Origin of the sequence: Rhodococcus sp. Chr-9 (genome assembly GCF_000801125.1) — a bacterium.
In the GTDB taxonomy this organism is placed as follows: Bacteria; Actinomycetota; Actinomycetes; order Mycobacteriales; family Mycobacteriaceae; genus Rhodococcus; species Rhodococcus pyridinivorans.
Genome location: NZ_JTIZ01000073.1, coordinates 1 through 57,671, shown reverse-complemented (window position 1 = coordinate 57,671; position 57,671 = coordinate 1). Strand labels below are relative to the sequence as shown.

General features: G+C 65.9%; 50 protein-coding genes and 6 pseudogenes (1 of these 56 running past the window's edge). 31 read left to right on the top strand and 25 right to left on the bottom strand.

From position 1 onward, the window contains the following. The 5 genes in view from QR64_RS09220 to QR64_RS09200 are tightly spaced (at most 12 nt apart) and all read right to left on the bottom strand, a layout consistent with a single transcriptional unit that may run on beyond the window. A protein-coding gene (locus QR64_RS09220; RefSeq protein ID WP_235367072.1) for a GH39 family glycosyl hydrolase crosses the window boundary here: on the bottom strand, positions 1–493 show its 5' portion. It extends 617 nt beyond the left edge of the window; 493 of the gene's 1,110 nt are visible here — the first part of the coding sequence; its start codon is at positions 491–493; its stop codon lies beyond the left edge, outside the window. A gap of 7 nt (positions 494–500) precedes the next feature. Then, positions 501–2,048, bottom strand: a complete 1,548-nt coding sequence (locus tag QR64_RS09215; protein WP_230826372.1) for a flippase — start codon at positions 2,046–2,048, stop codon at positions 501–503. Positions 2,049–2,060: 12 nt separating this feature from the next. Continuing rightward, positions 2,061–3,143 (bottom strand): glycosyltransferase family 4 protein, encoded by a 1,083-nt coding sequence (locus QR64_RS09210; RefSeq protein ID WP_039584976.1) that lies wholly within the window; start codon positions 3,141–3,143, stop codon positions 2,061–2,063. Further along, positions 3,026–4,423 (bottom strand): O-antigen ligase family protein, encoded by a 1,398-nt coding sequence (locus tag QR64_RS25765; protein WP_152640939.1) that lies wholly within the window; start codon positions 4,421–4,423, stop codon positions 3,026–3,028. The genes QR64_RS09210 and QR64_RS25765 overlap by 118 nt, the downstream gene beginning before the upstream one ends. Next, positions 4,420–6,201: an alpha/beta fold hydrolase gene (locus QR64_RS09200; protein WP_039584975.1), complete on the bottom strand. Its 1,782-nt coding sequence runs from the start codon at positions 6,199–6,201 to the stop codon at positions 4,420–4,422. The genes QR64_RS25765 and QR64_RS09200 overlap by 4 nt, the downstream gene beginning before the upstream one ends. A 177-nt stretch (positions 6,202–6,378) precedes the next feature. Here QR64_RS09200 and QR64_RS09195 point away from each other — a divergent pair, with 177 nt between their 5' ends. The 4 genes and pseudogenes from QR64_RS09195 to QR64_RS25760 form a co-directional block, all read left to right on the top strand. Next, on the top strand, positions 6,379–7,494 hold the full coding sequence (locus tag QR64_RS09195; RefSeq protein WP_052227255.1) for a glycosyltransferase: 1,116 nt from the start codon (positions 6,379–6,381) through the stop codon (positions 7,492–7,494). Positions 7,495–7,851: 357 nt separating this feature from the next. Beyond that, entirely contained in the window at positions 7,852–9,372 is a 1,521-nt protein-coding gene (locus tag QR64_RS09190; protein WP_039584973.1) for a sugar transferase, read from the top strand. Between the two features lie 81 nt (positions 9,373–9,453). After that, positions 9,454–9,822, top strand: a complete 369-nt coding sequence (locus QR64_RS09185) for a DUF6098 family protein (RefSeq protein WP_307718231.1) — start codon at positions 9,454–9,456, stop codon at positions 9,820–9,822. After that, positions 9,804–9,989 (top strand): annotated as a pseudogene (locus QR64_RS25760) (YetF domain-containing protein); the annotation flags it as partial. The gene QR64_RS09185 and the pseudogene QR64_RS25760, both read left to right, overlap by 19 nt. Before the next feature lie 24 nt (positions 9,990–10,013). Here the strand turns inward: QR64_RS25760 and QR64_RS09175 are convergent. Continuing rightward, on the bottom strand, positions 10,014–10,406 hold the full coding sequence (locus QR64_RS09175; RefSeq protein WP_139192938.1) for a hemerythrin domain-containing protein: 393 nt from the start codon (positions 10,404–10,406) through the stop codon (positions 10,014–10,016). A 19-nt stretch (positions 10,407–10,425) separates the two neighbouring features. After that, positions 10,426–10,578 carry a hypothetical protein gene (locus QR64_RS27160; protein ID WP_019290944.1) on the bottom strand — a complete coding sequence of 51 codons (153 nt, stop codon included), beginning with the start codon at positions 10,576–10,578 and terminating at the stop codon, positions 10,426–10,428. A 148-nt stretch (positions 10,579–10,726) separates the two neighbouring features. Here QR64_RS27160 and QR64_RS09170 point away from each other — a divergent pair, with 148 nt between their 5' ends. The 8 genes and pseudogenes from QR64_RS09170 to QR64_RS09140 all read left to right on the top strand — a co-directional run bounded on the left by QR64_RS09170 (position 10,727) and on the right by QR64_RS09140 (position 18,074). Continuing rightward, a complete protein-coding gene (locus QR64_RS09170) occupies positions 10,727–10,924 on the top strand; it encodes a hypothetical protein (protein ID WP_006552608.1) in 198 nt (65 codons plus the stop codon). Between the two features lie 50 nt (positions 10,925–10,974). After that, a complete protein-coding gene (locus tag QR64_RS27020) occupies positions 10,975–11,202 on the top strand; it encodes a hypothetical protein (protein WP_019290945.1) in 228 nt (75 codons plus the stop codon). A 4-nt stretch (positions 11,203–11,206) separates the two neighbouring features. After that, positions 11,207–12,205 (top strand): zinc-binding alcohol dehydrogenase family protein, encoded by a 999-nt coding sequence (locus QR64_RS09160; RefSeq protein WP_039584970.1) that lies wholly within the window; start codon positions 11,207–11,209, stop codon positions 12,203–12,205. Positions 12,206–12,377: 172 nt separating this feature from the next. After that, positions 12,378–12,791, top strand: a complete 414-nt coding sequence (locus tag QR64_RS09155) for an SPW repeat protein (protein WP_024101985.1) — start codon at positions 12,378–12,380, stop codon at positions 12,789–12,791. A gap of 327 nt (positions 12,792–13,118) precedes the next feature. Further along, positions 13,119–13,289: pseudogene (locus QR64_RS28850) on the top strand (ANTAR domain-containing protein); the annotation flags it as partial. Between the two features lie 217 nt (positions 13,290–13,506). Then, a pseudogene (locus QR64_RS09145) lies at positions 13,507–16,782 on the top strand (indolepyruvate ferredoxin oxidoreductase family protein); the annotation flags it as partial. Position 16,783: 1 nt separating this feature from the next. Further along, a partial coding sequence (locus tag QR64_RS27705; RefSeq protein ID WP_235367088.1) for a DUF6537 domain-containing protein occupies positions 16,784–16,953 on the top strand: 170 nt, incomplete at its 5' end. A gap of 35 nt (positions 16,954–16,988) precedes the next feature. After that, the gene (locus tag QR64_RS09140; protein WP_039584967.1) at positions 16,989–18,074 is read left to right on the top strand and encodes a Glu/Leu/Phe/Val family dehydrogenase; all 1,086 of its coding nucleotides are present in this window, start codon (positions 16,989–16,991) and stop codon (positions 18,072–18,074) included. A 90-nt stretch (positions 18,075–18,164) separates the two neighbouring features. On the opposite strand, the gene QR64_RS09135 is transcribed toward QR64_RS09140, so the two are convergent. Then, positions 18,165–18,671, bottom strand: coding sequence for an Lrp/AsnC family transcriptional regulator (locus tag QR64_RS09135; protein ID WP_039584966.1), 507 nt, complete (start codon positions 18,669–18,671; stop codon positions 18,165–18,167). Positions 18,672–18,890: 219 nt separating this feature from the next. Between QR64_RS09135 and QR64_RS09130 the strand changes: the two genes are divergently transcribed. Both QR64_RS09130 and QR64_RS27015 read left to right on the top strand, forming a co-directional pair. Beyond that, a complete protein-coding gene (locus QR64_RS09130) occupies positions 18,891–20,426 on the top strand; it encodes an amino acid permease (RefSeq protein ID WP_039584965.1) in 1,536 nt (511 codons plus the stop codon). A 105-nt stretch (positions 20,427–20,531) separates the two neighbouring features. Then, positions 20,532–20,681 (top strand): hypothetical protein, encoded by a 150-nt coding sequence (locus QR64_RS27015; RefSeq protein ID WP_006553103.1) that lies wholly within the window; start codon positions 20,532–20,534, stop codon positions 20,679–20,681. Positions 20,682–21,108: 427 nt separating this feature from the next. Here the strand turns inward: QR64_RS27015 and QR64_RS09120 are convergent, their stop codons facing one another. Further along, complete coding sequence (locus tag QR64_RS09120; RefSeq protein WP_039584963.1) at positions 21,109–21,498, bottom strand: hypothetical protein; 390 nt, start codon at positions 21,496–21,498, stop codon at positions 21,109–21,111. Positions 21,499–21,721: 223 nt separating this feature from the next. Next, entirely contained in the window at positions 21,722–22,396 is a 675-nt protein-coding gene (locus QR64_RS09115; RefSeq protein WP_039584961.1) for a PaaI family thioesterase, read from the bottom strand. Positions 22,397–22,818: 422 nt separating this feature from the next. Here QR64_RS09115 and QR64_RS09110 point away from each other — a divergent pair, with 422 nt between their 5' ends. Next, on the top strand, positions 22,819–24,765 hold the full coding sequence (locus tag QR64_RS09110; RefSeq protein WP_039585063.1) for an APC family permease: 1,947 nt from the start codon (positions 22,819–22,821) through the stop codon (positions 24,763–24,765). Here the strand turns inward: QR64_RS09110 and QR64_RS09105 are convergent. Beyond that, positions 24,686–25,471 (bottom strand): MerR family transcriptional regulator, encoded by a 786-nt coding sequence (locus QR64_RS09105; protein WP_039585062.1) that lies wholly within the window; start codon positions 25,469–25,471, stop codon positions 24,686–24,688. The genes QR64_RS09110 and QR64_RS09105 overlap by 80 nt on opposite strands. A 54-nt stretch (positions 25,472–25,525) precedes the next feature. On the opposite strand from QR64_RS09105, the gene QR64_RS09100 reads away from it, so the two are divergent. Next, positions 25,526–26,005, top strand: coding sequence for a DUF6194 family protein (locus QR64_RS09100; RefSeq protein WP_039584959.1), 480 nt, complete (start codon positions 25,526–25,528; stop codon positions 26,003–26,005). Positions 26,006–26,223: 218 nt separating this feature from the next. On the opposite strand, the gene QR64_RS09095 is transcribed toward QR64_RS09100, so the two are convergent. Further along, positions 26,224–27,096: an alpha/beta fold hydrolase gene (locus QR64_RS09095; protein ID WP_039584958.1), complete on the bottom strand. Its 873-nt coding sequence runs from the start codon at positions 27,094–27,096 to the stop codon at positions 26,224–26,226. A gap of 583 nt (positions 27,097–27,679) precedes the next feature. Here QR64_RS09095 and QR64_RS27155 point away from each other — a divergent pair. After that, positions 27,680–27,841 (top strand): annotated as a pseudogene (locus QR64_RS27155) (PaaI family thioesterase); the annotation flags it as partial. Positions 27,842–27,873: 32 nt separating this feature from the next. Beyond that, on the top strand, positions 27,874–28,041 hold the full coding sequence (locus tag QR64_RS27700; protein WP_019290960.1) for a hypothetical protein: 168 nt from the start codon (positions 27,874–27,876) through the stop codon (positions 28,039–28,041). Positions 28,042–28,290: 249 nt separating this feature from the next. Here the strand turns inward: QR64_RS27700 and QR64_RS09085 are convergent. The 4 genes and pseudogenes from QR64_RS09085 to QR64_RS09070 all read right to left on the bottom strand — a co-directional run. Beyond that, positions 28,291–28,791: pseudogene (locus tag QR64_RS09085) on the bottom strand (enoyl-CoA hydratase-related protein); the annotation flags it as partial. 130 nt (positions 28,792–28,921) lie between these two features. Beyond that, positions 28,922–30,391, bottom strand: coding sequence for a CotH kinase family protein (locus QR64_RS09080; protein ID WP_084222312.1), 1,470 nt, complete (start codon positions 30,389–30,391; stop codon positions 28,922–28,924). Then, positions 30,391–31,068 carry a DUF4956 domain-containing protein gene (locus QR64_RS09075; protein WP_006553093.1) on the bottom strand — a complete coding sequence of 226 codons (678 nt, stop codon included), beginning with the start codon at positions 31,066–31,068 and terminating at the stop codon, positions 30,391–30,393. The genes QR64_RS09080 and QR64_RS09075 overlap by 1 nt, the downstream gene beginning before the upstream one ends. Positions 31,069–31,096: 28 nt before the next feature. Next, positions 31,097–31,939, bottom strand: coding sequence for a polyphosphate polymerase domain-containing protein (locus QR64_RS09070; RefSeq protein ID WP_019290963.1), 843 nt, complete (start codon positions 31,937–31,939; stop codon positions 31,097–31,099). Positions 31,940–32,072: 133 nt separating this feature from the next. Between QR64_RS09070 and QR64_RS09065 the strand changes: the two genes are divergently transcribed. Beyond that, positions 32,073–32,780, top strand: coding sequence for a response regulator transcription factor (locus QR64_RS09065; RefSeq protein ID WP_024101966.1), 708 nt, complete (start codon positions 32,073–32,075; stop codon positions 32,778–32,780). After that, entirely contained in the window at positions 32,777–34,207 is a 1,431-nt protein-coding gene (locus QR64_RS09060; protein ID WP_039584957.1) for a sensor histidine kinase, read from the top strand. Before QR64_RS09065 ends, QR64_RS09060 begins: the two co-directional genes overlap by 4 nt. On the opposite strand, the gene QR64_RS09055 is transcribed toward QR64_RS09060, so the two are convergent. From QR64_RS09055 to QR64_RS09045, 3 genes are all read right to left on the bottom strand, one after another. Next, positions 34,201–35,565, bottom strand: coding sequence for an MFS transporter (locus tag QR64_RS09055; protein ID WP_039584955.1), 1,365 nt, complete (start codon positions 35,563–35,565; stop codon positions 34,201–34,203). The two genes, QR64_RS09060 and QR64_RS09055, sit on opposite strands and share 7 nt — an antisense overlap. Before the next feature lie 36 nt (positions 35,566–35,601). Then, positions 35,602–37,962 carry a cytochrome P450/oxidoreductase gene (locus QR64_RS09050; protein ID WP_039585059.1) on the bottom strand — a complete coding sequence of 787 codons (2,361 nt, stop codon included), beginning with the start codon at positions 37,960–37,962 and terminating at the stop codon, positions 35,602–35,604. A gap of 174 nt (positions 37,963–38,136) precedes the next feature. Beyond that, positions 38,137–38,817, bottom strand: a complete 681-nt coding sequence (locus QR64_RS09045; RefSeq protein ID WP_039584954.1) for an IclR family transcriptional regulator — start codon at positions 38,815–38,817, stop codon at positions 38,137–38,139. Positions 38,818–39,331: 514 nt separating this feature from the next. Here QR64_RS09045 and QR64_RS09040 point away from each other — a divergent pair. Next, positions 39,332–40,561 (top strand): annotated as a pseudogene (locus QR64_RS09040) (sugar transferase); the annotation flags it as partial. Between the two features lie 50 nt (positions 40,562–40,611). Here the strand turns inward: QR64_RS09040 and QR64_RS09035 are convergent. From QR64_RS09035 to QR64_RS27315, 3 genes are all read right to left on the bottom strand, one after another. After that, positions 40,612–40,989, bottom strand: coding sequence for a hypothetical protein (locus QR64_RS09035; protein ID WP_235367070.1), 378 nt, complete (start codon positions 40,987–40,989; stop codon positions 40,612–40,614). Between the two features lie 261 nt (positions 40,990–41,250). Further along, on the bottom strand, positions 41,251–42,057 hold the full coding sequence (locus tag QR64_RS09025) for an aspartate dehydrogenase domain-containing protein (RefSeq protein WP_235367069.1): 807 nt from the start codon (positions 42,055–42,057) through the stop codon (positions 41,251–41,253). A gap of 181 nt (positions 42,058–42,238) precedes the next feature. After that, entirely contained in the window at positions 42,239–43,108 is an 870-nt protein-coding gene (locus tag QR64_RS27315) for a helix-turn-helix domain-containing protein (RefSeq protein ID WP_174556310.1), read from the bottom strand. Positions 43,109–43,338: 230 nt separating this feature from the next. Here QR64_RS27315 and QR64_RS09015 point away from each other — a divergent pair, with 230 nt between their 5' ends. Further along, positions 43,339–43,752, top strand: a complete 414-nt coding sequence (locus tag QR64_RS09015; protein WP_039584951.1) for a hypothetical protein — start codon at positions 43,339–43,341, stop codon at positions 43,750–43,752. A 193-nt stretch (positions 43,753–43,945) separates the two neighbouring features. On the opposite strand, the gene QR64_RS09010 is transcribed toward QR64_RS09015, so the two are convergent. Next, a complete protein-coding gene (locus QR64_RS09010) occupies positions 43,946–44,869 on the bottom strand; it encodes a UTP--glucose-1-phosphate uridylyltransferase (protein WP_039584949.1) in 924 nt (307 codons plus the stop codon). A 516-nt stretch (positions 44,870–45,385) separates the two neighbouring features. Between QR64_RS09010 and QR64_RS09005 the strand changes: the two genes are divergently transcribed. The 4 genes from QR64_RS09005 (at position 45,386) to QR64_RS08990 (ending at position 49,780) form a co-directional block, all read left to right on the top strand. Further along, positions 45,386–46,918: a sugar transferase gene (locus QR64_RS09005; RefSeq protein WP_235367068.1), complete on the top strand. Its 1,533-nt coding sequence runs from the start codon at positions 45,386–45,388 to the stop codon at positions 46,916–46,918. Positions 46,919–47,042: 124 nt separating this feature from the next. Then, complete coding sequence (gene bsh / locus QR64_RS09000) at positions 47,043–48,014, top strand: choloylglycine hydrolase (RefSeq protein WP_039584948.1); 972 nt, start codon at positions 47,043–47,045, stop codon at positions 48,012–48,014. Positions 48,015–48,186: 172 nt separating this feature from the next. Continuing rightward, positions 48,187–49,251 (top strand): MBL fold metallo-hydrolase, encoded by a 1,065-nt coding sequence (locus QR64_RS08995; protein WP_235367067.1) that lies wholly within the window; start codon positions 48,187–48,189, stop codon positions 49,249–49,251. Positions 49,252–49,342: 91 nt separating this feature from the next. Next, positions 49,343–49,780, top strand: coding sequence for an SRPBCC family protein (locus QR64_RS08990; protein ID WP_033096261.1), 438 nt, complete (start codon positions 49,343–49,345; stop codon positions 49,778–49,780). On the opposite strand, the gene QR64_RS08985 is transcribed toward QR64_RS08990, so the two are convergent. Together QR64_RS08985 and QR64_RS08980 are read right to left on the bottom strand one after the other, a co-directional pair. After that, positions 49,771–50,889: a sensor histidine kinase gene (locus QR64_RS08985; protein WP_039584945.1), complete on the bottom strand. Its 1,119-nt coding sequence runs from the start codon at positions 50,887–50,889 to the stop codon at positions 49,771–49,773. The genes QR64_RS08990 and QR64_RS08985 overlap by 10 nt on opposite strands. Beyond that, positions 50,886–51,572 carry a response regulator transcription factor gene (locus QR64_RS08980; RefSeq protein WP_039584944.1) on the bottom strand — a complete coding sequence of 229 codons (687 nt, stop codon included), beginning with the start codon at positions 51,570–51,572 and terminating at the stop codon, positions 50,886–50,888. The genes QR64_RS08985 and QR64_RS08980 overlap by 4 nt, the downstream gene beginning before the upstream one ends. A gap of 190 nt (positions 51,573–51,762) precedes the next feature. Between QR64_RS08980 and QR64_RS08975 the strand changes: the two genes are divergently transcribed. The 5 genes from QR64_RS08975 to QR64_RS08960 all read left to right on the top strand — a co-directional run bounded on the left by QR64_RS08975 (position 51,763) and on the right by QR64_RS08960 (position 57,663). Next, positions 51,763–52,422 carry a DUF305 domain-containing protein gene (locus QR64_RS08975; protein ID WP_081263379.1) on the top strand — a complete coding sequence of 220 codons (660 nt, stop codon included), beginning with the start codon at positions 51,763–51,765 and terminating at the stop codon, positions 52,420–52,422. Between the two features lie 48 nt (positions 52,423–52,470). Beyond that, positions 52,471–54,531 carry a heavy metal translocating P-type ATPase gene (locus tag QR64_RS08970; RefSeq protein WP_039584943.1) on the top strand — a complete coding sequence of 687 codons (2,061 nt, stop codon included), beginning with the start codon at positions 52,471–52,473 and terminating at the stop codon, positions 54,529–54,531. A 268-nt stretch (positions 54,532–54,799) separates the two neighbouring features. Beyond that, positions 54,800–56,239: a sugar transferase gene (locus QR64_RS08965; protein WP_039584941.1), complete on the top strand. Its 1,440-nt coding sequence runs from the start codon at positions 54,800–54,802 to the stop codon at positions 56,237–56,239. Positions 56,240–56,482: 243 nt separating this feature from the next. Next, positions 56,483–56,635: a hypothetical protein gene (locus QR64_RS27145; protein WP_162836411.1), complete on the top strand. Its 153-nt coding sequence runs from the start codon at positions 56,483–56,485 to the stop codon at positions 56,633–56,635. 107 nt (positions 56,636–56,742) lie between these two features. Next, positions 56,743–57,663: an SDR family oxidoreductase gene (locus tag QR64_RS08960; RefSeq protein WP_039584940.1), complete on the top strand. Its 921-nt coding sequence runs from the start codon at positions 56,743–56,745 to the stop codon at positions 57,661–57,663. Positions 57,664–57,671 lie beyond the last annotated feature (8 nt).

Sequence of the window (57,671 nt, the reverse complement as noted above, 5' to 3'; positions counted from 1 at the left end):
CCCAGTGCGTGACTCTGTCCGAGTAGCGATCGGCGACGTCGCCTGCGAAGCGCCCGAATTCGCCGGGGTCGGCAGGCATCCCGTGCGGATCGCCGGGGTCGGCCTCCGACGTCCGCGCCCAGTGCGGAGTGTGGGTGAGCAGGCCCAGCACCTGCAGGTCGTGCGCGTCGGCCGCGGCGACGACCCGGTCGGTGCCCCTCCAGTCGAAGCGTCCGCGCGCGGGTTCGATGATCGACCAGTCCATGTCGAACCGGATCCAGCCGGCGCCGCTGTCGGCGACCTTCGACATGTACGCGTCGAGGTCGTCGGCGTCGAGGGAGTCGAGACCGGCTCCCGTCGCGACCCCGAGACTGTCGGCGGTCAGATCTGTTCGGCAGTCGCGTGCCTCGGTGCTCTGGGTACACGACAGAGCGAACACACCGACAAGGGTGAGAACGGCGCGGAGCGGCATGGACCGCGACACGCGACGCGGCATCGACCGCGAAAGGGACACTGCAACCTCAACGGGACTTGACGAGACCGGCGAGGCCGAGCCCGCCGGTGATGGGAAGGACATGGGTTCCGGCCAGAACACAGACAGCCGAGAGGACAGCGGTGACGGGCCAGGGAAGATCGTAGCGTTCCGCGAAGAGCGACATCCACACGGCCACCGAAACACCCAGCATCGCGATCGCCATGGTCTGGGTGAAGGGGAACAGACCCCTGATCCGGACGCTCCGGACCACCACGATCCAGATCGCGACGAGCATCGCAGCCTCGGTGAGCACCGTCGCCAGCGCCGCCCCGTCGAACGACATGCGGGGGATGAGGACGAGGTTCGCACCGATGTTCCCGGCGAGCGCGGCCAGTGCCACCCACGGGTAGACGCGGTGGCGTCCGGTCGCGATGAGCACCATGAGACCGAGTTCGGTGAGCATCGACAGAGCGCTGCCGAGCACCAGCATGCGCGAGGCGCCGGCCGCCTCGGCGAACCGCTCGCCGTAGAGGAGGGACAGCACGCCGTCAGCCGACGACCAGAAGGCCGCGGTAGCGGTCGCGCCCAGTACCGCGAGGAGCATCGCCGCTTCCCGCGTGCGCTGCCGGAACATCTCGCTCTGCGCCGGCCAGGTGGCGACCAGCAGCGTGGTCACCGGACCCACGACGGTCGACGACACCATCGACAGGAGGTCGGCGAACTTGTATCCGACGGTGTAGAGACCTACCGAGTCGAAAGTGTCCATCCGCCCGAGCATCAGCACGTCGATCTTCGACAGCAGGGTGAGCAGAGCGAAACCGATGCTGAGGGGGATGGCCTCGACGAGCATCTCGCGCCACCGCCACAACTGGGCACGTGCGGCGGGCAGGGGACCGGCCTTGCCCGCTCGCACGCCGCGCACGAGGATGCCTGCGCCGACGACCTCGTTGATCACGGCCGGCACGACGAGCACGAGCAGCACCGGATTCCACAGCACCGCGGCGATGGTGGCGATCAGCTGCGCGAGCTGGCCGAAGGTCTCGGCGACCGCGACCGATGCCATGCGTAGTCGACTCTGGTACATCACCGACAGGGCGTTGTTGGGCGTCGCGATCACCACGACGAGACCGGCGATCACCGTCGCCCAGACGACATCGGACGAGTATCCGAGCAGCAGCACGTACCCGATGGCCAGCGCGTACCCGAGCAGACCGAGCACACCGCGCAACGCGATGAACGCGGTGGTGACGTAGGAGACCTCCCACGGATTGCACTCGACGAGCTTGGCGAGCACCACTCGGCCCACGCCGAGATCGGTGACGACGGACAGCAACCCGAGCAGGCCGAAGACGAAGGAGAACTTGCCGAAGTCGTCCGGTGCCAACGCGCGGGCGACGATCATCGAACCGGCCCAGCCCATCGAGGCGACGGCCAACCGGCTGCCGAGCATCACGACGGTGTTGCGTCGCGCGGCCCGCCCGTCGAGCTCCGGGGTTTGCGGTTCGTGGAGAGTACCGCCGGGGTCGTGCGCCGCGACGATCCGCTCCATCACGACGGTTTCGGCCATCCGGTCGGCCAGCGAATGTCTACCCACGCGACGGCCTCGTCAGATTCTCAGGCCCGCGGAGCGGTAGGCATCGCGCGTGAGCTCGGCGGTGCGCGTCCATGTCGAGGTCGCGGCGACCTCGCGTCCACGGGTACGCAGCGTATCCGCGGTATCACGGTCGTGGACGACGACGCGCAGGGCCGCGGTCCACGAGGTCACGGTGTGTTCGGTGACGAGCAGCGCTCCGTCGTCGACGACGTCGGGCAGTGCACCGACAGCGCTCGTCACCACCGCCCCACCACACGCCATCGCCTCGAGCGGCGGTAACCCGAAACCCTCGTAGCGTGAGGCGTATGCGACGGCGGTCGCTGCGGCGTACAGCGCGGGAAGGTGTGCGGTGGGAACGTAACCGAGACCGATCGAACCGGCCGGTGCGTGGGGTCCGGTGGATCCGGCTCCGGCGAGCACCAGCGGGACGTCGAGGATACGGCACGCGTCGGCGACGAGCGCGACGTCCTTGCGGGGTTCGACGGTGCCGACCTGCAGGACGAACCGTTCGGGCAGCCGGTAGACCCGGTGGATGTCCCGCATCTCCTCGGGAGTGGGAGGTTTCGCCCACGCCGCGGGGGCGAGCGGGGTGACCGCCGCGTCGCGGCCGCACAGCGCGTGGAGACGTTCGGCGGTGAAGTTCGAGACCGCGACGAGCACGTCGGCCCGTCGCATGGCATCGCGCAGCAGTGCGCGCTCACCGGCGGCGCGGTACTTGCTGAACGCCCACGGGGTGTCGAAGACGGCGAGATCGTGGAACGTCGAGACGGTGACACCGGAACACAGGACGGGCAGGTCGACGTCGAGGCTGTGGAACAGGTCGACCCCGCGGACGGGCATCTTGGCGTACAGCATCCGCCGCACCCCGTCGGCGACCGGTCGTACCGACGGGGTCACGCGAGGGGGCAGTTCACCCACGGCATCGCACTGCACCGTCGCGCGCAGCGCAGCCGAGGGGAACAACGGGTCGAGCGCGGTCAGCAGCTCGCGGACGTAGGTCTGGACTCCACTGCCGGACGGACGGAGTGCGAGGGCGCCGAATCCGATGCGGTGAGCGAGCTTCGGTGAGGTGACCAGTGTTGCGCCAGTGCGCATCCGACAGTTCCTAACAGTAGCCAGAAATAGACGTCGAGAGGGAAGATCTCGAGATAGGTCGCCACGGTGGAGGCGACCGCCGCCGCGACGATCGTGCCGCTCACCCCGAGTGCGAGTGCGGCGTCCTGCCCGCTCAGCACCCGGGATGCACGCAGCGTCGAGACCGCGGCGCACACGAGTACGAGGACGAACAGCCACACGCCGATCGGGCCGAGTTCCACGGCGAGCTTCATGTAGTAGTTGTCGGGCTGATAGGGCATGAACCCGAACTGCACGGCCGCCGTGTACGACAGTTCCGACAGCATCGGGTTGCTCTGGGCCACCGTGTCGGCGGCAGCCGAGCCGGTCGCGCCGAGACCCTGCCCGAAGGGGTGCACCCACAGCGACGACAGGGTCTGCGACCAGCCGTCCCCGCGCTCACCGAGGCTCGACGAGGAGAACAGTGGAGCGAGAATCGAACTCGGCACGGCGAAGAGGACGAGCGGTGCGAGCGCCGCGGTGGCGCCGAAACCGAGGAGCAGGGTGCGGTAGCGGTGGACCGCCAGCCACAACAATGCGACGGCGAGACCGATGTAGCTGGCGCGCACGATCGTCACACCCATGCCCAGCACCATGATCGGTGTCGCGCACAGGAACAGTCTGTTGCGGAGCCGGTGCGGATCGGCGAAGGAGACCGAGCACCCCACGATCAGTCCGATCATCACGAACAGGCCGAAGGCGAAGGGTGTCGTGAACGTGCTGAAACTGCGCAGGATTCCGCCGCTGATGCGCAGATGCTCGTCCCAGCGGTAGCCGAGTTCGGCGAGTCGCTCACCGCCGATCACCTGTTGTGCGAGTCCGACGACGGCGGTGACGGCCGTCGTGCCCATGAGGATCGTCACCAGGTGGTCGCGGTCGCGGGCGTCGAACGGTGCACGCCACAGGATCACCGGGATGACGAGGTAGAAGTAGGTAATCTTGATGGCGATGATGCCGGCGAGCCCCGAGACGAGCAACGCCGACAGGACTCCGATTGCCACCCATGCGACCACGGCCGGCCACCACGGATAGGACGGTGCCGGCAGCCGCCGTCGGTGGGGGCTGACGAAGGTCGCGGCGAGGGTGAGGAGCAGCAGCCCCTCCTTCCACGGCGACAGTGATTCACCGCCGGGGACGATCGCGAGCAGGCCGTGGAACGGCGTGAGCGCGGCGATCGCCAGCAACCCGCGTTGGGGTCGTCGCCAGAGCAACACTCCCAGCACGAGCACGACCGGAACGGCGAGTATCAGCACAGGAGTCATGAGACGTACTCGTCTGCAGCGGGATCCGCGGTGCGGGACCCGAAACGGGAGAGCACGGTCGAGGTGACCGCCGTGCGGAGGAACTCGCGCCCGTCCCGCTGCCGACCGCTGTGCTCACCGACCTCGCTGGTGAGGATGTCCCCGGTGAAGCCCCGTCGGCGCAGGCGGCGAAGTCCTTCTTCTCCGCGCTGGGTCAGGAACCACCGGTGGTCCTCGGCGGACAGCACGACCGTGGTCGACACACCCGCGCGACGCAGTGCCTCCAACCCGACCTCGGGAACCTGGGTCACGCCGATTCGGCCCAGCAGCAGCCACAATGGATAGGGCAGGTACTTCTGCGCCCACGGTTTGATGCGGGCTCGCAGGGAGATCGTCTGCGGTTCCGCCGGGGTTGCGATCGCCGGAACATCGGGTGCGTTCGGACCGAGATCTGCGCGCAACGACTTCCGGCGGTGGGTGCACCACAGGATCACGTTCACGAGCACGGCGGAGTGTGCTGCACCCCGGAGGGTGACCCACGACGAGTACCACGCACCCGAACACAGGCCGATCACCACGAGGTCCTGCGGATCGATGCCGAGGGCGGCGACAGCATCGAGGGCGTCGCGGTCGGAGTCGTCGGAGTACAGCGGCGTGGGCGTCGCCCCGTGTGCCGTGCCGGTATCGCCGACCCCGGTCCGGTCGAACCGGATAGTGGAGATGCCGTGCGCGGCGAACTCGCGTGCGAGCTCGACCCAGAGACGACTCGGGCCGAGTCGGTGCTCGTAGGCGGTGCCGAAGAACAACACCGTCGGGATGGACCGGCGCGGGGCGCCGAACCTGTCGGTGCCGAACCCCTCGGTGCCGAACCCCTCGGTGTCGAACCATTCGGGGGCGACCCCGTGCGTGCGCAGCGCGAACATCTCGTTCGGGCCGAGATATTCGACGCTCTCGTGGATCGGGAGCCCGGAGTCGGTGGTCGCGACGACCGCGCGGCCGCACTCGGGGAAGTGGACCTCGCGGGTGGCGGCCGGCGCGTCCGCAACTACCCAATCGGCGATCCGGGTGAGCTGCTCGGTCGGGATCGCGGAGTGGAGTGTGCTGGGGGTGACGAAGGATTCGTGGGCGTCGAGGGAGAGCTCGTCACCGCCGAGTGCGGTGGCGAGCGCCGACACCGCGGCGGTCTCGCGGGCTGTGGGTCGGGTCGCGAGCAGGGTTCGTGTGCCGTTCAGCGACCTCGGATCGATCTTCAGGGCGCCGAGCGCGTCGGCAGCTTCGGGGGCGAGAACCCCGCCGACGATCGAAACCCGGGGGTCTTCGGGATCGTCGGCGCCGAGGGCGAGACGGTAGAGGGCGCGTTGTTCGCGCAACATCGCTCGGCCCGAGACGATCGGATCCCACAGCACGACGGCGTCGGCCGGTCCGCACTCGGGCAGTGCCGTCGCCGCGATCAGTGCGCCGGTGCGCAGTCCGACGACGGTGATGTGCTCGGCGCCGCTCGCGCGGGCCGTCTCCACTGCGGTGACGACGCTGCGCTGCCATGCCGCGACCGCGTCGGGCGAATCCTGATCGCCGGCCGAGTCTCCGGTGCCCGTGTAGTCGAAGCGCACTGCCGCCAGTCCCCGCTCGGCGAGTTGCTCGGCGAGAGCCTTGACGCCTCGATAGGTGTCGAGGTGTTCCTTGCCGAGGGGTGGGCACAGCACCACCGCGCCGCGCGCGCGGCGGTCGGCGGGAAGGTGGACGTGCCCGAGGATCGGGGACGCAGGGTCGCCGAACCACGACGCGTGTCGCACATCCACTCCGTGACCTCCACTGTCGAGGGGGTGAAAGAGGGGGTGATTTCCCGCCCCGTCTCGGACCCTGAATCTTCTTGCCGTTCGGACGCATTCGTATCGAGGGATTGTGCCGACCCGTTACCTCTCGGCGTCGGCAGGGTCATAAAGTACCCTCCCGATCGGCTCGGGGTCTTCGGAGGGATGGCTGTGCCTGGAATCTTGGTGCACGAATGGATCGCACGCGACGGAGGTTCGGAGAAGGTTCTCGACGAGTTCGTCCGCACCTTTCCCGACGCCGACGTCCTGTGCCTGTGGGACGACGCCGACCGGTATCCGGGGCGGACGGTGCACGGGAGCGGTCTGGCACGCACACCTCTGCGTAGGAGCAAGGCGCTGGCGTTGTCGGCCATGCCGTACGTCTGGCGTCGCCGACCCGGTTCGTACGACTTCGCCCTGGTCAGCTCGCATTGTTTCGCCCACCACGTGACCTTCCGGGGCGCACCGAGCGGGTTCGAGAAGTTCGTCTACGTACACACTCCGGCGCGCTACCTGTGGAATCCGGAACTCGACGATCGGGGTGCCTCGGCCGCGGTGCGGTGCGCGGCACCTCCGTTGCGTGCCCTCGATCGGCGTCGCGCGCGGGAGGGTGCACACTTCGCCGCGAACAGCGATTTCGTGCGTCGTCGCATCGAGCGGGCCTGGGGTGTCGAGGCGCGTGTGATCTTCCCTCCCGTCGAGACGGCCCGCATCTCGTCGGTGCCCGACTGGCGTGACGAACTGTCCGCCGCCGAATCCGCCCTGCTGGAGGGGCTTCCGGAGACCTTCGTGCTGGGGGGGTCGAGGTTCGTGCCGTACAAGCGACTGGATTGGGTGATCCGGGCAGCCGACCTCGCCGGGGTGCCGGCGGTGATCGCGGGATCGGGGCCGGAGGAGGGCCGGCTGCGGCAGCTCGCCGACGAGGCGACGGTGCCGGTCCACGTGCTCGCTCGACCGTCGGACGCCCTGCTCTACGCGCTCTACCAGCAGGCCCACGTCTACGTCTTTCCTGCGGTGGAGGACTTCGGGATCATGCCCGTCGAGGCACGTGCGGCAGGGGCGCGTGTGGTCGTCAACGCGCTCGGAGGTGCTGGTGAGACGGTTGCCGAGGGGGTCGACGGGTTGTGTTTCCGCGAGGACAGGGTGGAGGCGGTCGCCGAGTGCATCGCCGCGATCGACGGTGTGCCGAAGGGCCGTAACGAGGCCGTCGCCGCGCTGTCCTCGGAGAACTTCCAGCAGCACATCCGCGACTGGGTCGGGGAGGGGATCGGAACGGCGTGACTCACATCATACTACCGACGAGTAGACGAACTCTTGTCGCCGGTTCGTCTCTGTTGTACCTTTCTCCCGGGTCGGGGGCCTGCTGATGGGGTTCGATGGGGGATCGTCATGGCTCACTGCCGCCGGCCGAGCTGCGTTCGTCGCCGCTTCATGAATGTGTTCTTTGCTGAAGTAACTACGCGCACAAGTAATTCGAGTTACGCGTAGCTTCTTTGCTTCAGGGTGGAATCACCCGCGTCACTGTGATCCGTTGCACTGAAACAGGATTCGCGTTCCTTCGAGAAAACGGACATAATCACCGAATCGTTCATCTGGCTGTCGGGGCCACTTCGCGTGGAGTAGGCAAGCAGGAGAAGTATGGGGATCGGACCCGAGTTGGCGCGCCGCAACGCGCCGACCCACGACATGAGCGACGGTCACGGAAGTGTCCCGCGCAGACAATGGCAGCGCACCTATCTCCGGTCGCTGGCGATCACCGACACGACGATCGTCGTCACGACAGTCGTCCTGGCGCAGGGGGCCGGGACGATGATCGGTGGACCGGTCGACCCGGGGTCCTCGGTGACCCGGGGACTCGCCTCGGCGATCGTGGTGGCCGGCCTGTGGCTTGCGATTCTGGCACTCAACGGAACTCGCAAGAAGCCGATCGTGGGCAGCGGCGAGGAGGAGTACCGGCTCGTCACGAGGGCGACCCTGCAGACCTTCGGTCTGCTCGCGATCGCCTCGTTCCTCGTCGACTCGTTCGCCACCGACCTCGACACGATCCGGGTCTACGTGTTGCTGGCCATGCCGGTCGGCCTGGTCGTTCTGCCGCTCGGACGTCGATGGTGCCGTCGTTCGATCGAACGCCGGCGTGTGCGGGGCGAGTTCCGGACCTCGGTGCTCGTCGTCGGCTCCGAACGCGCGGTGGATGCGATGGTCGGATCGTTCGTCCGCGACACCTCGGCCGGATACCGCGTCGTCGGTGTGTGCACCACCGGGTACACGGGGGAGAGCGGGCGCACCATCACCGTCGCCGGACAGGAGATCCCGGTACTCGGTGCGGAAACCGACGTGATCAACGCCGTCAAGCTCTCCGGCGCCGACACCGTCGCGATCGCTGCCGGAACGCACTGGGGGAACGGTGATATCGGCGAGCTCGCATGGGAACTCGAGCCGTATCGCGTCGATCTCGTGGTGGCTCCCGGCGTCACCGACATCGCCCTGCCGCGACTGTCGATGCATCCCGTGGGTGGGTTGCCGTTCGTGCACGTCGAGGAGCCGCAGTACCGCGGGTCGCATCGGATCGCCAAGACGACCTTCGACCTCGTGTGCGCGGTCCTCGCCCTCACGATCGCGGCGCCGGTCATGCTTGTGGTCGCCGCGCTGATCAAACTCCAGGACGGCGGTCCGGTCTTCTATCGGCAGGAACGCGTCGGCCTGGGCGGCACCGTCTTCCGGATGTGGAAGTTCCGATCGATGGTCGTCGATGCCGACCGGATGGTCGATACGGTCCGCGCGCAGACCGGTCAGGAGGACGCGACCTTCTACAAGTCGGCCCGCGACCCGCGGATCACGCCGGTGGGACGGTTCATCCGCCGCACCAGCATCGACGAACTGCCACAGCTGTTCAACGTCCTCGCCCGCGACATGAGTCTCGTGGGGCCGCGTCCCCTCGCGGTGGGTGAGGGCGAGAAGATCCCGGGCTTCGTTCCGCGCCGCATCCTGGTGCGACCCGGCATGACGGGATTGTGGCAGGTCTCCGGGCGATCCGATCTGTCCGAGGCCGACCGCATCCGCCTCGATCTGTTCTATGTGGCGAACTGGTCGATGGTGCAGGATCTGCTCATCGTCGTGAAGACGGTGCGCGCGGTGCTCGCGAGCGACGGCGCCTACTGACCCGACCGCAGTGCGGGGTTTCGTAGCCGGTGGGCAGGGAACCCTTCGACTTCGCCCTGGGATCTGCAGGAGGAGTCGAAGGTGAACACGTCCGTGCGGGGTTTCCAACCCGATCCCGACGACATCCCGCTGATCACCTCGCTCGACCAGCTCGCCGACCTCGCGACGGATCCGCTGCTCTACCTGCGGTATTCGAAGGGTCCGGCGGCGGATGCCGAGGACGGGCCGAGCCGCGATCGCGAGGCGAACGTGACCCTGCCCGGGCTCGTCGCCACCACCCTCGCTCCGGAGCCGTGGTGGCGCCGGCCCGTCAAGGACTGGGTCGCCCGCCGTGTCTGCACGTGCACCGGGTTCGGCGACGAGGACGGTCGGTTCGTCTGGATCCTCACGGGCAGGATGGTCGGGCGCGGTCCCGGCCACGAACCGTTGCTCCCGACCTGCAGAACCTGAAACGGGGACGTCTGTCCCTCGACGACCTCATGGCCGCCGCGCGTCAACAGGGCATCCGGCGGTTCGCCGACATCGACCTCGCGGTGCTCGAGACGAAAGGGAGGATCTCCTTCTTCTCCCGGACGAGCGCTCAGGACGGCGCGCCGGAGGAACCCGACCCGGCGTGACGGGGTGCCGCGCCGTCCTGACGCTCAGTTATTGCGTCCGGTCAGTGCGTCGCGCAGTCGGTCCACCATGCCGACCCCCGGTCCGACGGTCTTGTGGAACAGTTCGGAATGCGGCACGGACGAATGCGGCCGGGTCGGGGCCAGCTTCTTGGCGGCCTGTACCTTGGTGCCGACCTCCACGAGGGTGTCCTGCCCGAGATGCGTCCTCAACGCCGGGAACTGGTCGGATTCTTCGTCGTTCGCGTGGTGGCGCAGAAGATCCTGCAACTTCTTCACCAACGTCGTGAACTCCGCACTCGATGCTCCCGCGCCCTCGAGTTGCTTCATCACCTGCACGATCTCGTCGTGCTCCTCCTTGTCGAGTTCAACGGCTTCCGTGCCGCCGGAATTCGGTCCCTCGTGGGCGGTTTCGGTCATCGATGTCTTCTTCGAACGGTCAGGATCGTCCGGTATCGCCGGTCTCGTCCGGTTCGTCCTCGCCCTCCGCCTGGTCGGGCTGCTGCGGAGCCTTGGAGAGGAGGTTGTCGGGATCGGCGTCGGGATCTTCGGCTGCGTCGTACGGATCGGCAGAACCGTCTGTGCTGCTCATGTACCAAGGGGTTCACCACTACCGGCGAGGGCAAACACTCCGGCGACCGACGGGGATTCGCATCCTGCCGGGGTAGGTGGTTCGGGGAGCCGGGCGGGGGTAGTCCTAGGGAGACCGCCTTTCACCGAGAAATGTTCGGAGGAAGATCATGACCGGACCGCACGACACTCCCGATCTCGACGACGTGATCGACCCGACCGAGTCCGCGCCCAAGGATCGGCGCGAGCACGGCAAGTCGCCGGACCGCGTCGACGACGACTATCTCGAGTACCGCACGGAGCAGGAACGCATTGCCGCCGGCGTCGAGGACTACGACCCCGACCACGTCCCACCCGCAACCGAGTAGCCGCTGCGTTACAGACGGATTCTCGGCGAACCATCGGAAGGAGCAGAGAGATGGAACGAGGGAGCGACAAGCACGGTCCGAAGAAGGACGACGCGCTCGCAGAGGAAACCGAAGGAATGATCCGCGCCAACCGTCCGACCCGCGCCGACGAGGCACGCGATCCGGAGCCGCCGGCCGACGACGATCCGGATGTGCGGCCCTGGCACACCGAAGGTCCGGGCGGCGGAGCTTCGGAGGGCGGGGGTCCGGAGGGCGGGGGTCCGGCGGGCTCTGCCTGAGTCGATGCGAGCGTGGCGCGTGGTGGAGCCCGGCCCCGTCGCCGGTCACCCTTTGCGGTTCGAATCCGTCCCGCTTCCCGAGACCGGACCGAACGATCTTCTGGTGCGCGTGCTGGCGTGCGGTGTGTGCCGCACCGACCTGCACGTCGCCGAGGGCGATCTCCCCGTCCACCGGGCGGGTGTCGTCCCGGGGCACGAGGTGGTCGGGGTGGTCCATCGAGTGGGGGAGGCGGTCGAAGGGTTCGCCGACGGCGACCGCGTCGGCGTGGCCTGGCTGCGTTCGACCTGTGGGCAGTGCCGCTACTGTCGTCGTGGCGACGAGAACCTGTGTCCGGATTCGAGATACACCGGTTGGGACGAGGACGGCGGGTACGCCGAGTTCGTCGCCGTACCGGCGGCGTACGCCCTCCCGCTGCCCGACGGATACGAGGACGTCGAACTCGCTCCGCTCCTCTGTGCCGGCATCATCGGCTACCGCGCGCTGAAGCGCGCCTCGGTTCCCGACGGCGGGAGGCTCGGCATCTACGGCTTCGGCGGCAGCGCCCACATCGCGGCGCAGGTCGCCCTGGCGCGAGGTGCCGAGGTGCACGTCATGACGAGGAGCGAGGATGCGCGGAATCTCGCTCGCGAACTCGGGGCCGCGTCGGTGCAGGGCGCCGCGGACGCACCACCGGTGCCCCTTGACGCCGCCATCCTCTTCGCACCCGTCGGCGACCTCGTGCCGCCTGCACTCGAAGCACTCGACCGCGGCGGCATCCTCTCGATCGCCGGCATCCACCTGACCGACGTTCCGCAGCTGAACTACCAGCGGCACCTGTTCTACGAGCGCGAGATCCGGTCGGTGACCGCCAATACCCGTAAGGATTCCCGGGAGTTCCTCGCGTTCGCCGGGCAGCACCGCATCAGGGTCGCGACGATGCGATACGGGCTGGACGACGCCGATCGCGCGCTGGCGGATCTCGCCGGCGACCGCGTGCGCGGCGCTGCCGTCCTCGTCCCCTGATGGTCCGGATCGATACGGTGCGCTCCGCCCGAGATCACCAAGTCGGGACTTTCTACCCTACGGGAACATCCCGCCCGGGACGACGATAATAGTGTCGGACCCAGGAGGGCCCCTCGGACTTCTCACCCACGAGGAGATGAGGACAATGTCGACATCATCGGCTCATTCTGCAATGCACACCCATCCCGACATCGTCGAGATGCGCGAACGCTACGACCGGATGGGCGAACAGCCCACAGTCCAGGTCACCGACGGATTGATGATGGTTGCCGGTCTGTACGCGGCGGCATCCGCCTGGATCATCGGCTTCGCCGATCAGACGGCACTCGCCACCACCAATCTGATCTGCGGCCTCGCGGTCGCACTGCTCGCCATGGCGCTCGGTTCGGCCTACGGCCGCACCCACGGCCTGGCGTTCGTCGCGCCGCTGCTCGGTCTGTGGTTGTTCGTCTCGCCGTGGCTGGTCAGCGGAGTAGATACCAGTACGTCCATGATCTGGTCCCACGTCATCGTGGGTGCGATCGTGTTCGTCCTGGGCGTGGCCGCGGCTGCGATGGGAACCGGCCTGATGGACCGTTCGCGTTGACGGTGCAGTAGCCCGGGATGCAGTAACCCGGGTATACGGGACCCGGACGGTGCTGCCGGCTGCATGTCTGAACCGGCAGCACCTCACCGGGTGCGGCGTCCGGACACCGATTCCGGCTACCGAGGGCAATACCCCTCGGTCGAACGCTGCAACCCTGTCGCCGTTTCGCTGCCACGATGCAGTATGCACACCGGTGAAGGCCGCGGCGCTCGTAGTGCGAACTCGGTGAGGTTCGAACGACAATTGCGAGAATCCATCGAGGAACTCGCTCGTGAGATGCACGACGACCGATGGCCCGCGTTCGCTTCCCGAGCGGCCCGTCTGGGTGCTTCGAGGGATGTCATCGGGCAGGCGAAGGGCGTTCTCATGGAACGCTTCGGCCTCGACGCGGAGAGCGCATTCGAAATGCTGCGCAGGTTGTCCCAGGAGCGCAACCAACTCGTGCGCGACCTTGCCGTCGAGGTGGTCGAGACCGCCCGACCTCCGCGTGAACGGTAGAGCGAATCCTCCCCAGGCGGATGCGCCGGATCGCCCGGAACTGAGCACCGTGCGCATCCATTCAGTGTGTCGTGCATCACATCTGATCAAAATGATGCGCTGGAAAATCTTATGTTGACGAGTTCGCCTAGCTCAATCAACTATTGCTGTACCAAATGACGCGATCGAAGTGGCGCAGACACAATCGGACGCCGCGACGAAGGACGGGTGGTACGCAATGACCGAGACCGTAATCCGGGAGAGCGAACGACTTCCCTACGACCTCGACGACCGATATCGCTCGGGCTCCGGCACCGTGCTGCTCACCGGCGTGCAGGCCATCGCCCGGCTGTTCGTCGAACAGCAGGTACGGGCCATGCGGGACGGTCGCCGGGTGGCGACTTTCGTCTCCGGATATCAGGGCAGCCCCCTCGGTGGTCTCGACAAGATGCTCCACGGCATGCCGAAGGTCCTCGCCGAGCACGACATCACCTTCGTGCCCGGATTCAACGAGGAACTCGCCGCCACCGCGGTGTGGGGCAGCCAGGGACAGCTCGGCGCCGGCACACCGACTCACGACGGCGTCGTCGGTGTCTGGTACGGCAAGGGCCCCGGCCTCGACCGCGCCACCGACGCGCTGCGTCACGCCAACATGTACGGCGTGAACCCGAACGGCGGCGTGCTGCTCATGGTGGGTGACGACCCCGCGTCGAAGTCGTCGACCGTGCCCGCCGTCAGCGAGCGATCCCTCGCCGCCCTCGGCATCCCGGTCCTGTTCCCGCGCAACGCCGCCGAGATCGTCACGATGGGCCTGCACGGCGTCGCGCTGTCGCGTGCCTCGGGCTGCCTCGTCGCCCTCAAGATCGTCACGGACGTCGCCGACGGCGCCTGGTCCGTCGACGGCTCCATCTCCGACCTGCCCATCGCGGTCCCCGAGATCGAATGGGAAGGACGGCCGTTCGTCTACAAGCAGCGCCCCATGGCCGCGCCCGGCGACAGCGTCATCGCCGAGGCCGACCTCTACGGCCCGCGCTGGAAGATCGTCCAGGAATACGGCCGCCTCAACGGCCTCGACGTGATCGAGGTCGACCCGCCGCAGGCCCGCGTCGGCCTCGCCGCCACCGGCACCACCTTCGACGCCCTGCGCCAGACCCTGCTCGACCTCGGTGTCGACGACGCCGCGCTGCACCGCGCCGGCATCCGCCTGCTGCGCATCGGCATGCCGTACCCCATCGGTACCGAGATCGTCCGCGAATTCGCCCGCGGCCTCGACGAACTGATCGTGGTCGAGGACAAGACCGCCTTCGTCGAGACCCAGATCCGCGAGATCCTCTACGGCACCGCGAACGCCCCGCAGATCGTCGGCAAGAAGGACGCCGACGGCCGCCCGCTCGTGCCGGTTGACGGTGAGCTCACCGCCGGTCGCCTGCGCGGCCCGCTGCGTCGCGTGCTCCGCGGCCACGTCGAACTCGGCCCCGCACCGCTGCCGCAGTTGTCGCTCGAGGTGCTGTCGACCCAGCGCACCCCCTACTTCTGCAGCGGCTGCCCGCACAACCGATCCACCGCACTGCCGGAGGGTTCGATCGGCGGCGGCGGCATCGGCTGTCACACCCTCGTCACCCTGTCCGGCCGCAAGGACAGCGCCGTCACCGGCCTGACCCAGATGGGTGGCGAAGGTGCGCAGTGGATCGGCCAGGCGCCGTTCACCGACATCGGCCACATGTTCCAGAACCTCGGCGACGGAACCTACTTCCACTCCGGTCAGCTCGCCGTCCAGGCGTGCGTCGCCGCCGGCGTGAACATCACCTTCAAGCTGCTCTACAACGACGTCGTGGCGATGACCGGCGCGCAGGACGCCGAAGGCGCCCTGAAGATCCCGGCGCTGACCCACAAGCTCACCACCGAGGGTGTCCGCAAGATCATCGTCTGCTCCGACGAACCGAAGCGCCTCCGCAAGCGCACCCTTGCCCGCGGCACCGAGGTCTGGCATCGCGACCGGCTCGACGAGGCGCAGAAGCTGCTGCGCGAGATCGAGGGCGTCACCGTGCTCATCTACGACCAGCACTGCGCCGCCGACGCGCGCCGTCAGCGCAAGCGTGGCACCCTGCCCGCCCGCACGACCCGCGTCGTCATCAACGAAGCGGTGTGCGAGGGCTGCGGCGACTGCGGCGTCAAGAGCAACTGCCTGTCGGTGCAGCCGGTCGACACCGAATTCGGTTCGAAGACCCGCATCGATCAGACCTCCTGCAACACCGACTACTCGTGCCTCGACGGCGACTGCCCGTCCTTCGTGACCGTCGAGACGTCGCCGGAGAAGCCCAAGCGCCGCAAGGCTCCGACCCCGCCGCGCATCCCGGACGCCGCCATCGTCACCTCGAAGGGCACCCGCAACGTCTTCCTCGCGGGCATCGGCGGCACCGGCATCGTCACCGTCAACCAGGTGCTCGCCACGGCCGCGCTACGCGCCGGATTCGAGGTCGAGTCGCTCGACCAGATCGGCATGAGCCAGAAAGCCGGCCCGGTGGTCTCCCACCTGCGCTTCGCCGCCGACGGACTCGAGCCCGGCAACCGCGTCGGCCCGGGCGGTGCGACCGCTCTGCTCGCGCTCGACCTGCTCACCGCGACCGAGCCGAAGAACCTCGCCTACGCGAACCGTGAGGAGACCGTGGCAGTCGCGTCGACGAGCCGCGTCCCCACCGGCGACATGGTCTACGACCGCTCTGTCCGGCACCCCGACGAGCACGACCTGCTCGCCCGCCTCGACACCGCGACCCGCACGACCGTCTCGTTCGACGCCCTCGCCGCAGCCCAGGCGCTGTTCGGTGAGACCTCGGCCGCGAACTTCCTCGTCGTGGGCGCCGCCCATCAGCTCGGCGGACTCGAGATCCCCGCCGACGCCATCGAGGAGGCCATCGAGATCAACGGTGTGGCCGTCGCGACCAACATCGCCGCCTTCCGCTGGGGCCGGGTGGCCGTCGCGGATCCCGCGGCCTTCGCCGCCGCGACCGAACCGGCCCGCCCGGAGCGCGTTGCCACCGTCGCGCCGGAGCGTCTGTTCGCCGGCACCACCTTCACGGGTGAGGTCGAGCGGCTCGTGCGGATCCGCGCCGCGTCGCTGATCGACTTCCAGAGCGAAGCCCTCGCCGCCCGCTACATCGCGCAGGTGCAGGCAGCCTGGGAGGCCGAGCGCCGCGTCACGAACCGCACGGACTTCAGCGAGGCCGTCGCCCGCGGACTGTTCAAGTTCACCGCCTACAAGGACGAGTACGAGGTCGCCCGCATGCTCGTCGACCCGGCCTTCCTCGACGAGGTGCAGGGCCAGGTCCCCGGTGGGCGCAAGCTCACCTACCGCCTGCACCCGCCGGCGCTGCGCGCACTCGGCCGTGAGAAGAAGGTCGGCTTCGGACCGAAATCGCATGTCGCGCTGAAGGCTCTGGCCAAGGCGAAGCGTCTGCGCGGCACGAAGCTCGATCCCTTCGGCTACGCCCACGTCCGCCGCGTCGAGCGTGCTCTGNCCGCCACGATCCAGCGGCTCGCCGCCGATCTGGACGTCGACTCCTACGACCGCGCCGCCGAGATCGCGGCCCTGCCCGACATGGTGCGCGGCTACGAGGACGTCAAGCTCCGCTCCGTCGAGCAGTACCGGGCCCGCCTCGCCGAGCTCGGCATCGACACCGACTTCTGAAGCACGAACACCCTCTGCTGCAAAGGAACCCACCGATGACCACCTCTGCCCTCGACCTCCCCGAGTTCACCACGTCCGACGGCGTGTTCGGCCGCTCGGCCCGCCTGACCGACCGTCCGCACGAGCAGGTCGTCTTCCATCACGACGCGGCCACCGGCTTGCGCGCCATCGTCGCGATCCACTCCACCGCACTCGGACCCGCCCTCGGCGGCACCCGCTTCTACCCCTACGCGGACGAGATGTCGGCACTCGAGGACGTGCTGCGACTGTCGTGGGGCATGACCTACAAGGCCGCGGTGTCCGGTGTGAACCTCGGTGGCGGCAAGGCCGTCATCATCGGTGATCCGAAGATGGACAAGAACGACGAACTGCTCGCCGCCTACGGACGATTCGTCGAGTCACTCGGTGGTCGCTACATCACCGCCGCCGACGTGGGAACCCGCGCGGAGGACCTCGACGTGGTGGGCCGGCACACCGCCCACGCCGTGGGGCGCACCGTCGCCGCCGGCGGATCCGGCGACAGCTCGCCGCTGACCGCGCTCGGTGTCTTCCAGGCCATGCGTGCCGGCGCTCGGACGGTCTGGGGCGAAACGACTCTCGCGGGTCGCAGGGTCGGTGTCGAGGGTCTCGGCAAGGTCGGCTACGAACTCGTGAAGCTGCTCGTCGCCGACGGTGCCGAGGTGATCGTCTCCGACGTGAACCCCGCCGCGGTCGCCCGCGTGGTCGACGAGTTCCCGGCGCAGGTCACCGACAACGTCGTCGCCTCGTCCGCCGACGTCTACGCCCCGTGCGCTCTCGGCGGCACGCTGACCTCGACCACCGCTGCCCACCTCGACGCACGTCTCGTGTGCGGTGCGGCCAACAACCAGCTCGCGCAGCCCGAGGTGGAGGGCCTGCTGGGCAAGCGCGGAATCGTCTGGGTACCCGACTATGTCGCGAACGCGGGCGGACTGATCCAGGTCGCCGGCGAGGTCGACGGATCCGCCGCCGACGTCGTCCGCACACGAGTGGAGTCGATCTTCGAGCGCACCGCCGAGATCTTCGACGTCTCCAGCACTCTCGGCGTCACGCCGGGCGCAGCGGCCAACCGGATCGCCGAGCGCCGCATCGATACTGCCTGATCCGCACAGGGGAACTGATCCGCACAGGGGAACTGATCCGCACAGGGGAACAAGGGGAGGCGCCGCGAGGTGCCTCCCCTTCTCGTGTCTTCAGGAGTTTCCGGCCGACGAGGAACGCCCGTGCCCCGCATTGCGGGTGATGTGCTCGACGAGTGGCTGCGTCCGGTACTCGATCGGCGTGGTGAGCGCGAGCGTCGTGGTGGTGTGCGCGACGCCCTCGATGGCGTGGAGCCGTTCGAGGACCAACAGGAGGTCCTCCTGGGACTGCGCCGCCATCCGGATCAGGAGATCCTCCCGGCCCGTTGTCGCGTGGACTTCCAATACCTCTGGGAATCGGCCTAATTGGGCGATCACATGCCCCATCTGTGCCTGGACGAGCTCGGCGCCGATGAACGCCTGCAGCGGCACACCCAGCTTCGGCAGGTCGACGACCGGTCGGTATCCGGTGACGGCACCGGACTCCTCGAGTTTTCTGAGGCGCGACTGCACGGTGTTGCGGGCGATGCCGAGCTTCGCCGACAGGTCGACGATTCCTGCCCGGGGGTTGTGCGTGAGCTCTCCGAGGAGAGCTGCGTCGAGCCGGTCGAGACTGAACACGATGACACCCTTTCCGTTGTGATGCGCGTCACCACTCGAGCATAATGCTCAGCCGAACAGAAAGATATTGACACTTCACGAGCCAGTGCCATGATTGCTACATCAAATGCTCACGCAAACACTGCTTGCTGCAACGTAATGCGCGCGAAGTGAGCGACATGCCTACCCCTCGCCCGGACCGGGCGTGGCGGGCGCCGCAATCACCCCGAGGAGCACACAATGCCCGGAGTCGGCATCTGGCGGACCAAATCCGTCGAACAGTCGATCGCGGATACCGATGAACCCGGTTCGCGGCTACGACGAGAACTGACCGCCAAGGATCTGACCGTGTTCGGCGTCGCCGTCGTGGTCGGAGCCGGAATCTTCACCCTCACCGCCCGCACCGCCGGCAATCTCGCCGGACCGTCCATCTCGCTGGCGTTCGTCCTCGCCGCGATCGCGTGCGGTCTCGCCGCACTGTGTTACGCGGAGTTCGCCTCTGCGGTACCGGTCGCCGGCAGCGCCTACACCTTCTCCTACGCCACCTTCGGTGAGTTCGTCGCCTGGATCATCGGATGGGACCTGATCCTCGAGTTCGCCCTCGCCTCCGCGGTCGTCGCCAAGGGATGGTCGATGTATCTCGGGGGCATGTTCGGCGGGAACGCGTCGATCGACCTCGGACCGATCACGGTCGACTGGGGGTCGCTGCTCATCGTCGGCGCCATCACGATCATCCTCGCGATCGGCACCAAGGTCTCGTCGCGGGTCTCCGCCGTCGTCACCGCCATCAAGGTCGCGGTGGTCCTGCTCGTCATCGTCGTCGGCATCTTCTACATCGACAAGTCCAACTACTCGCCGTACGTCCCGCAGGCCGAAGAGGCGGAGAGCGCCGCATCCGGTCTGCATCAGTCGCTGTTCTCGGCGCTCACCGGCGCGGGCGGCAGCACCTACGGCTGGTACGGCCTCCTCGCCGCAGCGAGCCTGGTCTTCTTCGCCTTCATCGGCTTCGACGTCGTCGCCACCACCGCCGAGGAGACCAAGAACCCCCAGAAGGCCCTGCCCCGCGGCATCTTCGGTTCGCTGGCGATCGTCACCGTCCTCTACGTCGGCGTCACGCTCGTGCTCACCGGCATGGTGAAGTACACCGACCTGCGCACCGGCAGCGAGCTGGTCGGTGACGGCAGTGCCACGCTGGCCACGGCCTTCGAGGCACACGGCATCACCTGGGCGCAGATGGCCATCAATATCGGTGGCCTCGCCGGCCTCACCACCGTCGTGATGGTGATGATGCTCGGCCAGACCCGCGTGCTGTTCGCGATGTCCCGCGACGGACTCGTCACCCGCAAGCTCGCCGTCACGAACCACAAGGGTGTGCCCGTGCGCATCACCCTGATGGTCGGTGGTGTCGTGGCCGTCCTCGCCGCGGTGTTCCCGATGGGTGTGCTCGAGGAGATGGTCAACATCGGCACGCTGTTCGCCTTCGTCCTGGTCTGCGTCGGCGTGATGGTGCTCCGCCGTACCCGCCCCGACCTGCCCCGTGGATTCCGGGTGCCGCTCGTGCCGCTGGTCCCGATCCTCGCGGTCCTCGCCTGCGGCTGGCTCATGCTCAACCTCTCGGTCGAGACGTGGATCCGCTTCACCGTCTGGATGGTCCTGGGAGTGGCGATCTACTTCGTCTACGGTCGCCGCAAGTCGGTGCTCGGACAACGCCTGAAGCTCGAGGCCGCGCAGCAGGAAGCCGCGAAGCACGAAGCGAGGGAACCTGAACCGGTATAGATCCGTCGTCCACGAGCCCGCCCGCACCGAATCGGTGTGGGCGGGGCTCGTGTGTTCCGGCGGTTCCGGGTACCCGACCGGAAGGAAAGCGGACACCGTCCGATCGTGACGCCGGAAGAGGAGGAGATGGCGCCGCAGTGCGCCCACTGTCACTGCCGCATCCTCGGGCACGGCGTGGAGTCGGCGGATGCCGTCTTCTGCTGCGCGCATTGTGCTCGTCAGGCCGGGCACGCCGAGCTGGCGGATCGTGCCTGACGGAAGAGTGCGAAGCGCGCGAAAGCGGCAGAACGGACTCTGCGAGTTGATCTTTCGGTGAACTGGAGAAAGACCTATGCACGCGAGTGAGCAGATTGCTCTATGCTGTGAACAGCGCCGCAGAGACGAAGGTCACAAGGGTTACCCGGCGTTTCGTCCGAACGGAGGACGAATCGGACATCGGGACCTGATTACCATCGATCTGCCCCTGTCGTCGGGGAGGCCGACAGGGAAGGGCCCCCGCCAGCGATTCGAGGGGAGGAGCCGGCGGGGGCCTCGCGCTGTATCTCCTGTGTCGGGGAGGACTCTAGGGAGACACGGCCACCTACGCCGTGGCCGCTTTGGAGCTTAGGTGACAGCTGGGCACTCGTCCAGAGTCGATACTGAAACGAGACCTGAGAATTTTCTCGGGGTCGAACCGAGACGTTCATCCTGCTTTGCGGCGGATGGGGCCCGTTTCGACGTCGCTTTCCGCCGGAAAGACGGGGGTCGGCATGGCTCTGGACAGGTCGGGATGCCTGCGGTACGACGCCGGTCGCTGCGAACGCCGCCGCCGCCGACGGTTCCGCGTCGTCCAGAAACCCCAGGCTGCGATGCACACGCCCACTCCCGAGAGCAGGTCGGCCTCGGTCAGTCCGTGATTCGGCGTCACCGAGTACAGCACACGACCCTCGAGAGGTCCGTTCATCAGCACCCAGAGCCCGGAGGCCACGAACGCGGCCGAGCTCGACAGCAGGTGGGGGCGCGAGAGGCACCACGTCGACGCGGCGAACAACGAACACATCGCGACGAGCGAGTAGAACACGGCGTTCTGCACGGTCGACTCCTCTCGCTCCTGCCGGATATCGATCAACTGTACTGGCGGAGGAGCCGGACCTACCGAGTCGCAAGTCGTGACCCTCGCAACAGGAGCATCAGCTCAGGCGTTGCAGGGTGACGGTCGTCAGAGCAAGCACCTGATCGTCGGCTCCGGCGTCCGGAGGTTCACAACACACGGGTGAGGCTCACAACCCTGATGGTCGACCATGGGCGTTGTGAGCCTATTCGGGTCTCGGTATCTCCGCGAACGAGTCACGCTGCTGAACCATCCACACCGGAGCGATGAAGATGCCTTCCGCTTCCACGCAGATCCCCTCCGAGTCGGCGATGTGCCCCACGACGAACGCCTTACGTCCCTCGACGCGGTCGAGTTTCGCCTCCACGCGCAGAGCGCCGAGGGGAGTGCGCTTGCGGTAGCGGATGGCGAGCGTGCCCGTCATCCCTGGATATCCCGAGATGCGCGCGGCGTCGCCGAGGATCTGGTCGAGCAGCAGTGCGGAGACCCCGCCGTGCACGTGCCCGGCCGGCCCCTCGTAGACGGGACCGAGGTGGATGTCCGTCCACACGCGTCCGTCGTCGTCCTCGTGGATGCCGCCGATCGGGGCGATTGCGTTGCGCAAGCCTATTGCGGCGTTTCCCCAGTTACGGAATCGGCCCGAATCGTTGAACCGGGTGCCGTACGGGCCGTCCTCCCGGTCGCGTTCGAGGATCTCGCGCGCGGCTGCGAGATGTTCCCGCGCCCGCGCGACGTCGTCGGCATCCACACGCGTCTGCAGTGCGAGTTGGATCAGCTCGCGCACGTCTCCGGTGAGCGGACCGTAGGTGGCCCTCTGCTGATCGATTTCCTCGTCGGACAATCCGTCGTTGACGTAGAGCTCGAGGATGGAATCGGTCATCAGGGTTCTCCGGATCGTGAGCGTGGTGAAAGAAAGTAGTCGACCGCGCGCACTGTGGACGAGTCAAGTTCTGCTGCCGCTGTACGGGATCGCCGCAAGATCCGCCAGACGGACCGCTCTGTACGAAAATGTGTGAGCCACCGCATGGGGGGAATCGATGAGAGAACCCCGTCGGCTCAACGAGGGGAGGGGCCGACGGGGTCCGTCCGTGCCGAGTCGAAAAGGGGAGGAGACGCGGCACGGTTTGTTGCGAGGAGCAACAACGTCTCTACGCTATCGACGATTGTGTCACCTGCCAACCTCACCGATGGGTGATCGGCGGGGTGAAATTCGCCCGGTCTGCACCTCTGGCGAGCGGCGTAATACGAGCGTACCGTTCGCTTCTGCGTGCGCGGGTATGCGCCGGACAGGAGTCGGTGGTCGTGGCCGTAACCATCCGCAAGGGCCGTGACAGCATCACCAAGCGAGTGCTGCTGGGAAGGCCGCTGCGAAGCGACACGCTCGGCCACACGCTGTTGCCGAAACGGATAGCCCTGCCGGTCTTCGCGTCCGACGCTCTGTCGTCCGTCGCCTATGCGCCGGAGGAGATCTTCCTCGTGTTGTCGGTGGCGGGCCTGTCCGCCTACGCATTCTCCGGGTGGATCGGTCTCGCGGTCGCCGTCGTCCTCGTCGTAGTGGTCGCGAGCTACCGGCAGAACGTGCATGCCTATCCGTCGGGGGGCGGCGACTACGAGGTGGCGACGAAGAACCTCGGTGCGATCGCCGGCCTGACGGTGGGCAGCGCGCTGATCGTCGACTACGTGCTGACGGTCGCCGTGTCGATCTCGTCGGCCGCCCAGAACATCGGGTCGGCCGTCCCCTTCGTCGAACACCACAAAGTGCTGTTCGCCATCACCGCGATCACACTCCTCACCGCGGTCAATCTGCGCGGACTCCGCGAAGCCGGAACAGCTTTCGCCGTGCCCACCTATGCCTTCATGTTCTGTGTCGGGGTGATGCTCGTCTGGGGCTTCGTGCGTCTCGTCGTGTCCGACGTCCCTCTGCGCGCCGAGTCGTCGCACTACGAACTCGCCGCCGAACAATCCCACCTGGCCGGGCTGGCCTTCGCCTTCCTCCTCGCCCGCGCGTTCTCGTCGGGATGTGCGGCCCTGACGGGAGTGGAGGCCATCAGCAACGGGGTGCCGGCCTTCCGGAAACCGAAATCGCACAACGCTGCCACCACCCTGCTCCTGCTGGGCGCCATCGCGATCACGCTGCTGATGGGCATCATCGTCCTCGCCGAGCGACTGGGGGTCGTCGTCGCCGCAGATCCCGCGACACAATTGAGCGGGGCACCGGCCGACTATCACCAGAAGACACTGATCGCGCAGGTCGCCGAGACGGTCTTCACCGGTTTCCCGCTCGGTTTCTACCTCGTCACCGCCGTGACCGCGTTGATCCTCGTCCTCGCCGCGAATACGGCATTCAACGGGTTCCCGGTTCTCGCGTCGGTACTCGCGCAGGACAAACACCTGCCGACCCAGCTGCGCACCCGGGGCGATCGGCTCGCGTTCAGCAACGGCATCGTCTTCCTGGCTCTCGGAGCGATCGTGCTGGTATGGGCGTTCGACGCCGAGGTCACCCATCTCATCCAGCTCTACATCGTCGGAGTGTTCGTCTCCTTCACGTTGAGCCAGACCGGAATGGTTCGTCACTGGACGCGGCTGTTGGCCACCGAAACCGACTCGCGTCACCGCCGGAGAATGCAGCGTTCGCGCGTCGTCAACGGTGTGGGTCTGGCGATGACGGGGACCGTCCTGATCATCGTGCTCATCACGAAATTCCTCGCCGGCGCGTGGATCGCGATCCTCGCCATGGTGATCGTCTTCGTGACGATGCGGGCCGTCAACCACCACTACCGACGTGTGGCGGCCGAACTCGACGCCGGCAAATGGGACGGTCTGCTGCCCAGCCGCACGTATTCGATCGTGCTCGTGGCCAAGCTGCACCACCCGACACGTCGCGCGCTCGCGTACGCCTCGGCCACCCACCCCGACACCCTCGAAGCGATCACCGTCGACGTCGACGAGGAGGACACCCGCGCTCTCGTGCGCGAATGGGAAGCCAGCGACATCACGATTCCGTTGAAGGTGCTGGAGTCGCCGTACCGGGAGATCACGCGACCGGTACTCGACTACGTCAGGCGGGTGCGCGGCAACTCGCCGCGCGACGTGGTCACCGTCTTCATCCCCGAATACGTCGTGGGGCACTGGTGGGAGAATCTGCTCCACAATCAGAGCGCGCTGCGACTCAAGAGTCGTCTGCTGTTCCAGCCCGGGGTGATGGTGACGAGTGTGCCGTGGCGGTTGCACTCTTCGGATTCGAGTTAGACGAGCGCGGAGTCCGGTTCTCGATCAGGCTCGCGATGTCTGCACCGGCTCGCAGCAACATTTCGGACTGCACTGCGATGGTGTGCAGGCGCTCGTGGAGTGCGTCCCTAGCAGTATCGGTGTCATTGTCGGTTCCGATCGCTGCCATCACCGCCCGGACCGCCGGGATGCGGTAGCCACCCGCGCGTAGTGCGGCAACGATCCGCGCATCCCGCGCCGCGGCGGGGGAGTAGCTCCGCGCAGCGTTACGGTCGATCCGTTCGGGCGCGACCAATCCCTCCTTCTCCCAGAACCTCAGGGTGGACGATCGCACTCCGATGGCGTTCGCCAGCTCGGTGATGCTCATGGCGTCGCCGGGTAGTGGAGGCGCGTCGTGGGCGGCCTCGTCGACGATGGTGTCGAGTGCGCGGAGCGCGGTGAGACTCTCGGCGCGTGCCCGCGCGAGCCCACTGTGGAGTTCGACGACACGGGCGAGTGCCTCGTCGTAGGGGAGGACCTGCACATCGTGCATGACCCTGCGCGCCTCGACGGGACCCACCGCGACAGCCAGTGCGCGGTACGCGCGCAGGGCCGTGACGTGTTCGGGACCGAATCTGCGATAGCTGTTGGGCATTCGTACGGCGGAAGGAATCACTCCGAGGCGTTCGAGATCGCGCACCTGCTGCACGGAGTATCCGGTGGCTGCGGCCAGGCGCCCCGTCGTCATCGTGTGCTCCACTGCTCGAACCCTCCATAAGCACTTCAAGGTGACACTCGAAGTATGACCATGGAACAGATCCTCGCGCAGATCAGAAGCTTCAGCGGTGTCCTCGAGCTCGCACCACAGGATGGGAGTGGGCTCCCCGAGATTTCGTGGGGCGACCATTTCTTCTACTACGCCCCGGACGGCGAGATCCCGCACAAGCGGCAGCCCTACGCGACGATCGTGACGAAGAACTATCCGAACGATGGGGATTCACGCCTCGACGAGCCGGGCCGATGGCGCATGAACGTGCATGCGGGGACGCAGCTGTTCACCGAGTTGCTCGGCTACCCACCCCGGTCCGTCGACCCCTCGACGATCGACTTCGCCGAGGCCGACGTCTTCATCCCTCATCCGCTCTACGGCTCACTGGGATGGGTCGCGGTCGTCGAACCCGGCGAGCGGACCACGCCGCGTCTGCTCGAAGTGCTGCGCGACGCCCACCTGGCCGATCGGCGCCGACTCGAATGCAGGAGCGCGCTACGCGACACGGAGTGATCGTGCGAAAAAGCTTCTGCTGTCACCTATCCCTGTTGTGAGCACTCTCGAAGAACGACATCACGGTGACGACTCCGATGCCGACGTACCCGCTCTTCGGGATGTAGACGAAGACGCGGCCACGGCGCGCGGCACCATCGCTCCGACCACGGGTTCGTCTAGGTCGCGCACCGAATACCAGGGCTGGGTGTAGCCCATGAACTCGACGATCGGACGGATTACACGCGGCTCGGTTGGAGCACGTCGCGGAGCACGGCGGCGAAAGCTTCAGGATCGCCGGGCATACCCTCTGAGGCACCCATGAAGCCACCGTGATCGCCGGGGAACAGCGTCGGAGTTGTGCCGAGCCGGTCGGCGAGCGCTGCCGCGGCGCGGCCGCACAGCTGGCGTACCGACTCGCGACCACCTGCGACGACGATGCGCGTGGACGCGTTCGCGAGAGCGTCGAGATCGGGGTGGTAGCCCGTGCACGACATCCAGTTCTGGTCCAGCAGCACGTCGTCGCGGGTCCCGTCGTCCTCGCTGGGCAGTCCGAAGTCGGACGGGCTCGGAGCGGGCCGGTCGAGATAGTCGGAGGTCAGTTCACCTTCGTAGCCGACCAGGGCGATGAACTTCGCCATGGCCGGTCCGAGGCCGCTGCGCTGATAGGTGTCGCGGATGTCGTCGCGCACCGCCTCGGCCCCGATGCGATCGGGCAGCAGCTCGACGATCGGCGGTTCGTGCGCGACCAGCGTGCGCACCTGCTCGGGATGGCGCGAGACGAGTTCGAGCGCGTTGACCGCGCCGCCGCTGCTGGCGAAGACGTCGACGGGACCGAGATCGAGTTCGACGAGGATCCGGTGCAGGTCGTCGGCGTGCAGAGCGGGAGTGGACTGCATCGACGTGTCGGTGCGCGTGCCACGACCCGTGCCGCGCGGGTCGTAGGTGATCACCGTCCGGTCGTCGAAGAAGGAGGCGAGGCTCGTGAAGCCGCTCGCGTCCATCGGGGATCCGGCGAGCAGCAGCGAGGTGGCGTCGCCGGGGACGGTGCGGACGTCGTAGACGAGAGTCGCGCCAGGGACGTCGATCGAGTGGGTGACGAATTCGGGCATGTCGGCTCCTTCTGGGGTCGGTGACCATACCGACCCGCGCCGCCCGAGAAATTCATCGCACATACGACCGCGTCCGCACCCATGACGGATGCGGACGCGGTGTGCGCTGGCTCAGTGGGCGATGCCCGGTTTCGCAGGCAGTCCGCCGAGGAGCGCAAGAGATCCGAAGTGCATATATGTTCCTCCTGTCGTTCGGTTATCCGGACTGCGTCCGCACCGGGACGCTGACCGAGGAGTACCCGCCGCCTCGGTGCGAAACACTGCCGCGGACCGAAAATTCACTTCGTTATGCTTTCGTGCCCTCGGGGGGTTTTCGCGCGGTCGGACCCGGCCGGGTCTGCGACTCGCTCGGCCGCAGCGGACCGTGGCCGTGGGCGCATTGCACGACCGCTTCGACCGAAGCGCCACAGTCGCGGTGTTCGATGAGCAGTGACGGGCCGTCGGGATCTGCACAGTATTTGTCCCCCCACTGGAGCAGGGCGATGACCGGAACTACCGAGGCTCGTCCGACGATCGAGGACTACGGGCAGAAGCCGCCGAGCCGATTCGTCGAGGCGAGCGGCTTCGTCGTCGAGGAAGCCACTTCCTGCGTTCGACGACGGGATGCCGCGCGTCGGTCACGGCAGAACCGTTGCAGCAGGGGAGGACTCAGCAACTGTGGCTGGTGATCATCACCGACACCACGACCGGCAAGGTCCTCGCTCGCGGTCAGCTGCGACTGCAGAACGTTCCGTTGCCGGAGTAGTTGTTTACGCGCATCGGTGTCGGGAACCGGAGATGGCGCAGCGCGAGAAGGACGAACTCGAGAAGAAGATGTCCGAAAAGTGTGACGAGGAAACAGTTTTCCGGACTCCGGAAGTGGATCCGTCCGAATGGACCGAACCGCGCCCGCACGCAGGGGGTGGTGCGGGCGCGGAGTCGATCGGTCCGGCTGTCAGAGAATGATGCCGAGAGCGGCGAGCAGTCCACCGAGGGTCAGTGCGAGAGATCCGAGCAGCATAGGAATACCTCCATGTCGTTGTGGATGGGCACGCCCGCGAACGGGCGCGGGAAGTGAATGGATCCGCAAGATCAATTCACTTCCGTCCCATACTTCGCGAAGGCCTCAAAGCCTGTTACCTGCCGTCACTAGTTGTTATATTTCTGTGATAAAAGTGTCCGATTAGACCGAAATGCCCTTTGATCATGGGCGTTTCAGGACTTGGGATTCACGGCGTTCTGGGACTTTCCGCGTTCGATCACCGCAGCCCGTCGCTCGGCGACCCGCGACGGCGAGAACTCCCGCATCCACTCTTCCGAGGTCTGCTGCTCCACCCGTAGGGCCGGTTCGACGACATGCTCCTCGGCCCGGCGGTACGACGCGAGCAACGCCCGCATACCGGATTGGTCGTTGCCGGCGATCGTCCGCGCGACCTCCACGGCCGTGCCGAGCAGTTCGTCATGCGCGACGACCTGCGTCACCAGACCCGCACGCAGCGCCTCCTCGGCACCCACGAAGTTGCCGGACAGGCTCATGCGACGCGCGAAGCCCGGACCCACCGCCGCGGGCAGGCGCTGGGTGAGTCCCCAACCCGGCAGGACGCCGACTCGCGCGTGGGTGTCGGGGAAGCGGGCGCGCTCGGACGCGATGAGGAAGTCGCACGCGAGTGCCATTTCGAGACCACCGGTGATGGCGGCGCCGTTCACCGCGCCGAGCTCAGCGCATTCCGCGCCTCCGGGCGGTTGAAGGTGAGAATGCGGACGGAATCGCGCTGCTCGACGAGCAGGATTTCTTCGGAAGTCATGGGCCCGACAGTATCCGTAACTTCGGTGGATCCGACCTCGCTCAGCGGGGCTGAATCCACTGAACTTGTGCCTGCGTACGTTCCCCGATCCAGGAGCGCATCGAGTCGACGCTCTCCTGCAGCGCCTCGGCAGTGAGGCCGTCGGAGGTCGGCACCGACGCCGCCACCGCGTCGAGCACCTCGAGTGCCAGACCGTTGCCGTAGATCTGTTCGGACAGCTCCTGATACACCCGGTGGTAGATCTCCGTGAAGGCGTCGGAGTCGAGGAAACGGGTCTTCAAGGTATTGCCGCCGCCTGGTCCGCGACTCTCGCCTCCAGGCATTCCAGGTGGCATGGCCTGAGGCATCCCCTCCGGTGGCGCGGCGCCCACCATGCCCTGCGGGCGACCGCCCTGTCCCATGCCGCCCATCATGGAGATGGAGTCGTCCGGGCCGGCGGAAGTATCACCCTGCATGGCCATGTTCAGATCCCACGAGACCACCGAGAGCTTCTTCGTGTCGAGGTCGTACCAGAGGTAGTAGTTCTGACCGGGTCCGGCCATGTCGTCGAAGTTGACGAGCAGGTTCTGTGTGGCGACGTACCGAGCGAAGGACTCGACGTCGACCCAGTCGGCGAGGTGCGCGTCGAACTCTGCGTCGTCGGCCGAGTCCATCCACTTCAGGAAGCTGATGATGGGTTGCAGCGTCCCGGAGTCGGCGGCATTGATCTCCTCGAACTGGTCGGCGTAGTCCGACTGGTCGTCGCCGACGTACTCGAACCGCGACGACGCATCGGCCTTGTAGAGATAGCCGGGGGAGTCGAACAGCGAGTTGGCGTACTGCTCATCGGGATGCTCGAGCACCAGTCGTGTCGCGGTGGCGCTGTCGTTGACCGAGTACACCGTGTACGCGTACCGCTGGGTCGGTTGATCGGTCTCGGCGGTGAGCGACAACGCCATCGCCTCGTTGATCACCGGCGAGCCGGGCCGCACCGACAGTTCTGTCATGCCCTGATACGCGCGACCGTCGACGTACTCGTCGAAACGGATCAGCAAGGGCAACGAGGTCGGATCCTCCGGATCCACCTGAACCGTGCCCTCCATCCCGGGCGGGCCTTGCGCCTGATCGAAACCCTCGCCCTGCAGGCCGCGCAGCGTCGAGTTGCCCTTCAGGCGCACACCCACGTCGTCGATGCGGGTGCCGTCGATGACCACATCGGCGACCACCCACTCCTTGTCGCCGTCCTTCTCGTATGCGGAGATCATGTCGTCGTACTCGGCGTCGCCGACCTCGAGCGACAACTCGTGTGTGACGGAGGTGTCGAACAGATCGACTGTGCCGGAGACGTTCTCGGTGATCTCCGAGGAGATGATCGTCGGGTCGCCTGTGATGTAGGGCCGCACGCGTGTCGCTCCGAAGGCCGTGGCCACGATCGCGACGAACGCGATGAACGCCACCGGCAGTTTCCAGTGCCGCCGCAGCGAGGTCGGTATCCGGTGCCGCAGACGGCGCCGCGGGGTGGGTGCAGTCATCACAGGTCGGTCTGGTCGTATCCGGTCAAGACGCTCACCCGCTGGCCGGCATTGACGGCGCTCAGTGCCGCGATCAGGTCGTTCGAGCTCGTGCCCTTCTTCAGCTGCGCCGTGTAGTACAGCTCCACCAGAGCGCCGGCGCGGACGGATTCGGTGGACACCAACTCGTATTCACTGCAGTGCTTGATGAGAATGTCCTCGACGGTGCTGGTGTAGGCAGGCTCCGGCGGCACCTGCACCTTGACCACCTGACGCTGCACGTCGAGCGTGAACCAGTTGAACTTGTTCATGATCAGCAGTACGAGGCAGATCGCGACGGTCGCTGCGATGGCGAGCACGTAGAAGCGGGTACCGGTGGTCATGCCGATGGCCATCACCAGGAAGATGAACCCGACATCGCGAGTTTCTTTGATGGCGTTGCGGAATCGCACCACCGAGAGCGCGCCGACGAGAGCGAACGCCCGGGCGATGTTCGATCCGACCACCAGCATGATGAGCGCGATGACCATACCGACCAGCACCAGCGTCTGCACGTAGGACTGGCTGTAGGAGACGTTCTTGTGCGTGTAGCGGTAGACCCACGCAATGACGCTCGACAGCACGAACGACAACGCCAGCGACACCACGATGTCGAAGGTCGTGAACGTGCCACTGAGATCTTGGAAATCGAAGTTCATATCCGTCCTTGTTTCGGAGAAGGGAAGGTCAGCGAGCCGGAATCGGTTCGGTGGACAGAAGATCGGTGGGTACCCGCGCGTCGGAGCCGTCCGGCGACACCAGTTCCGGTGCACCGAAACGGGACCGGGGTGCGAGCCCGAACGCCTCGACCGACTGGCAGTACTTCGACACCCGGATCACCGACATGTCCAGCCGGGCCGTCAAATCGGTCGCCCAGTAGGGCACCCGCTCGTTGGCCTTGAGCTCTACGACGGCCAGCTTCGGCGGGATGATGAAGCGGTTCTCTGCGCCGGACGCGAAGTGGAAGTCGCGGTCGCGGCCGTGCACCTTGTGGTCGATCGTCACGCGCAGGCCGAGGTCGGCGTCGCGTCCGACGAACGCCTCGCGCAGATAGCCGGTGGTCACGATCGGTCGCAGATCCAGATTCCCCACGAGACCGGAGACCTCGTCGACGAACGGCCGCTGCGAGTCGTCGCACTCGATGTCCTCGCGTCCGTTCAGCCATCGCAGGGCGACGCCGTACGGGAGGGCAGTGCGACGCTTCTGGGTCACCCGGTTGACGCGCTGCTTGATCTCGACCTGCACGGGAGAGTCGTCGGTGCATGCGGCCGGGTCGCCGTACAGCCGCATGCGTACCTTGCGGCGGAACTTCAAGCCTTCGATCTTCTCCCAGTAGAACCGCAGATCCGGGGTGTCGTAGTACAGCGACGTCACCGGATAGCCCCCGTGTGGGGAGTACGGATCGGTGTCCATCCGGGCGGCGAGCTCGCGCCGTAGTTCGGGCACCTTCATCTCGTCGACGAAATACTTGATCTCGTACCGGTTGAACGCGTGCAGTCTGCTCGCGGTCTGCTGATAGCCGTTGTTCACCCCCACATCACACACTCGTGATCTCGAGGTTCCGTGGAGTTCTCCTGGCAACTTCCTGACAATCGGAAAGCTCACAGGAACCTGCCAGGAAATCTCGAGCGCGGTGCCAGCCCTACCCGCGACAATCGAAGTCGTGACCGACCGGATTCCCGAAGCGCGCGTGCTCGTCGTCGACGACGAGCCGAGCATCGTCGAACTGCTGTCCGTGAGCCTGAAGTTCCAGGGCTTCGAGGTGGAGACCGCGAGCAACGGCGCCGAAGGACTGGACAAGGCGCGACGCTTCCGGCCCGACGCAGTGATCCTCGACGTGATGATGCCCGGGATGGACGGCATGGGCCTGCTGCGCCGCCTGCGCGCCGACGGCATCGACGCGCCCGTGCTGTTCCTGACCGCGAAAGACGCGGTGGAGGACAAGGTCGCGGGCCTGACGCTCGGCGCCGACGACTACGTCACCAAACCGTTCAGCCTCGAAGAGGTCATCGCCCGGCTGCGCACGATCCTGCGCCGCGCCGGCAAGGTGTCCGAGACCGAACGCAGCTCCCGCATCACCTTCGCCGACCTCGAACTCGACGAAGACACCCACGAGGTGTTCAAGGCCGGCAAGCCCGTGTCGCTGTCGCCGACCGAGTTCACGCTGCTGCGGTACTTCATGCTCAACGCCGGGACGGTGCTGAGCAAACCCCGCATCCTCGAGCACGTGTGGAACTACGACTTCGGCGGTGAGGTCGGGGTTGTCGAGTCGTACGTGTCGTATCTGCGACGCAAGGTGGACATCGGCGACGTCCCCCTCATCCACACCGTTCGCGGGGTGGGCTACGTGATGCGGGAACCCCGCACATGAACCGGCTGCGGGCGCTGCCACTCCGTTGGACGCTGGTGGCCGCCCTGGTGCTCCTGGCCGGCATCGGTCTGCTCGCGTCGGGTGTTGCCGTCACCTCGGCTCTGCAGAACTCTCTGCTGTCGCGCGTCGACCGGGACCTCGAGGAGGCCGCACGGACCTGGGCGCGACCCGACAAGCCGCCACCGACGCCACCGCTGGACGCCCCCACCTCCCGGCGACCACCGAGCCCCTTCTACGTGCAGGTCGTCGACGCCGACGGACAAGTGCTGTTCGTCGTCAACGACGAGTCGACCGCACCGGATGTGCCTGAGGATCCGACCGGTAGGCCCGTCACCGTCGGATCCGTGGGCGACGACGGTCCGCACTGGCGGGTGATGAGCACCGAGAACACGTCGGGTGTCGTGACCACCGTCGGGATGAGCCTGGCCGAGGCCGACGAGACGGTGGACAGCCTCGTCCTGCTGCAGACGGTGATCGGTGCGGTCGTGCTGGTCGCACTGGCGGTGGGCGGCGGTGTCGTCGTGCGGATGAGCCTGCGTCCCCTCGACGAGGTCGAGCGCACCGCCGCCGCGATCGCTGAAGGCGACCTCAGCGAGCGGGTGCCCGAGGGCGATCCCCGAACCGAGATCGGGCGGTTGTCGGTGACCTTCAACGCCATGCTCGGCAGGATCGAATCAGCCTTCGCAGCAACCGCAGCATCCGAGGAGTCGGCGCGACGCTCGGAGGAGAAGATGCGTCGCTTCGTCGCCGATGCCAGCCACGAACTCCGCACCCCGCTCACCACCATCCGCGGTTTCGCCGAGTTGTACCGGCAGGGCGCGAGTGCCGACACCGTCATGCTCATGGACCGCATCGAACGCGAGGCCCGCCGTATGGGTCTGCTCGTCGAAGACCTGCTGATGCTTGCGCGACTCGACGAACAACGTCCGCTCGACCGTTCCCCGGTGGATCTGCTCGCGGTCGCCGCCGACGCGGTGCACAACGCGCGCGCCGTCGCACCCGAACGGACCATTACCCTCGACATCATCGACGGCCCAGGCACTCCCGAGGTTCTCGGCGACGACGCCCGTCTGCGTCAGGTGTTGAGCAATCTCGTCACAAACGCCCTGACCCACACCCCACCAGACGCCGATGTCACAGTGCGGGTGGGTACCTCGGACTCCGATGCGATCTTGGAAGTCGCCGACACCGGCCCCGGTCTCGATCCCGACGACCGCGAGCGCGTCTTCGAACGCTTCTACCGCGCCGACGCCTCCCGCACCCGCGCGTCGGGTGGGAGCGGTCTGGGTCTGTCCATCGTCGCCGCGCTGGTCGCGGCGCACGGCGGGAAGGTGGAGGTGGAGTCCGAGAAAGGTGTCGGCTCTACCTTCCGTGTACGCATCCCCCGCCTACTTCCACGCCACTTCTCGATGAGGCGTGCTCAGTAGAGATCGTCGAGCTTGTCGAGATCGACGCCCTTCGTCTCGCGACTGGTGGCCACGGCGATCACGGTGATCGACATGGTGATCACCAGATAGACGATGACTGCGGTGGCACTGAAGCGGTCGACCAGCCACACCGCGATGAACGGGGCAGGAGCCCCGGCGATGATCGACGAGCCCTGGAACACCAGCGACGAACCGGCGAAGCGGTACCTGGTGGGGAAGAGTTCCGTGATCCATGCGGCTTCCGGGCCGGCGAGCATGCCGTGCAGCAGCGCGCCGACGCACACACCCACACCGAGCGCGGTCATGTTCTCGGTGTGCACCAGGGAGAAGAAGATCGGCGCCCAGATGACGAGCGAGACGGCCGGGACGAGCATGGCGATCTTGCGTCCCACCCGGTCGGACCACCATCCGCCGCCGATCATTCCGAGGAACTGGCAGACCGATGCGAAGGCGACGGTGGTGACGATCGCGCCGCGGGTGTAGTCGAAATAGGTCGTGGCGTACGCGATGACGAAGATCGTGTAGACGTAGAACGCGATGTTCTCGCCCAGGCGCATGCCGAGGCCGTGGAGCAGCGGGCGCGGCTTACGCAGAGCCTCGATGATGCTGGACGATTCCTTGCGGGCAGCCTTGTTCTCGGCGGACTCGGCCTTCTCCTGCGCGGCCCGGTAGACCGGCGATTCCTCGACGCCCCGACGGATCAGGAAGCCGATGACGAGCAACGGCACGGCGAGGAGGAAGGCGACGCGCCAGCCCCAGTTGTCGAATGCGTCCCCGGGGAAGACGACCGCGAGTATGCCGACCGTGACGGTGGCCAGGACGGTACCGGCCGGAGCTCCGGACTGCGGCCATGCCGCCCAGAATCCCCGGCGCTTGGGTTCGCCGTATTCGCTGACCAGGATCACTGCGGCGCCGAACTCGCCACCGAGGGCGAAGCCCTGGATCATGCGCAGGACGACCAGGGCGACGGTGGCCCAGATGCCGATCTGGCCGTAGGTGGGGAGCAGTCCGATCGCGGCGGTCGCGCCTCCCAGCATGAGGAACGTTGCAACCAGAATGGGTTTGCGTCCGAACTTGTCACCGAGATGACCGAAGACGATGCCGCCGAGAGGACGGGCGACGAACCCGAGCCCCTGTGTCGCGAGGGCCATCAACAAGGAGGCGACCGGGTTGCCGCTGGGGAAGAACAGAGGGCCGAGGACGGTCGCGGCGAGGATGCCGTAGATCGCGAAGTCGTACCACTCGAGGACGGCGCCGGCCATGCTGCCGGCCAGAACCCGTTTGAACGGCGTTCTGGTGGTCGGTGTGCCGGAGTCCGGTGGGACGGACGGCGTACCCGACTGCTCGATGGTGGTCATGTCGTGCCTTTCGGATCAGTTTCGAGGGTTGCTGTGTCACAGCTGGAGGGTCAGCTTGTCGCCGCATGCGCGGGAGCAGCAGGTCATCATGGTTTTTCCGGCTGCGCGCTCGGCCTTGGTGAGGACCAGGTCGCGGTGGTCGACCTCGCCGTCGAGGACAGGTACCTCGCATGCGCCGCAGATGCCTTCCTCACAATCGCTCTGCGCGTCGATGTTGGCGGCTCGAAGTGCCTGGAGCACTGTCTGATCGGCAGCGACCGGGACGGTGATGCCGGAATCCTTCAGCACCACCTCGAAGCCGTGCTCCTTGGAGGGATCGAGTTCTTCGAGCGTGGAGGAGAAGTGTTCGACGTGCAGGGTGTCGTCGGGCCAATGTGCGGTGGCCTCGCCGAGTGCGGAGAGCAGACGCTCGGGACCGCACGAGTACACCTGCGTGCCCTCTTCCGGGTCGGCGAAGAGAGCGGGAAGGTCCATGCGGGTACCTTCGTCGCCGGGATAGACCCGGACCCGATCTCCGTGGTCGCGGGCGAGACGGTCGAGAAATGCCATGGAGGTGCGTGAGCGGCCGGCGTAATGGATCTCGTAGTCGCCTCCGGCGGCCTTGACCTGATCGGCCATCGCGATCACCGGGGTGATGCCGATGCCGCCGGCGACGAAGACATACCGTTTCGCGTCGGGGTCGAGCTTGAAGTGGTTGCGGGGACCCCGTACCCGGAGCGTGTCGCCGACGGACAGTTCGGTGTGGATCCACCGGGATCCACCCCGGCTCTCTGTGTCGTGGAGGACGGCCACCTGAAAGGTGTTGCGGTCGTTAGGATCACCGCACAGTGAGTACTGGCGGGAGACGGTGCCGCAGTCGATGTCGATGTGCGACCCGGCGGACCATTTCGGAAGCGGTCGTCCGGAGGTATCCCGCAGGGTGATCAGGAGGATGTCGTCGGCGACGCGTTCGAGCCCGGAGACGGCCATCGTGCGAGCGATCGTGTTCTTCGACGGTTCGCCCATCTTGACCGGCTGCTGACGGGACAGCACCGTCGGATCGGTCCTCTCGGGGTTACGCGACGGATCCCAGCGAACCCACACGTGATCGGGTCCGCGGAACGAGGTGTTGGGCAGGTAGGTGAATTCCTGATCCGGGACCAGTTCCATGTGGGGCAGGCGACGGGTCAGTTCTTCCAGAAAGATCTGGATCTCCATGCGCGCGAGATTCTTTCCCATGCACTGGTGGCTGCCGTACCCGAAGGTGAGATGGTCGCTGGCGTTGTCGCGCCGGATGTCGAAGTCGTCGGCCTGGTCGAAGTGGCGTTCGTCGTGGTTCGCGGACGAGTTGACGATCAGCAGTTTCGCCCCGGCAGGAATGGCGACACCGTTGATCGTGGTGTCCGCGGTGACGAGACGCCGCCACGCCGCTACCGATCCGGAATGACGCAGGCATTCTTCGACCGCGTTGGGGATCAGGCTCGGATCGGCGCAGATCTCTTCCCACACGTCGCGATGTTCGAGCAACAGCCGCAAGGCGTTCGCAGAGGCGTTGGCGGTCGTCTCGTGCGCGGCGACGATGCCGGCCATCATCATCGAGTGCAGGTAGGAGTCGGTGACGACGTCCGGCTGTTCCTGCTGAACGCGGATTCCGAAAGGCATCCAGCCGTGCCCGTCGGGATCCTTGCGCATCTTGTCGAGAACGGTGCCGGCGAACTGCCAGAACTTACCGACGGCATCGGCAACGGCGACCTGCTGCTCGGGAGCCGGTCGTCCCCACGTGTTGACGGTGTGTGCGATCGAGTACTCGCGCAGGGTGTCCATGTCCTCCTCGGGCACGCCGAGGAAGTGCAGGGCGACGGTGAGCGGGACTTCCCACAGCATCTCGTCGACGAGGTCGACGTGCCCGGCATCGATGAAACGATCGACGTATTCGCGGGTCAGTCGGCGCACCATCGGCTCGTGGTGGGCGAGCGCGGCGGGAGTGAACGGTTCCATCAGCGCGCGGCGTCGCGGCATGTGCGCCGGTTCGTCCTCGTTGACGAGGGTGCGGTTCATGGCATAGCCGTATCGGGCCAGAACAGCGTTCGCTTCGTCGGAGGTCGGGGTGATCTTCTCGAGGGCGATCGAGGGGGAGAACAGTTCGTTGTCGCGGAAAACGGCTTTGACGTCTTCGTAGCGAGTGACGACCCAGTAGCCGAGTTCGGGACTGTAGAAGACCGGTTCTTCGTCACGCGACCAACGCAGAGATGCGGCGGGGTCCACCTGGTACGGCCCGGTGAAGGGATCGAACGATGCGGCGCGCGGGGAGACGGGGCAGCCGGTAGGGGAGGTGAAGGCGGTGTGGTCGATGGGGCAGCGGCTCTCCGCGGCGGGTTGCGGGGTGTCGAGGACGGTGCCGATCGACTGACTCGTCATGATGCTCTCCATCTGCGAACTGCGAATTTACTTTTATCGAACATATGTGTTCGTTGAACGCACATTCAGACGGTAACGGTGGTCACACTCGGCGTCAATGCCGGGGTTGGATCTCTGTGCTGAGGGCAAGAAAAGGACGCCCTCAGCGGGCGTCCTCGAGCGCGGCTGTACTGGTCAGGTATCGAGCAGGCTGTTGATCCGTGCGGCGGTCGCCACAACGGCGGTTGCCGCAATGTCGGTATCGAGACCTTCGATCGCGACGACGCCGACGCTCGCCTCGAATCCCATGCCCTCATGGTCGACGGGAGAGCGCACGCCGGCTGCCACGCCGACAGCGCCGTGTTCGAGTTCGCCGGTGGTGATGCTGAAGCCGTCCTCGCGTGCGCGTCGGATCGCGTCGGTGTCGGACTCCGATGCGGGGCGACCGGCAAGGATGGCGATACCGGCCGCGCCCTTGGACACGGGATGTCTGGTGCCGACTCGGTAGCCCACTCGGAGGATGCCCGAATCGGGTTCGGCCACCGCGATCACTACGCACTCGTCGCCCTCGAGGGTCGACAGGAAAGCAGTGGCCGATGTCTGCTGAGCCAGGTCTCGCAGGAGCGGTTGCGTCACCTCGCGCAAGCGGGGACGGAAGCGCGAACCGAGTAGTGCGGCTCCCACTGCCAATCTGATCCGGCCGTCATGCATTCGGGCTACGAGCGAGTGTGCTTCGAGAGTCGCGACGATTCGATAGCCGATGGCCCGAGCGACCTCCAGTTCGGCCGAGAGTTCCGCGATCGAGATTCCCCCTGGTCGCTGCGACACGATGTCCAGCGCGCGTAGACCGCGATCAAGGGTCTGGAGGGTGCTCAACAGGTCTCCTCGGGGCTCTCGCTAGCGATACCGAAGCCTATCCCGACCACATCTCCGGCTATCGGCATGGCGGTCGGGTTGCGCGGGCCGCGTGGTGTCCTCACCACCTGGCAGGGGGCGCTTGATGTTTCGGAAACTCGAAGTAACACTATTCGGCGCCCGGCTCTCGTCGATCTCGGGAAATCGATCGGGTCCCGGGTTGGAAAGAACGTCACATAAACGTGATTATCATCACTTCTCGTATTCCCATCGTTCGGACTACGACCAGGTAGATGCACTCGAAGACCAAGGGATTCAACCGAACACACGACACGATCCCATGACCGGCTACCGAACAGGGTCTGGATTTCCCGGCTGATCTGCGACAAGACTTCGATTCACACGTAACGCTCAGTTATTTCTCAGGGATAGTTCGGGTAACGCTCGCTCGAGTCCGGTTCCAGCGCCGGGGCCGGATTCGTCGGGAAATAGTTTTGTCTCGGGGAGGAGGCACATTCATGGGGAGGACTGCGGGATGACGACGGTCGATGATCGAGGGCTCGACCCGTCCGACGCTCCGCGGCGCGCACCTGACCGTGCGCCCGCGGACGCGTCGCCCGGCACCGGTGTCAACCGGTGGAAGTGGCAGAACGTGTACGTGAAGAGGCTGTGCCTCACGGACGCGATCACCGTGGTCCTCTCCGTGATCCTGGCGCAGACCGTCCGCTTCGGCTACGAGGATCTACTCCGCGCCGGAGGTGGCGGTCAGCTCGATTACACGGTGGTATCTGCCGGCCTCATCGTGGCCTGGCTGGGCGCGCTGAGCGTCTTCCGTACGCGGTCGCGTCGCGTGATCGGTGCCGGCTACGACGAGTATCAGCGGGTCATCTCGGCGACGCTCGCCGTGTTCGGCACCATCGCCATCATCGCGCTCATCACCAACCAGCAGATCGCGCGTGGCTTCCTTGCTATCGCTCTGCCGGTGGGTCTTGCCGGTTTGCTGTTGTCTCGGTGGGTGTGGCGGAAGGTCATCGCGCGCAAGCGTGCTCGCGGTGAGTTCCAGACCTCGGTGCTGGTGGTCGGTGGTGCTCGGGCGGTGCGGCACATGGCTCGCACCTTTGCCCGTCAGGACGGGGAAGGCTATTGCGTCGTCGGCGTGTGCGTGCCGCGTTATTCGGGTGCGCCAGGTGATGTGATCGATGTCGACGGCCGGGAGATCACCGTCTACGGCGACGAACACTCCGTCGTCGAAGCGCTCGAGCTGTCGGGGGCGGACACAGTGGTGGTCACCGCCACCGAAACCCTGGGCAGCGACGGTTTGCACGATCTGGTCTGGCAGCTCGAGCCGCTCGACACCGACCTGGTCGTCGCCACCGGTGTGGTCGATGTGGCCGGCCCGCGCATCGAGATGCGCCCGGTGGCCGGTCTGCCGCTGATCCACGTGGAGAAGCCCAGTTATCACGGGGCGAAGCGGTCGGGGAAGCGGATCTTCGATCTCGTCTTCGCGAGCGCGGTACTGGTGGCGTTGGCTCCGGTGTTCGCGGTCATCGCGCTGCTGATCAAGCTCGAGGACCGGGGTCCGGTCTTCTACAAGGCCGAACGGATCGGTCTCGACGGTGAGCCGTTCGGGATGATCAAGTTCCGGTCGATGGTGACCAATGCCGACACGATGGTCGACACCTTGCTGGCGCAGAACGAGGGCGCCGGCCCGCTGTTCAAGATGAAGGACGACCCGCGGGTCACCCGTATCGGCAAGGTAATGCGGNCGTGCGCGCCAGTGAATCTCCACTGGCGCGCACGACTCATTCTGGAGTTTCAGACTGCGCTGGATACAGCGTGCCGGTAAGTGCTTCCCCGGGCTGCCGAGATCGGCACGACAGAAGCAACGTCGGCCGAGGTTTCCGCCAGCGCGGCAAGGATCTGCTCGGGGCCGGCGCATGTGCTTGCGCACGTGATCCCTCGAGCGCGGAGCTTCTGAAGAGTGAGTGCTTCGGCGGCGGTGCAGTAGCCGTCGAGGATGTCCTCGGTGAGGATCGCGTAGTCCACCTCGCCTTCGAAAGCGGTGGTGGTCTCGATCCCCGCGAGGTCGAGGCGAGCCTGCAGTTCTGTCCACCGGTCGAGTGCGACGGTGCTGGAGGGGGTTCCGAGGAAAAGTACCCGTGCCGGTCGGTCCGAAAGTGATGATGTCGTCACAGGCTGCTCCAGGGTGCGAGTAGGTCAGGTGAAACCGAATTGCCACTCCCGGTGGGGAGTTACACCTTCACCTGCGAAATGTGGTGTTTCACACTGTGTACAGGACTCGTTCACCCTCCGCTACCCGGGCAACTATCAGGAAACACGAATGTGACAGAAGTGGTTACGATTCCGCCCAGGTGTTTGGGACTTTCGTCCCGAAATTCTGGTCCAACCACGCGAAAGCGACCAATCCTCCCGAAGCGCCGGGGCCGGAGTCGGCTACGACCTATGGGGAGGCCCGAGCACGACCGCGCCGGGACCGATCCCGAGCGGTAACGCAGCAAGAACCTCGATCACCGACCACGCCGTGATCGCAGACGTGCGACCGCTCGATGCCGAGTCGATCGCGTTCTCGAACGTCAGCTCGTACCGGCCGAGCGGCGACTCCCACTCGACGACGTGGCGCGTGTTTGCAGCGGCGGGGTCGGCAACGACCACCACCTCTACCCGGTCGAGCCCGAGCGTCGCGAGGGCGAGAGCCACCGACGAGTTCGAGGTTCGCGGAAAGGCCAGGGCGGCTTCTCGCGCCGATCCTCGGAAAACGGTGCGTTCTGCGTCCGGACGTTCTTCGATGCCGAGCGCACTCGGTCGTTTGATCGTGGTGTGGGTGAGGCGTGCATCGCGGCTTCCTGCACGTGTCGCTGCGGCCAGAACATCGAAGCCGCCGATAGCGCCCGTCGGGAGCAGTACACGTCCTGGTCCGGAGCCGAACGGTTCCACATCGAAGCCGCGCTCGGCGAAGACGCCGCACGAACAGACAATGATGTCCTTACCGCGTTTCACCACCTCGGGTATCAGGGCTCGAGCGGCGTCGACCGTGGCAGCTTCCACCACGATGTCGGCGACGTCGAATGCGGCGGAGGCCTCCTCAGGGCTGCTTCGTGAGTCCAACATGGCCGCGAGGCTCACATGCGGCACCACGTCGTCGCGCAGGGCGTCGATCACCGTCTGTCCGATCGCGCCGGTCCCGACAACGCACACTGCTATCGGACGATGTTCGATTTCTTCGGGTGCCAGTTGCCTCACGTCCTCCGCGGCATGCCGCCGCTCGTTTCCACGAAATACGGGCTCATGGTACCGAGAGAAGGAATCGGCGATGTCTGATTCGCGACGTCGTCGTATCGCTCGTATTCCCTTTCACGGATCGGAATGTGTTGCTATGAGGGCAACTACGGCGTCAGCGCACTACCGACAGCGGCAAGTCTGCTCATGCTGCCAAGAGCATCGTCTCCCGGGGCGGAGTGGCAATCCTGTGCGACGTCACTTGGCGGCATGGGCATCGCACTGCACGTCCGAATTCGTCGTCGGGCAACCAGCCGTACTCGTCGCACCGACCGCATCGTGGCGGGAGTTTCGGGCGGGGTGGTTGCAGCGACTGCCAGAGCGGAATCCATGCAGCTGCGGAGCGAGCCGGGTCCCATGGTCGATGACGTTCGAGCGCGGCGCGGACGAGAGCATCCACGCCGTGAGTGTCGATCGATTGCTCGACGAGGGTGCGCTTCGCTGGTGTCAGGGTGTCGAACCGTGCAGACAGGCCGGCCCGGCGGCACGCCGTGGCCAATCGGTCGATGGGAAATGGCTGCTGCTCACAAGTTGCATCGCGGGTGAGATTTGTCGGGTGGGGAAGTGCAGCAGGTTCATTTCTTGGTTCAAGAACGGTTCGGGCGACCGGGGTGTCACCCCGCTCGGTCGTTCCTGTCACCCCGCGGCGCTCCGTCTTGTCACCTCGTTCAGAGCTGCGGGGTGACGACGTGTCACCCCGCTTCATCGACAGGTTGTACAGGACGGGGCGGCGGTCTTCGCGAGGAATTGTCGCCGCAATCCGCTCTTGATCGCCTTTGGAAATGAGGCCGAGAGCGGCGAGCGCTTTCAGGCAACGCTGCACCTGGCGTTCGCTGATGCGGGCGTACCCGGCGAGCTTTCGCACGGACGGATACGCATCCGCGCCATGTCGGGACGCATGATTGGCCAGGCCGAGCAGCACGACTGTCAGCGCTGGTGCCGAGGGCATGCCGGGTGGCGTGGGGGACGGAATTTCGGCGCGTTCGAGCGCCCAGGTGATCGCTTCGATGCTCACGATGTCACCTGCCCGTGGGTATGCTGACGCATGTTCGACTCCTTATCAGTCGGACATCCGGCCCGTCGCGATGCCAGTCGCGGCGGGCCATCTGTTTTGAGTTGTTCGCACGCACGTTCGGGTGTGGTTGATCATCTTGGCATCGGGACCAACGGGCGTCAACGGTCTCCGCTATGGACGACGCGTCTCAGGAAGGCGCACATTGTCCCCCGTTCGGATGAAAAACATGAGTGATTCAAGAAAGTGACGTAACGGAAGAGTCGGACGCCGCGAAGATGCAGTGTCAGTGCATCTCCGATTGGGGTTCCATGAGTGAGCGTCCATTAGTCGACCATACGGCCGACACGATCCAGTTCCAGCGCGTCGATGACCGTACGTTACGTCGCCAGGCCCGTGCGTCTGTCGGGCTCGGGGTCGACGGTGACGACCGGTTGCGATCGTCGACCGGTCACCCAACTACGAAGCGGGTTGTGTTCAAGGAGAGGAATGGCCCAAACTTGTGGCTCATTACCGCGATCGTGGCGTTGATGGCGGCAGTTGCGTTGTTTGCCGCAGGCGTGGCCGTGAATCAAGCCCGTGATTCGACACCGACGTATCAATCGGTCTATGTCCCGGAAAACGTACTGGGCGGATCGCAGAAGTAGCTGCACCGACGCGAAACGCAGTGAGACCCGCTGGCAGAGGGGAGGAGCCAGCGGGCCTCAGGTGCAGCCGATTCCCGGGGAGGGAAACGGCGTGTTGCGGGGAGGCAACACACTTGAGAGTTTAACCAGAATCGGTGCCATGCGGCGCATCGAAGTGGGGACTTAAGTCCCCACCGATGGGACTGCACCTTGTTCAGTCGGCGCCGGAGGTATCGAGATTCAGCCGCTCTTGAAGCCACTTCCGGAGTCCATCGCCGTACTCCTCGCTGTCGAGTGCTGCATCGACGGCTGCGCGGAGGTAACCACCCGGGTTCCCTAGATCGTGGCGGGTGCCTCGATGTACGACGACGTGGACTGGGTGACCTTCTTCGATCAGCAGCGCAATCGCGTCGGTCAGTTGGAGTTCTCCCCCTGCGCCCGGCTCGATCCGACGTAGGGCATCAAAAATCTCGCGGTCCAGCAGATAGCGGCCGGCGGCGGCAAGTGTGGACGGAGCGTCGGCCAGAGCCGGCTTCTCGACCATGCCGCGAACGCGCAGAACATCCGGATTCGCGACGTTGGGTACTTCCTCGACCTCGAACACGCCGTATGAGCTCACCTGGCTCTTCGGAACGTCGATGGCGCACAGCACGCTTCCTCCGCGCTTGGCGCGGACGCGAGCCATCGTTTCCAGGATGCCGCTCGGTTGCACGAGATCGTCCGGGAGAAGAACGGCGATCGCGTCTTCGTCCGGCTCCAGAGCGGCTTCTGCGCAACCGACAGCATGGCCCAGGCCGAGTGGCTTCTCTTGGACAACCGATTCGACCGTGAGCAGGTTGGGCGCGCGCCGTACCTTCTCGAGCAACTTGAGCTTGCCCTTCGCTTCGAGGTGCTCCTCGAGGTCGAAGTCATCGACGAAATGCGCGACGACTCCGTCCTTTCCGGGGGCTGTCACAATAAGAAGCCGTTGAGCTCCCGAATGGGCAGCTTCCGTCGCGACGAGTTCGATGCCCGGCGTGTCGACCACCGGCAACAGCTCCTTCGGCACAGTCTTTGTGGCCGGCAGGAATCTGGTGCCCATTCCTGCCGCCGGTACCACTGCTGTGCGGAAAGCTTTGCGCACTCCTACTTCTTGCATGGTTCTACCCTCGCCTCCCCTGTCGAGCGCATGACCGCGCCGGAATACCCGCGAATGCACGGTCAAAACGTTGAGCAATGGTGAGATACATCTCACCTTCAAGATTCCGACCGTCAATCCCGCATCACGTGGGGGTCGGTAAGCGCAGTCTAGGGGCCGCCCTGCGGGTTCGCGAATCGGTGAGTGCGCCGAAAGTGCAAGATAGCAGGGAGGATTGCCTTCGCCGGGACCTGTAAACGCGGATCGCGTCGCCAAATGTAACCGCGCGGCACACTCAAGAAGCAGGTTCCATCTGGACGACTGTTCAAGCTGCCAGATCTCGTAAGTAACGTTACAGTCTCAACGAGCGTTTTCGCATAGGAGCGACACGCATACAACTGGAAGAACTGCGCCCGGCTGGGCACGCAACGGGCAGGTCACGCGACCGGGGAGGGTACGCGGATCGGGTCCGGCGTTGCTTGTTCGTGCGAGCAGTAGGTGTCTCGGGGAGGAGACAACGATGTGGGTGGTTGGGCTATGACCGCCGTCGGGGAGGCGAGTCACGGCGTACCCGATGCCCTCGCGGGGGACTACGCCAATTCCATTCGTGGACAGCGTCAACCGCCGGGTTCGGCGAACCGTAGAAACTGGCAGCAGTCCTACATCAGCCGATTGATCTGGTCCGACGTAATTGTCGTTGTGCTGGCCGTCGTTGTGGCACACACCGTCCGATTCGGGCAGGGCGACCTATCGACGACGGAGCCGGTTTCCGAACTCAGCTATGCCCTCATCTCGGTGGGGCTTGCCGGTCTCTGGTTGATTACTCTCGCGCTGTTCCGCACGCGGTCACGGCGTGTCATCGGCACAGGTCATAGCGAATATCAACGTGTCGTATCGAGTACAGCTCGACTATTCGGGTTCCTCGCGATCATCGCACTCGTATTCCGCCTGGAATTGACACGTGGATACTTGGCGCTCGCACTGCCAGTCGGTCTCGGTGGTTTGCTGCTGTCGCGGTGGGTGTGGCGGAAGGTGATCGCGCGCAAGCGTGCTCGCGGTGAGTTCCGTACCTCGGTGCTGGTCGTCGGAGGGGCGCGGGCGGTGCGGCACATGACCCGAACATTCTCCCGTAAGGACGGGGAGGGCTACCGCGTCGTCGGTGTCTGCGTGCCCCGGTACTCGGGGGCCCCCGGCGACGTCATCGACGTCGACGGCCGGAAGATCACCGTCTACGGCGACGAGCATTCGGTGGTCGACGCATTGAAGTTGTCGGGGGCGGACACGGTGGTGGTCACCGCGACGGAGACTTTGGGCAGCGAGGGTCTGCACGATCTGGTCTGGCAGCTCGAACCGCTCGAGACGGATCTGGTGGTCGCGACGGGCGTGGTCGATGTGGCGGGTCCGCGGATCGAGATGCGTCCGGTGGTCGGTCTGCCGCTGATCCATGTGGAAAAGCCCAGCTATCACGGGGCGAAGCGGTCGGGGAAGCGGATCTTCGATCTGGTCTTCGCCGGCGCGGCGCTGGTGGCGTTGGCTCCGGTGTTCGTGGTGGTCGCCCTGCTCATCAAGCTCAAGGACCGGGGTCCGGTCTTCTACAAGGCCGAGCGGATCGGTCTCGACGGTAAGCCGTTCGGGATGGTCAAGTTCCGGTCGATCGTCACCAACGCCGACAAGATGGTCGACACCCTGTTGGCGCAGAACGAGGGTGCCGGTCCGTTGTTCAAGATGAAGGACGACCCGCGCGTGACCCGTATCGGCAAGGTGATGCTTCGGTTCAGCATCGACGAGTTGCCGCAGTTCCTCAACGTTATTCGCGGGGAGATGAGTGTGGTGGGTCCGCGTCCGCCGTTGCGGCGTGAGGTGGAGGCCTACGACGGTCGGGTCAAGCGCCGCCTGTTGGTGCGTCCCGGTGTCACCGGCCTCTGGCAGGTCAGCGGTCGCTCGGATCTGTCGTGGGATGAGTCGGTGCGCCTGGATCTGTCGTATGTGGAGAATTGGTCGATGGTGTCCGATGTGCTGATCATCGGTAAGACCGTCAAGGCGGTCCTCGCCAGCGACGGCGCCTACTGAGCAAGCGCGAAGAGAATGGCCTCGGAGTTCGACTCCGGGGCCGTTCTCGTATGGGACTAGCCGAACCGCCATGAGTCCACGAATATGCCGATACCGTGGGACGAAACAGTCCGGAGGTAGCCGCATGTGCACAGCCGCCAACTACACCGCCAAGGACCACTATTTCGGCCGGAATCTCGACCTCGAATACTCCTACCGGGAAGCGGTGACGGTCACGCCGCGGAACTTCCCGTTCGAGTTCCGTAAGGTGCCGCCACTGAAGACGCATCACGCCATGATCGGCATGGCGACGGTAGCCGATGGTTATCCGCTCTACTACGACGCGACCAACGAGAAGGGCTTGAGCATGGCGGGGCTGAATTTCCCCGACAATGCCGACTACAAGCCCGTTTCGGAGGACGGGACGAATGTCGCGTCGTTCGAGTTCATTCCCTGGGTGCTCGGGCAGTTCGAGACCGTCGCGCAGGTGCGGGACGCGCTTGCGGACGTGCGCATCGTCGACATTGCGTTCAGTGAGGAGTTCCCGCCGTCCCCGCTGCACTGGATCATTTCCGACCGGGACGAGTCCATTACCGTCGAATCCGTCGCCGAGGGCTTGAAGGTCCACGACAACCCGATCCAGGTCCTCACGAACAATCCGACCTTCGACATCCAGTTGTTCAACATCAACAACTACATGAGTCTGTCGGTCGATCCACCCGAGCCGCGCTTCTCGAAGGAGATCCCCTTCGATACCTACAGTCGCGGCCTCGGTGCTGTGGGGTTGCCGGGAGACCTGTCGTCGATGTCGCGCTTCGTCAAGGCCGCCTTCACCAAGGTGAATTCGGTGTCGGGCGACTCGGAGTCCGAGGCGATCAGCCAGTTCTTCCACATCCTCGGTTCTGTGGAACAGCAGCGGGGATGTGTTCGGCTCGACGACAAGTACGAGATCACCATCTACTCGTCGTGCTGTAACACCCACAGGGGCATCTACTACTACCGCACCTACGAGAACAGTCAGATCACCGGTGTGGACATGCACAAAGAGGATCTCGACGGGAGCGAACTGGCGTCGTATCCGCTGGTGAAGAGCCAGCAGGTCCTCATGCAGAACTGACCGCAGCTCGATCGGAACGGCCTCGGGGTTTCGACTCCGGGGCCGTTCTCGATCTCCGACACCCAACCGTGATTTGACTTTCCGCTGTGATGACCCGCACAGTATGTACGCACAGCGTTCACTGTGTACGCAGTGCGTACAGAATCTCTCGTTCCCTCGGAAGGAACCTTCGGTGTCACGACGCTCATTCGAATTCGGCCGGATCCGCACGGCGGCAGTAGTGGTGTCGGGTGTTCTCGCGCTCGCACTCACGGGCTGCAGCTCCGGTGAATCTGCAGCTCAGGAGACACCCGCAGCCCAGGAAACGACGGCGTCGGATGGTTCGCCCACGGACTCCGCTCACCCGGCCTCCGAAGCTCCCGCCGAGGGGGAGATGCGCGTGACGCTGCTCGGCACGGGCAGCCCGGTGCCGAGCGCCGAGCGTTACGGCATGTCCACGCTGGTCCAGGCCAACGGCCTGAACCTCGTCTTCGATGCGGGGCGCGGAGCCACAGTCCGCCTGACGCAGGCCGGCGTTCCGGTCGGTCAGGTCGACGCCGTCTTCCTCACCCACTTCCATTCCGACCACATCAACGGTCTGTCCGACCTCTGGATGAGCAGCTACGTCCCGGCACTCGGTGGGCGCGAGGGCGCCTTCCAGCTCTACGGACCCGTCGGCGTCCGGAACATCGGCGACGGAATGCAGAGCACCTACCGCAACGACATCGACGTGCGCGTCGCGGACAAGGAAGTCGATCCCGCGACCACGCCGATCGAATCGCACGAGTTCGCAGAAGACGGCGTCGTCTTCGACCAGGACGGCGTCACCGTCACGATGTTCACCGTGGAGCACGATCCGGTCGGTGCGATCCAGCCGGCGGTCGGCTATCGCGTCGACTATGCGGGCAAGTCGGTGCTCATCAGCGGCGACACTGTTCCCACCGAGAACGTCCTGAAGTTCGGTGAAGGCGTCGACGTGCTGGTGCACGAGGTCGCCGACTTCGAGGATCCGTCGGCGCTCCCCAGCGTGTACGCGCATCACACGAACCCGCAGCAGGCAGGCGACATCTTCGAGCAGACCCAGCCGAAGATGGCCGTGTACAGCCACATCGTCAACGGCATCCCCGGCCGCGTCCCCGGCATCTCGGATGAGATGCTCGTCGAACGCACCCGCGAGAACTACGACGGCCCACTGACCGTCGGCACCGACCTGATGACCTTCCTCATCACCGACGACGAAGTGCGCGTCGACAACTGATCNCCCCGCCGGCACCATCGGCGGGGTTTCGCCGTGCGGTATCCGGGGTCATCTGGTCGATGTACCGCGTTTCCGACGAGGAGGACCCGACATGGCGGCCAGCGTCTCCGACCGTTTCGACATCGACGCCACACCCGAGCAGGTGATGCGCGCCCTCGAGGATGTCGAGCGCATCCCCGAGTGGTCGTCGGCCCACAAGAGCGTCGAGGTGCTCACCCGGGACGACGACGGCCGGCCGCTCCGGATCCGCATGACCCTGTCGCTGCTCGGCTTCTCCGACACCCAGACCATCGAGCATTCGTGGACGGAGAGTTCGACGTCGTGGACGCTCGTCGAGAGCGGGATGCAGCGCAGCCAGGACGGGGAGTACGCCCTCGAACAGATTGCGCGCGGCACCCGGGTGCACGTCACCATGTCGCTCGAACCGAAGGTTCCGGTTCCCGGCTTCGTGCTGAAGCGCGGGCAGAAGCATGCGGTCGAAGCGGTCCGGAAGGGGCTGACCGAGTTCGTCCTGTCCAATTACGCCTGACTCGCCGTCGGCAGTTCCAGAGTGAACCGGGCTCCGCAGCCCGGTCCCTCACTGTGCGCGTGGATGCGACCGGCGTGGGCTTCGACGAGTGCCCGCGCGATCGTCAGGCCGATGCCGCTGCCGCCGTGATTCCGGTCGCGGGCGGTGTCCGCGCGGTAGAACCGGTCGAAGAGGTGGTCGAGGTGATCGGGCGCGATGCCGGCGCCCGTGTCGGTCACGGTGATCTCCGTTCGGCCGCGGCCCAGGATGCGAGTGGCGACGGTGACGTTTCCTCCTGCCGGTGTGTGCCGTAGGGCGTTGTCCAGCAGGTTCGCCAGCACCTGTCCGAGCCGGTCGGGATCGACCGTCACCGGCGCAGATTCGACGACCTCGGCCTGCAACGTCACGCCTTTGCCGTCGTACTGCTCGCGCACCGCGTCGACCGCCGTGGCGACGAGGGTGCTGGTGGTAGTGGGCACCCGATGGATGCGGGTGAGGTGCTCTTCCGCCCGGGAGACCGCGGTGATGTCCTGTGCCAGGCGGTTCAGCCGGTGGGTGGCGGCTCGCAGAATCTGCCGGGTGTCGTCGTCGAGAGTGCGGACGCCGTCCTCGAGTGCTTCCAGATAGGAATCGAGTGTGGCGATGGGTGTGCGCATTTCGTGCCCGAGGTCGGCGAGCATTCTGCGCCTTGTGATTTCGGTGGCTTCGAGGCGTCGTGCCAGCTCGTTGAAGCTGGTTGCCAGTTCGTCGAATTCATGGCCGAGGTCGGGGCTGGGGACGCGGGTGTCGTAGCGACCTCCGGCGATCTGCGCGGTGGAGGTGGTCACCGTGTCGAGCGAACGCTGGATCCGTCGCGCGATGTACCAACTGACCGCCGAGGCCAACAGCACTGCGATCGCGACCGCCAGACCCCACGCGAGGACGATGGCCCAGGTGAAGGCTTCTTCGACGTGGGCGGCCTGGCTCGAATCGTGATCGATGCCCGCTTGTCCGAGATGGTCGTGGAAGATCCCGGGGGCGAGAGCGGACGCGACGAGCCATGCGCTGACGGCACATCCGACGACGACGGCGACGAGCGCGAGGAACAGGCGGGTGCCGAAACTCGTCGTGCTGGGGGAGTGGGACGTCATCGTCCTGTTCCCATCCGGTAGCCGACGCCGCGGACGGTGCGCACGAAACGTCCCTGGTTCGCGTCGTCGCCGAGTTTGCGGCGCAGATGCCCGATGTGCACATCCACGAGGTGGTCGTCACCGACCCAATTCTGCCCCCAGACGGCCGCGATGAGCTGAGCACGGGTGAACACGACTCCCGGGTCCTGCGCCAGGGCAGCGAGGACGTCGAACTCGGTGCGGGTGAGTGCGACCGGCGTGCCGCGCACGGCGACCTCCCGTCCGTCGACGTCGAGGGACAGCTCCCCGAACGTCCGCGCCTCCCGCCTCGCGGACGCTACGACCCGCGCGGTGGTCCGGGGACGACGCAGCATCGCTTGGATGCGGGCCATGAGTTCGCGCGGGCTGAACGGCTTCGTCAGGTAGTCGTCTGCCCCGACGGACAGACCGATCAGGGTGTCGACTTCCTCGGTGCGCGCGGTGAGCATCACGACGTACGCGTCGGAGAAGGTTCGCAGCTGCCGGCACACCTCGATACCGTCGAGTCCGGGTAGGCCGAGGTCGAGCACCAGGATGTCGGGGTCGACCTGCCGCGCGAGGGTCACGGCCTCGGATCCGTCGCCGGTGATCGTCACGTCGAAGCCGTCGCGTTCGAGATACGAACCCACGAGCTTCGCCAACGACCCCTCGTCCTCGACGACCATGGCTCGCATCCGGGCGGTCGAGCTCGGGACGGGTGCGGATCCGCCGGAAGGTCCCGTCACACGGGCAGAAGAAGGCATGGGATCCATCATCGTCACCCGCAGAGGTGCTGACGATGCGCCCGCAGATCTTGAGCAAATCTTCATGCGATCTCCATCGGATCCCGGGAGTACACCCGCGAGGGTGGACATCATGAACAAGAAGACTCTGGCTGCCGGTGCGATCGCGCTGGCGGTGACGTTCGCAGCGTCGGCGTGCAGTGATTCCGGTGGCGACGAAGCAACCACGGCGACCGCCACTTCGGCCCCGACATCCGCCGAGGCGAACTCCGCGCGGTTCGACCAGGACGATGTGATGTTCTCGCGCATGATGATCCCGCACCATGCGCAGGCCATCGAGATGAGCGACATGCTGCTGGCAAAGGACGGCATCCCGGAGCCGGTGAGGGCGCTGGCCGAGCAGATCAAGGCAGAGCAACAACCCGAAATCGAGCAGTTCGAGGCATGGCTCCAGGAATGGGGCATGCCCATGCGCGGTGACGACGCTCCTGGAATGAACGGCCACATGTCCGGCATGCCATCTGTCTCGGACATGCCGGGTATGGACGACATGCCGCACATGGACGGGATGATGAGCGAGCAGGACATGCAGGCACTGTCCGACGCGCAGGGCGTCGACGCGGCCCGCCTGTTCCTGGAGCAGATGATCGTCCACCATGAGGGAGCGATCGAGATGGCGCAGGACGAGATCGAGGACGGGCAGTACCCCGAGACCGTCGAGCTGGCCCGCACCATCGCCGACACCCAGCAGAAGGAAATCGACACGATGCGTCAGTTGTTGACCACTCTGTAGCCGATCCGCGTCGCGGGTTCGTCCCGCCGGCCGAGTCAGGAGCTGTCGATGTCCCAGCAGGTGCACGAACACACCCACGAGCACGCCGGTCACGATCGTCACGCGGGGCACGGCGCCCACGGCGAGATGTTCCGGCGACGGTTCTGGGTCAGCCTGATCCTGTCGGTGCCGGTCGTGGTCTTCAGCCACATGGTCGCCGAGCTCTTCGGCTACCACCTCCCGGATGTTCCGGGCGTCGAGTGGATCCCACCGGTGCTGGGCACCGTCATCTTCTTCTACGGCGGCGTGCCGTTCCTGACCGGCGGCTGGGCCGAACTGCGTTCCCGCCGACCGGGGATGATGCTGCTCATCGCCATGGCGATCACGGTGGCCTTCGTCGCGTCGTGGGCCACGACTCTCGAGGTCGGCGGTTTCGACCTGGACTTCTGGTGGGAACTGGCGCTGCTGATCGTCATCATGCTGCTCGGTCACTGGCTCGAGATGCGGGCGCTGGGTTCGGCCTCCGGAGCACTCGAAGCACTGGCCGCGATGTTGCCGGACACCGCAGAGAAGGTCACCGACGATGGTGTCGTCGAGGTGCCGTTGCACGAAGTGTCCCTCGACGATGTGGTGCTCGTGCGTGCCGGAGCGCGCGTGCCCGCCGACGGCACCGTCATCGACGGGACCGCCGAGGTCGACGAGTCGATGGTCACCGGTGAATCCAAGACCGTCACCCGCGACGTCGGCGACACGGTGGTCGCGGGCACCGTCGCCACCGACAGCGCGCTCCGGGTGCGGATCACGGCGGTGGGAGAGGACACCGCGTTGGCCGGCATCCAGCGCATGGTCGCCGATGCCCAGGCGTCCTCGTCCCGCGCGCAAGCGCTGGCGGATCGCGCCGCGGCCTTCCTCTTCTACTTCGCCGCGATCGCGGGTGCTCTCACCTTTGTCGTGTGGACGTTGCTCGGCAATCTCGACGAAGCGGTGGTGCGTACCGTGACCGTCTTGGTCATCGCCTGTCCCCATGCGCTGGGTCTGGCGATCCCGCTGGTGATCGCGATCTCGACCGAGCGCGCAGCGCGCGCGGGTGTGCTCGTCAAGGATCGGCTGGCACTCGAACGCATGCGCACCGTCGACGCAGTGCTGTTCGACAAGACCGGCACCCTCACGCAGGGCAAGCATCAGGTCACCGGTGTCGTCGCGACGGCGGGAATCGACGAGGAACACCTACTCGCCCTGGCAGCTGCGGTCGAAGCCGACAGTGAGCACCCGGTCGCGCGAGCCATCGTCGCCGCCGCCGATGCCCGCGTCCCGTCGGCCGAGCGGATGGCGGTGACGGACTTCCGCTCGTTGCCCGGCCGCGGCGTGCGCGGACTGGTCGACGGTGTGGAGGTGACGATCGGCGGACCGTCCATGCTGTCGTCCCTGCAGTTGTCGGTGCCCGACGACGTCGCCGCAGTCACCGACGGGTGGGTGCGACGTGGTGCATCGGTGCTGCACGTTGCCTCCGACGGTCGGGTGCTCGGAGCCGTGGCGCTCGAGGACACCGTGCGCGACGAATCGCGGCAGGCCGTCGACGCCCTGCACGCGCGGGGCGTGAAGGTCGCGATGATCACCGGTGATGCCCAGCAGGTGGCCGACGCCGTGGCCGCCGATCTCGGCATCGACGAAGTGTTCGCGGAAGTGCTCCCGGAACACAAGGACGCGAAGGTCGCCGAATTGCAGAAGCGCGGGCACACCGTCGCAATGGTCGGCGACGGGGTCAACGACGCGCCTGCCCTCGCGCGAGCCGACGTCGGTATCGCGATCGGAGCGGGCACGGACGTCGCGATCGAGTCGGCCGGTGTCGTCCTCGCCGCGAACGATCCGCGAGCAGTGCTGTCGATCATCAAGCTCTCGCACGCGAGTTACCGCAAGATGTGGCAGAACCTGCTGTGGGCAACCGGATACAACGTCGTCGCCGTTCCGTTGGCGGCCGGTGTGCTGGCCTTCGCCGGTATCGCGATCTCGCCGGCCGTGGCCGCGGTGCTCATGTCGGCGTCGACGATCGTCGTCGCGCTCAACGCGCAGACGCTCAGGCGCCTCGATCTCGACCCCGGGCACGCTACCGACGGACGAGTTTCCCGATAACTTCTCTTTTGTTGACGCGCGCGAGCGACACTTCTGTGAGACGATCTCAATCGCATAACGTATCGGAGTCGCTACGGAGGACGCGGCATCGATATACGGGGTTGTCGACGTCCGAGTGCAGGGAGGTGCTCGAGCGTCGAAGCGTCTCGGGGAGGAGACACACTATGAGGGTTCTTCCGTCATGACCACAGTTCGTCACACGAACGACGATGCTGCACATGACCTTTCACTTATCGACACCAGTACCGGCGCTCCGGCCGGTACTCGGATGTCCACCAGGTGGAGCTGGCAGAAGTCCTACGTCAACACTCTGTTCGTCACCGACGCTCTGGTCGTCGTGCTTGCTATCGCGCTCGCGCATGTGATGCGGTTCGGGCAGGATTCGCTCGTCACCATGGACGGCGTCGGAACGCTGAGTTACACGCTGATCTCCGTTGCGTTCGGCGCGGCGTGGATCGCATTTCTTTCCCTGTTCCGTACCCGCTCCAGGCGGGTCATCGGCGCCGGATTCGAGGAGTACCAGCGCGTCGTCTCTGCGACGCTCAATCTCTTCGGTCTCGTTGCCATCGTGGCGCTCATCTTCCGGATGGAGCTCGCGCGCGGCTATCTCGCCATCGCTCTGCCCGCCGGCCTCGCGGGACTGCTGTTCTTCCGGTGGGTCTGGCGACGAGCTGTCGCACGTCGTCGCCGGAAGGGTGAATTCACGACGTCGGTGCTGGTGGTGGGTGGCGCCCGCGCAGTTCGCCACATGGCCGGCACATTCCAGCGCCGCAGCGGCGAGGGTTATCGCGTGGTGGGCGTGTGCGTGCCGCGGTATTCCGGTGTGCCGGGCGAGAGCATCGATGTGGACGGACGGCAGATCCCGATCCACGGCGACGAGAACACCGTCGTCGAAGCGTTGCGTGCTTCGGGTGCCGACACCGTCGCGGTGACCGCCACCGAGACCCTCGGCCACGAGGGCATCCGCGACCTGCTGTGGCAGCTCGAACCCGAGCGCGCCGATCTGGTGGTGGCGACGGGCGTCGTCGATGTCGCTGGCCCGCGCATCGAGATGCGCCCGGTTGCCGGGTTGCCGCTGATCCATGTGGAGAAGCCGAGTTATCACGGTGCGAAGCGCAGCGGGAAACGTCTGTTCGACCTCGCCTTCTCGCTCGCCGCGCTGCTGTGTCTGGCTCCGGTCTTCGCTGTCGTAGCGCTGCTCATCAAGCTCGAGGATGGCGGCCCGATCTTCTACAAGTCCGAGCGGATCGGTATCGACGGCACCCCGTTCGGAATGATCAAGTTCCGCTCGATGGTGCAGAACGCCGACAAGATGGTCGACAAGCTGCTCGATCAGAACGAGGGCGCCGGCCTGCTCTTCAAGATGAGAGAGGATCCGCGCGTGACTCGTGTCGGCCGGGTCCTGCGCCGGTTCAGCATCGACGAGCTGCCGCAGTTCATCAACGTCGTGCGCGGCGAGATGAGCGTGGTGGGTCCGCGCCCGCCGCTGCGTCGCGAGGTCGAGAGTTATGACGGGCGGGTCAAGCGTCGTCTGCTGGTGCGTCCCGGTGTGACGGGCCTCTGGCAGGTCAGTGGCCGTTCGGATCTGTCGTGGGACGAGTCGGTGCGTCTGGACCTGTCGTATGTGGAGAACTGGTCCATGGTCTCCGACGTGCTGATCATCATGAAGACCGTGAAGGCGGTCGTCGCCAGCGAAGGCGCGTACTGACTTTCGATCGAGCGATTCTCGCCCCAAGATCAACTTCACGGTAGTGTTTCAGGCTGTCGCCGTCCCCTGCATGGTGACATCGGACCCCGCCGGAAGGTTACTCGCATGGCCTTCCGGCGGGGTCTCTGCGTCTCCGGACTTTCCAGTGGGCGGGGCGCATCTCGATTGTCGAGGCGGGGTGAATTCACGGGTGAGTTCTTACTCACGGGTAACATTTTGGTCCGGCGAACCGTTGTTCGACATGTGAACTGGGTTTTTGTGCTGCTCGTCTCGTGGCTGGTGCTATCCGTCGCCGTCGCTGTGGTCTTCGGTCTGGTCGTTCGTGCCCGCGACGAACGTGAGCTCCCGCCGCCGCTCGACGAGGACGGTGAGGACGATATCCGTGACGTCGGATAGCCGCTCGCCTCGCAGATGACCGAGTTTGCGACGGGTCCGTGACGGGAAGCCGATTTGCGACGAGCTTTCACGCAACTCGGAAACCATCGATTCGCAGGACGGTACTCATGGCTGAGCAAGACGTGCACACTAATAAGACCGATCAACTGAAGTTCCAGGACCCGACTACTCGCTATCCGTCCATCTCGCCTCCGAAGCAGGACCAGCCCGAGCCGGGCCTCGACGCCGACATGGTGCCCAAGGCCGACATCGGCGAGTTCTCGTATCGAGGCACTGGCCGGCTCGAAGGACGTAAGGCACTGATCACCGGTGGTGACTCGGGCATCGGTGCCGCTACCGCCATCGCATTCGCGCGGGAGGGCGCCGACGTCGCGATCTCGTACCTGCCGGATGAGGAACCTGACGCAAAGAACGTCGCTCGCATCATCAGCGAGAGTGGTCGTAAGGCGATCACGCTTCCCGGTGATCTGACGGACGCCTCGTTCTGCTCCGACGTCGTCGACCAGGCGGTCGAGCAGCTCGGCGGCCTCGACATCCTGGTCAACAATGCCGGAAAGCAGATTGCGGTCGAAGGGCTGGATGATCTGCCCGACGATCAGCTCGAGCAGACTTTCCAGGTGAACATCCTCGCGATGTTCCGCACCACGCGCGCGGCGTTGAAGCATCTGCAGCCGGGTTCGACGATCATCAACACCACCTCGATCGTGGCGTACCAGCCGTCGCCGGCGTTGATCGACTACTCGTCGACCAAGGCTGCGATCAACAACTTCACGAAGAACATGGCGACCCAGCTGGCGGAGAAGGGCATCCGCGTGAACGCGGTTGCGCCCGGACCGATCTGGACGCCGTTGCAGCCGTCGGACGGTCAGCCGAAGGAAGAGCTGCCCGAGTTCGGGCAGAACACTCCGCTGGGACGTGCGGGGCAGCCGACCGAACTGGCACCCGCCTACGTGTTCTTGGCGTCACCTGAGTCCAGTTATGTAGTGGGCGCGACGATCCACGTCAACGGCGGGATGCCCTCGCCGTAGAACGAGCC

What these genes read in the sequence shown, in the direction of transcription:
- QR64_RS09210 (WP_039584976.1), bottom strand. Translation starts at nt 3,143, where the DNA reads ATGCGCACTGGCGCAACACTGGTCACCTCACCGAAGCTCGCTCACCGC.
- QR64_RS25765 (WP_152640939.1), bottom strand. Translation starts at nt 4,423, where the DNA reads ATGACTCCTGTGCTGATACTCGCCGTTCCGGTCGTGCTCGTGCTGGGA.
- QR64_RS09195 (WP_052227255.1), top strand. Translation starts at nt 6,379, where the DNA reads ATGGCTGTGCCTGGAATCTTGGTGCACGAATGGATCGCACGCGACGGA.
- QR64_RS09190 (WP_039584973.1), top strand. Translation starts at nt 7,852, where the DNA reads ATGGGGATCGGACCCGAGTTGGCGCGCCGCAACGCGCCGACCCACGAC.
- QR64_RS09175 (WP_139192938.1), bottom strand. Translation starts at nt 10,406, where the DNA reads ATGACCGAAACCGCCCACGAGGGACCGAATTCCGGCGGCACGGAAGCC.
- QR64_RS27160 (WP_019290944.1), bottom strand. Translation starts at nt 10,578, where the DNA reads ATGAGCAGCACAGACGGTTCTGCCGATCCGTACGACGCAGCCGAAGAT.
- QR64_RS09170 (WP_006552608.1), top strand. Translation starts at nt 10,727, where the DNA reads ATGACCGGACCGCACGACACTCCCGATCTCGACGACGTGATCGACCCG.
- QR64_RS27020 (WP_019290945.1), top strand. Translation starts at nt 10,975, where the DNA reads ATGGAACGAGGGAGCGACAAGCACGGTCCGAAGAAGGACGACGCGCTC.
- QR64_RS09160 (WP_039584970.1), top strand. Translation starts at nt 11,207, where the DNA reads ATGCGAGCGTGGCGCGTGGTGGAGCCCGGCCCCGTCGCCGGTCACCCT.
- QR64_RS09155 (WP_024101985.1), top strand. Translation starts at nt 12,378, where the DNA reads ATGCACACCCATCCCGACATCGTCGAGATGCGCGAACGCTACGACCGG.
- QR64_RS09140 (WP_039584967.1), top strand. Translation starts at nt 16,989, where the DNA reads ATGACCACCTCTGCCCTCGACCTCCCCGAGTTCACCACGTCCGACGGC.
- QR64_RS09130 (WP_039584965.1), top strand. Translation starts at nt 18,891, where the DNA reads ATGCCCGGAGTCGGCATCTGGCGGACCAAATCCGTCGAACAGTCGATC.
- QR64_RS09115 (WP_039584961.1), bottom strand. Translation starts at nt 22,396, where the DNA reads ATGACCGATTCCATCCTCGAGCTCTACGTCAACGACGGATTGTCCGAC.
- QR64_RS09105 (WP_039585062.1), bottom strand. Translation starts at nt 25,471, where the DNA reads ATGACGACGGGGCGCCTGGCCGCAGCCACCGGATACTCCGTGCAGCAG.
- QR64_RS09100 (WP_039584959.1), top strand. Translation starts at nt 25,526, where the DNA reads ATGACCATGGAACAGATCCTCGCGCAGATCAGAAGCTTCAGCGGTGTC.
- QR64_RS09095 (WP_039584958.1), bottom strand. Translation starts at nt 27,096, where the DNA reads ATGCCCGAATTCGTCACCCACTCGATCGACGTCCCTGGCGCGACTCTC.
- QR64_RS27700 (WP_019290960.1), top strand. Translation starts at nt 27,874, where the DNA reads ATGGCGCAGCGCGAGAAGGACGAACTCGAGAAGAAGATGTCCGAAAAG.
- QR64_RS09080 (WP_084222312.1), bottom strand. Translation starts at nt 30,391, where the DNA reads ATGACTGCACCCACCCCGCGGCGCCGTCTGCGGCACCGGATACCGACC.
- QR64_RS09075 (WP_006553093.1), bottom strand. Translation starts at nt 31,068, where the DNA reads ATGAACTTCGATTTCCAAGATCTCAGTGGCACGTTCACGACCTTCGAC.
- QR64_RS09060 (WP_039584957.1), top strand. Translation starts at nt 32,777, where the DNA reads ATGAACCGGCTGCGGGCGCTGCCACTCCGTTGGACGCTGGTGGCCGCC.
- QR64_RS09055 (WP_039584955.1), bottom strand. Translation starts at nt 35,565, where the DNA reads ATGACCACCATCGAGCAGTCGGGTACGCCGTCCGTCCCACCGGACTCC.
- QR64_RS09050 (WP_039585059.1), bottom strand. Translation starts at nt 37,962, where the DNA reads ATGACGAGTCAGTCGATCGGCACCGTCCTCGACACCCCGCAACCCGCC.
- QR64_RS09010 (WP_039584949.1), bottom strand. Translation starts at nt 44,869, where the DNA reads ATGCAAGAAGTAGGAGTGCGCAAAGCTTTCCGCACAGCAGTGGTACCG.
- QR64_RS09005 (WP_235367068.1), top strand. Translation starts at nt 45,386, where the DNA reads ATGACCGCCGTCGGGGAGGCGAGTCACGGCGTACCCGATGCCCTCGCG.
- bsh (WP_039584948.1), top strand. Translation starts at nt 47,043, where the DNA reads ATGTGCACAGCCGCCAACTACACCGCCAAGGACCACTATTTCGGCCGG.
- QR64_RS08990 (WP_033096261.1), top strand. Translation starts at nt 49,343, where the DNA reads ATGGCGGCCAGCGTCTCCGACCGTTTCGACATCGACGCCACACCCGAG.
- QR64_RS08985 (WP_039584945.1), bottom strand. Translation starts at nt 50,889, where the DNA reads ATGACGTCCCACTCCCCCAGCACGACGAGTTTCGGCACCCGCCTGTTC.
- QR64_RS08980 (WP_039584944.1), bottom strand. Translation starts at nt 51,572, where the DNA reads ATGGTCGTCGAGGACGAGGGGTCGTTGGCGAAGCTCGTGGGTTCGTAT.
- QR64_RS08975 (WP_081263379.1), top strand. Translation starts at nt 51,763, where the DNA reads ATGAACAAGAAGACTCTGGCTGCCGGTGCGATCGCGCTGGCGGTGACG.
- QR64_RS08970 (WP_039584943.1), top strand. Translation starts at nt 52,471, where the DNA reads ATGTCCCAGCAGGTGCACGAACACACCCACGAGCACGCCGGTCACGAT.
- QR64_RS08965 (WP_039584941.1), top strand. Translation starts at nt 54,800, where the DNA reads ATGTCCACCAGGTGGAGCTGGCAGAAGTCCTACGTCAACACTCTGTTC.
- QR64_RS08960 (WP_039584940.1), top strand. Translation starts at nt 56,743, where the DNA reads ATGGCTGAGCAAGACGTGCACACTAATAAGACCGATCAACTGAAGTTC.